The sequence below is a fragment of the Streptomyces achromogenes subsp. achromogenes genome, from assembly GCF_000720835.1.
Classification (GTDB): domain Bacteria; phylum Actinomycetota; class Actinomycetes; order Streptomycetales; family Streptomycetaceae; genus Streptomyces; species Streptomyces achromogenes.
Genome location: NZ_JODT01000005.1, coordinates 111,795 through 169,141 on the forward strand (window position 1 = coordinate 111,795; position 57,347 = coordinate 169,141).

Sequence of the window (57,347 nt, forward strand, 5' to 3'; positions counted from 1 at the left end):
GCCCGCGCCCGCGCCCTCGCTCAACGGCCCAGGTAGGAGCGGATGGTCGTGCCCTCCGGCCCGGTGTGGACGCGCACCAGGTCGGACAGCAGGTTGACGAGCAGCAGCCCGCGTCCGCCGCGCTGGTCGCGGGCGGGCGGGCGGCGGCCGGCCAGCGGGTCGGCGAGGCGGCCCTTGTCGCGGACCTCGCACAGCACGTACCCGTCCTGCGGCCACACCGTCAGCGTGCCCGTACCGCCGCCGTGCACCACGCTGTTCGTGGTCAGCTCGGCGGTGATCAGCGCCAGGTTCTCCAGAGCCGTCCCGGCCAGGCCCAGCCGTGCACCGTGCTCGGTGGCCAGGTGCCGGACGGCGGAGAGGGAGTCCTCGGCGAAGGCGGCGCCGAACACCTCGGGACCGGCGCCGGGGGCGGGCGGCAACGGCAGGTTGTAGCGGGCCACGACGCCGTCGGGGTCGTACGCCGGGCTGACCAGCTCGTCGGTGGAGCCGGCCGGGATGACCACGGGGTGGGTGGCATGGGCGTCGGCCAGCACCCGTTCGTCCAGGCGGGAGGTGTCGTAGGGACACAGGATGCTGACCTCGCGGCCCTGGAACGCCGCGTTGATCAGCGCCTCGTGCTGGGCGCAGGCCGGGTACTCGTCCGGGCTGCGGCCCGCCCAGATCGGTTCACCGATGATGTGGACCCGCCGGCCGGCGGGCTGGGCGTCGGCGAAGGCGCGCAGCACACCGGGGATGATCCGGCCGGGGTTGCGGCCGGCCTCGCGCATGTCCAGGAACCGTACGGCGTCGCCGTCGGCGCCCAGCGCGTCCTGGATCAGCGCCAGGTTCTCGTTCGGCACGGCCACCGCGACCGGCTCGCCCGCCGCCAGTCCCGCACGGATGAAGGACACGGTGCCGGCCAGGTACTGGTCGGTGTCGGCGTAGAACAGCGCGGGGTGGACGAACGGTTCCGCGGGATGGGTCGCCGTGGTCATGACGTCGACACCTCGATCCCCGAAAGGCTGGGCCAGAGCAGCCCCAGTATCCGTGGCAAGGAGTCCGGTGGCCGGTCCAGCACCAGCCGGCACCCCCCGCCCAGGTTCTTCGTGGTGTCCGCCAGCGCGCCGGCTCCCGCCACGTCGACGAAGGTCACCGCGGAAAGCTCCAAGTAGTACACGTCCTCGCCCCCGACGTCCCCGGCCTCACGCACGACCCGCTCCAGCGCGCGCTCCCATATGTCCCGCGTGGGCAGGCTCACCTCGCCCACCGCGCGGAATCCGCTCCGCCCGGTCAGCGGGTACACGTCGAGCCGCGGCGCCGCCTGCTGCGGCACGGCGGCCGTCGGCAGCAGCCGGGCCGGCTCGGGTGCGCTCATGCCATCTCCCAGTCGCACGGGATACACAGCTGCCCAGTATGCGCCCTCCACAGCCCTCACCGAGCACGGATGACACCCGGCGGGTCCGGGCGGGACCGGCGGGTCCGGGCGGGGACCGGCGGACGCGGGGCGGGGCCGGCGGGCACGGGGCGGGACCGGCGGGCGCGGATCGGGGTCGGCAGACGCGGGGCGGGGCGGGACCGGCGGACGCGGGGCGGGGCCGGCGCGTATGGATCGGGGCCGGCGGGCACGGATCGGGGTCGACGGGCACGGGTCGGGACCGACGGACGCGGATCGGGGCGGGACCGGCAGACGCGGATCGGGACCGGGGCACGGGTCGGGGTCGGCGGGCACAAGTCGGGATCGGCGGACACGGGTCGGGGTCGGCGGACACGGGTCGGGACCGGCGGACGCGGATCGGGGCCGGCGGGCACGGGTGAGGCACGCTGGGCGCGGGGCGGGCTCGGCGGACGCGGATCGGGGCCGACGGGCACGGATCGGGGCCGGCGGGCACGGGTGAGGCACGCTGGGCGCGGGGCGGGCTCGGCGGACGCGGATCGGGGCCGACGGGCACGGATCGGGGCCGACGGGCACGGGTGAGGCACGCTGGGCGCGGGGCGGGCTCGGCGGACGCGGATCGGGACCGGCAGACGCGGATCGGGGCCGGCGGGCATGGATCGGGGTCGGCGGGCGCGGATCGGGGCCCGGCGGAGCGGATCGGGCCCGGCAGGCGCGGCCCTCCACCCGGCACGCGCAGCCACACCGGCGGACGCGGATCGGACGGGCCCGGCAGGCGGCCGGCACCTCGGCATGCGCGGCCGGCGCCGGCGGACGCGACCGGCACCCGGCGGACTCGTGGGCGCCCCGGTGGGTGTAGGCCGCCGTGCGGAGGGCAGGCGAGGGACGATGGAGGATCGGCGGACCGGGAGGGGAGACATGAGCACGGCGGCACGCGCACCGCGGGGCGGGCGACCGGTACCCCTGGCCGTGAGCGTCCGCGAGGAAGGCGGCCGGGCCGTCCTGCGTGCCCGGGGCGAGCTGGTCCACGGCTGTGCGGACACCCTCGCCGAGGCCCTGGCCGCACTGCCGCCGGGCATCGCCCGGGTCGAGCTGGACGCCGCCGAGGTGGTCTTCCTGGACACCGCCGGGCTGACGGCCCTGGACACGCTGCGCGCGTACGGCCGCCGGCGGAACGTACCGGTACGCGCCACCGGCTGGCGCGGACAGCCGCGCCGGGTGCTGGAACTGACGGGCCTGGACCCCGTGGACCCGCTCGACGGCACTCCACCCGCCGGCCTCCTCGACCGCGCGGCCTCGGCGGTGGCCCAAGAACGCGCCGAACAACTGGACGTACTGCGCCTGGAGATAGCGCAGCTGCGCCACGCGATCGACTCCCGCCCGGTCATCGACCAGGCCCGGGGCATTCTCATGGCGGCCCACGCCTGCACGCCCGATCAGGCCTGGGAGATCCTGCGGGAGGCGTCCCAGCGGACCAACACCAAGCTGCGGCACGTCGCGGCGGCGGTCACGGCGAGCGCGGCGCCGGACGGCACGCCGCCGCCGGAGCCGCTGGGCTCCGCGCTGGCCGCCGCCGTCCGCAGGGTCAGTACGGCAGCACGCGCCCCGAGGGAGTCCTGCGGTCGATCTCCTGCCCGCGCGGCGCGGCGGGCCGCCGGCTGACACGTACCCGGATGCGACGGTCCATGACGCCCTCCTCCTGCCGGCACCGCCCGGCACATCGGTAGGAGGTCCGTGCCCAGGACGCGACCGGTTCACGCCTGAACGAGGCCACTTCATGCCATCGTTACGGCCGCGGGCGCCCGTTCGCCGCCGGGCCGGACGGCGCGCGGGCGCGCGAGACGGACGGTTTCCCTGCCGCCTCGCCGAGCCGCCCCTTCCGCCACCCGCCACCCGCCGCCCGCCGTCAGTCGCCCCGGGCGCGCACGGCGAGCGCGGCGACCAGCAGGGGCGGCAGGAGCAGCAGGGCGAAGGCCGCGCGGTAGCCGCCGAGCGGGCCGGCGCCGGCGGCGAGGCAGGCGTTGAGGACGGCGGAGGCCGACGCGAGCACGACGACCTGGCCGAGGTTCATGTTGGTCTGCAGGGCGCTGGTGGTGTGGCCCTGCCGGTGCGGGAGGCTGTGCCCCAGGGAGAGCACCGTGACACAGGGGTCGAGCAGCCCCATGCCGACGGCGGACAGCGGCATGGCCGCCGCGGCCGTGACCGGCGGCGCGCCGCCGGAGCAGCCGGCCACCGCGAGGGCCACGGCGGCGGCCATGACCAGGGCGCCGGCCGTGACCAGGCGGTGCCGGGCCACGTGCTGGAGCACCCTGCCCTGCACCCAGGAGGCCCCGGCCCACAACACGGCGGAGGCGGTGAACGCCGCGCCGACCACGACCGCGTCGACCCGCCGCTCGGTGATCAGCATCAGCGGCACCAGCGCCTCCACGGCGAAGTAGGTGCCGGAGGTCAGCCCGCGCAGCAGCACCGTGACCGGCAGGCCCCGCGCCCCGCGCCAGGTCCCGCGCGGCAGCAGCCGGGGCGCGAAGCCGACGAGCAGGACCACACCGGCGGCGACCGCGGCCAGATGGCGCGGATCCCACGCGGAGGCCCCGTACTGCCCGAGCGCCGCTCCCGCACTGAGCAGGCCCGCGACCAGCAACGGGGGCCGCTCGGCGGGGACTTGGCCGGCACCGGGCCCTCCGCCGGCACCGGGCCCTCCGGCCGACGGGTGGGGGACGGGCCGGCGCAGGACGAGGACCAAGGCCACGGCGGGCAGGGCGGTCAGCGCGGCCAGGCCGTAGAAGACCGCGCGCCACGACCACCACTGGACGGCCAGGCCGGCCAACGGCGGACCGAGCAGCGACGGCAGGACCCAGCCGGCGCTCAGCAGCGCGAGCATCCGGGGCCGCAGGTGCTCGGGGTAGGTCTGGCCGATCGCGGTGGTCACCGACACCGCGACGAGCCCCGCCGCCAGGCCGTCCACGAACCGGCCGGCGGCGAGCTGCCAGACGGAGACGCTGGACGCGGACACCAGCAGGGTGAGCACCGACAGGACCATGCCGAGCGCGAGGGGCCGCCGGGCGCCCGACCGGTCCGCCCAGTGCCCGCCGAGCACCCCGCCGAACAGGCCCGCGGCGACGAAGCAGCCGGCCACGACGGGAAACAGGGACACGCCGTCCAGGTCGCGGGCCGCCGTCGGCAGGGTGGGCACCACGGCCAGGGCGGCGAACCCGGTCAGGAACATCACCACCGTGAAGGTCAGGGTGGCGGCGAGGTGGGGCGGCGAGAAGATCCCGCCGGAACCGGACGCGGCCGGGGGATCCGCGGCGTCCGCCGGGCCGGGTGACACCGGTGACACGGGTTCGCGCACGCCGATCCCCCGACATCTGGTCTGGACCATTGGGCTGGACGGCACGGAAATCTACGGGCCGCCCGCCCCGGGGTCAACCGTCCAGGCGCCCGTGGCCGGCCAGGAAGGCGTGGGCCACGGCGGCATGGCAGGCGATGCCGGTGGCGATCACGTCCTCGTCGACGGTCATGCGGGACGAGTGCAGCGACGGGGCCTCGTCCGGGGCGACGCCGGGCGGGCAGGCACCGAGGAAGGCCATGGCGCCGGGGACGGCCCGCAGCACGTAGGAGAAGTCCTCCGCCGTCATCTGCGGGGCGGGCAGCACGCGCACCGCCTCGGCGCCGAGCGCGTCGGCGGCGGCCCGCCGGACGAGGGCGGTCATGCCGGGGTCGTTGACGGAGACCGGGTAGCCGGCGACGACGGTCGGCTCCGCCGTGGCCCCGTGCGCGGCGGCCACCCCGTGGGCGACCCGGGCGATCGCCTCGTGCAGCCGCTGCCGGGTCGGCTCGGTCAACGTGCGCAGGGTGCCGGAGAGTTCGGCGGTGTCGGGGATGACGCCGGTCGCGGTGCCCGCGGTCAGCCGGGTCACGCTGAGCACGGCACTGTCGTCGGCGGCCACGCCCCGGGTGACCGCGCTCTGCAGGGCGAGCACGATCTCGCAGGCCACCGGCACCGGGTCGCAGGTGGTGTGCGGCGCCGAGGCGTGCCCGCCGCGGCCCCGGACCACGACCCGGAACCGGTCGGAGGCCGCCATCTGCGGTCCCGGCCGCAGCAGCACCGCGCCGGCCGGCATGTTCGGGTTCACGTGCAGGGCGAAGGCGGCGTCGGCCCGGCTGCCGGACGCCTCCAGCACCCCTTCCTCGATCATGAGGCGTGCTCCGTGATGGCCCTCCTCGCCGGGCTGGAACACGAACACCACACGCCCGGGCAGCGTCGCGCGCCGCCCGGCGAGCAGCCGGGCCGCGCCCACCAGCATCGCCATGTGGACGTCGTGCCCGCAGGCGTGCATCAGCCCCGGGCCGCGCGAGGCGAACGGCAGCCCGGTGTCCTCGGTGACCGGCAGCGCGTCCATGTCGGCACGCAGCAGGATCGTCGGCCCGTCGGCCGCCCCGGTGAGGGTCGCGGTCACGGAGGACAGGGCGCGCCCGGTACGGATGTCCAGGCCGAGGCCGTCGAGCGCGTCCAGGATCAGGCGCTGGGTGGCCGGCAGGTCCAGGGCCGTCTCCGGGCCCCGGTGCAGGGCCCGGCGCAGGGCGATCGCCTCGGGAGCCAGCCGCCGCGCCGCGTCGAGCAGGCCGGCGCCGACGGCAGCCCCGACAGCGGGGTCCTCCGGCGTACCGTCGTCGGCCCTGAAGATGGATGTCATACGGCCGTTCTCCTTCCCGTTCCCGGACCGGTCGGCCCTCGGACCGGTCGGCTCCCCGGAACCGTTCGGCCCCGGTACGGCGGGTGCTCCCCCACCGTAGGGACCCCGGCGCCGCCCGGACAGTCCCCGACACCCCCGACGCCCCCGGCACCCCGAATCCGGACAGGTCCGCATGCCGACAGAATGACGAAGACCCCGTCAACTTCCCCGGTGGGCCACGCCGGGGCGGCGGCCCTCGGCCACATGGCGCCGGCCGGACCGCACCGCCCAGGCGAACACGGCGGCGGCGAACAGCAGCACGGCGAGGGTGTCGTAGGGTCCCCGGAGCAGTCCCAGGCCGCCGGAGGAGCCGAGCGCGGAGCAGCACAGCAGTCCGGTCAGCCAGACCGGCAGCCAGGCCCCGTCGCGCAGCTCCCGGCGCAGTTCCCGGCGCGAGAGAAGGCCGTCCCGGCCGGAGCGGAGCAGCCAGGACAGCGGCACTCCGGCCAGCGCCAGCGGCAGGGTCAGGTGCAGCCGGTGCCAGGTGGACCAGTACACGAACAGGGTGGCCACCAGGAAGCTCAGCGGCGGGATCCAGCGCATCGCGCCGGCCGGCTCCCCCACCGGGCGCAGGGTGGCGGCGGCTACGGCGGAGGTGGCGTACACGAGCAGGAAGAGGTTGCCGAGGGTGCCGACGACGTCCTGCCAGGTACCGAAGGGCAGCAGGTAGACCGCCATCACCGAGGCGTTCAGGGCGAGGGCGCGGCGCGGGATGCCGGAGCCGGTGTGCACGCCGAGGAACCAGCGGGGCAGCAGGCCGTTCTTGGCCAGGGCGTAGGTGCGCCGGGCGCTGATCCCGAGCCCGATGAAGGTGGCGCCGCCGGGTGAGACGACGGCGTCGGCGTACAGCAGCAGGGCCAGCCAGTGCAGGTTGACCAGCAGGGCCAGCTGGCCGAACGGCGAGGTGAAGTCGACGCCCCGCCAGCCGTGGGTGAGGGCGCTGTCCGGGACGGCGAAGAGGAAGGCGAGCTGGAGGCCCACGTAGAGCAGGACGGCCAGGGCGATGGCGGTCAGCACGGCGGGCCGCAGATGCCGGCGCGGATCGCGGGCCTCGCCGGCCAGGTCGACCGGTGACTGGAAGCCGTTGACGGCGTAGACGAGCCCGCCCGCGGACAGCGCGGCCAGGCCCGCCGACCAGCCGTAGGGGGCGAAGCCGCCGTGGTCGGTGAGCCGGTGCGGGTGGAAGCCGGAGGCCAGCAGCAGGGCGACGGTGAGGACGGGGATGGCCGTCTTGACGACGGTGAGCACGTAGTTCACCCGGGTGAAGAGCCGCACCCCGAACCAGTTGAGGGCCCCGAACACCCCGGTGAGGACGATCGCGACGGCCACCCCGGACAGGCTCAGCCGGCCGCCGGTGTGCAGTCCGGGGAACCAGCGGGTCAGGTACTGCACGGTCGCGGTGACCTCGGCCGCGCCCGCGCCCACGGACAGCAGCACCGCCCAGCCGATCACCCCGGCGACCAGCGGGCCGTTGGCGTACAGCGGCCAGCGCACCGTACCGCCCGCCTCCGGCATCCGGGCCGCGAGGTCCACCAGGACCAGGGCGACGAGCATGGCCAGCGCGCCGGCGGCCAGCCAGGACAGCACGGACAGCGGGCCGGAGGTCTGGGCCGCGTACATCGCGCCGAACAGCCAGCCGGAGCCGATGATGTCGCTGAAGCCCACCGCCGTCAGGGCCGCGAACCCGAGGTGCCGGCGGAGTTTGCCCTCCTCGCGGAGTACGGCGTCGGGGGCGGCCGGTATGACCCGGGCCACCGGCTGCCGCGGTCCGGATCCTTGCTGCGAGGGGGTGCGTGCCACCCTCCGTCGCTTCCCGCACCCGCGCCGGACGACGCGCGGACACCGTCCGATTCACCTCGACGCCGCACGTTCGTCAACCCGGCGCAGCCGGACCTGATCGCCACTCAAGTGACTGGAGTGTGCAACTTTTTCGCGATCCGAGAGGTCACGTACGAGCGCGGGTGTGCGCGTACGGACCTGATCCGTGTGCGCACCCACGCACTCCATGGGTCACGCACGGCCCGTGCCGACACACGCCAACCGGTGCCGCCCAGGCGGCACTTGGGAACCGAAAGGTCTGCCGGATGAAGTTCCGCCGCGCCCTGACGGCCGCCGCAGCGGCCGCCGTGATAGCGCCCGCCGCCGTACTGGCCGCCCCCGCCGCCGCGTTCGCCACGGATCCGGTACCGGACACCGGCCCCCGCACGCCCGCGACTCCCGGCACGCCCGACACCGCGAAACCGGCCCAGCCGCCGACGGACGCCCCGACGAACGGCGGCGGAACGGCCGACCCGGACGACACCGAGACCGGCGGCCCGGGCTCCCAGGACGACGCCGGGGACACCTCGCAGAAGCAGCAGAAGGCCGACGGGACCACTGAGGAGGCCACCGAGCAGAAGCCCGGCGGGGCTCCCGACGACCCCCATGGCCGCCCCTGCGCGTTCGAGTCCGACCAGGTGCGCGTGGCCGTCCACGGGCTGCCGACCCAGCTGGCCGCGGACGGCCCCTGGTCCCCCTTCTCGATGACGCTCACCAACACCACCGGCAAGACCTTGAACGAGGTCAAGCCCTATCTGGAGGTGACCTCCGCCGCGGACGTCGGCTGGCCGGAAGAGGAGCTGAAAACCGAGTACCACGATCCCAAGTCGGGGCGGTGGAAGGCATACGACGGCCAAGGGCCCGGCCGCCTGTTCGACACCATGACCGTCGCCCCGCACAGCACTCTCACGTTCCAGCTGCGCACCCACGCGGTCAAGAATGCCAAGCCCGCCGCCGGGTACCTGTTCGCCGCCGCCGACTACCGCAACCGCGACGGTTCCTGTGGTTCGTCCAAGGAAGGCTGGTACGACTTCACCATCCTCCCGGTGGGCGCCAAGCCGACGCAGTCCCCGACCGCCAAGCCAAGTGACCCGGGCGGCACGGCATCGCCCGGCCAGAGCGCCACGCCCGGCGGCGGCACGGGGGGCTCCGCCTCCACCGGCGGCCCCGGCCCGCAGGGCGGCAACCTCGCCGAGACCGGCTCCTCGTCCGCGCTCCCGGCGATCGGCCTCGCCGCGGGCGCCGCGGTGGTGGCCGGCGCGGGCGCGGTCCTCGTCGTGCGGCGCCGCAAGGCCCTGGCCGGTCCGGGCGGCGGCGACACGGACGTCACCGCGTAAGCACAGCCGTTCCCCCGAGAGTCCGCAGAACCGGAAGAGAGATCACCATGAAACTGCGCCGCGCCCTGTCCCTCACGGCCGCGACGGCCGCCCTGCTCCCCGTGGCGATGGCAGCCGCCCCCGTCTCCCAGGCGGCCGACGCCCCGGTCCCGCTGTGCACCGAAGTCGGCGCGGGCAAGTACCGCCAGAGCGCCACCGTGACCCGCTCGTTCGGCATACCCGACCGGCTGACTCCCAGCACTCGCTGGACGAACTTCACCTCCACGCTCACCAACGCCTCGCCGAGAGAGTTCCAGTCGTTCGAACTCAGCGGCTGGGCGCTCAATTACGACGACAACATGGACCACGCCTACCTGGGGCGGTACATCGATCTGCAGTACTGGGACACCTCACAGCACCTCTGGAAGACGCTCCACGGCTCCCGCGCCCCCATCCCCGCCCAGGACACGCTGAAGCCCCGCGGGTCCGTCCACGTGCAGATGCGGCTCAGGCTGAGGGAAGACGTGCCCATGAAGCCGGGCGAGGAGATCCTCGGGGGAGTGGATGTCAGCGGCTCCTGGGTCGAGCCCGCCCGCAACAACTGCGTGGGCCAGACCAGCAGCGGCGGGCAGTTCTGGGCCGAGAAGGGCTGAGTCCGCGCCCGGGGACTGCCTCCGCATCCGGGCCATGACTGCGCACGGGGCCGCCGCTCCAGGGCGGCCCCCCTGGATCCCGGCCCCGTGGAGAAACGTTTGCGCAGGTCATGACGTTTCACTGAGCTGCGCTTGGTGGGGCGGGTGGGACTCGAACCCACGGCCGACGGATTATGAGTCCGCTGCTCTAACCGGCTGAGCTACCGCCCCATAGCGGCGTGTCGCGTACAAGTGTGCGCGCCGTCTGCCGCAGCATAGCCGCTCATACGATCTGCTGCCTCGGCTGGTCGGCTTCCACGCTGCCGCTCATGACCTTGAGGACACCGCCGCGGGCGGGACGGTTCCCGGGGACATGAAAAAGGACCCCTGCGGGGTCCTCGTTCAGCGCTCCCCCGACTGGACTCGAACCAGTAACCTGCCGGTTAACAGCCGGCTGCTCTGCCAATTGAGCTACGGAGGACCGAAGCTCCCCCGACTGGACTCGAACCAGTAACCTGCCGGTTAACAGCCGGCTGCTCTGCCAATTGAGCTACGGAGGATCGCCTCGTTTGCATCGAACGTACCTACCTGGGTATTCGCCAGGGGGCGGTTGCTCGCTGCGACACATACATTAGCGCAAGCAGGGGGGTGCTCCGCCAATCGGTACCCTCGGCGCCAGCGCCGCACCAGAAACCTACGCACGGGAAGGGTGGCAGCCATGCGCTACCGGCTCACGTTCCTCGCCGGACTGGCCCTCGGTTACGTACTCGGCACGAAGGCCGGGCGAGAGCGCTACGAACAGCTGAAGAAGTCGGCCCGGCAGATCGCGCAGAACCCCGCGGTCCGCAACACCGCCGAGACCGCCGCCCAGCAGGGCCGCGTCTACGCGGGCAAGGCCTTCCACACGGTCGGTGACCGCATCCCCGAGTCGGTGGCCCACCGGGTCCGCTCGCTCCGGGAGCGCAACGGCCACGGCGTCCGCGAGGACGACTGGGGCACGAGCAACACCTGACCTTCCGGCCCGCGCCCGCCGTACGGCCGCGCCCCCTCCCCCTCGGGTGCCCTCCGGCCGAGCCGGGCGCGGCGGTACGGCAAAATTCTCCGCATGGGGATAGTCGCCGGCTTGGACAGCTCACCGGAGTTCACACGCATCGTGGTCTGCGACACGGACACCGGTGCCGTACTACGACAGGGGTACGCCCCGCACCCGGTGGAGGGCCGGCCCAGCGACATCGACCCGCAGGCCTGGCTGCTCTCCCTCGGCGAGGCGGCCGGCGGCGGCCTGCTGGAGGGGGTGCAGGCCATCGGGGTCTCGGCCCAGCAGAACGCCGTGGTCCCGCTGGACGCCCAGGGCAACACCGTCCGCCCGGCCCTGGTCGGCGGCGACAAGCGCGCGCAGGTCGCCGCCGCCGACCTGGTGGACGCGCTCGGCGGCCGGGAGGCCTGGGCGCAGGCGGTCGGCTGTGTGCCGCAGGCCGCCCAGCCGGTCACCAAGCTGCGCTGGCTGGCGAAGAACGAGCCGGAGAACGCCCAGCGCACCGCCGTGCTGCTCCAGGCCCACGACTGGCTGGTCTGGCAGCTGCTCGGCCGGCCCCTGCGGCGCACCACCGACCGCGGCGGGGCCTCCGGCACCGGGTACTGGTCGGCGGCCACCGGTGCCTACCGCCCCGACCTGGTCGAGCTGGCCCTCGGCCACCAGGCGGTGCTGCCGGAGGTGATCGGCCCCTCGGAGGCGGCCGGCACCACCCCGGAGGGGTTGCTGATCTCGGCCGGCACCGGGGAGACCATGGCCGCCGCGTTCGGGCTGGGCCTGGGCCTCGGGGACGTGGTGGTGTCGCTCGGGGCCTCCGGTTCGGTGATGGCCGTGCACCCGGAGGCGCTCGCCGATCACTCCGGGATGATCACCTCGCTCGCCGACGCCACCGGCATGTACCTGCCGGTGGTCACCACCCTGAACGCCGTACGGGCCCTGCGCGGCACCGCCGAACTGCTCGGCCTGCCGGACCTGGAGAGCCTGTCGGACCTGGCGATGAAGTCCACGCCGGGGGCGCACGGGCTGGTGCTGCTGCCGTACCTGGAGGGCGAGCGGACGCCGAACCTGCCGCACACCGCGGGCACCCTCGCGGGGCTGCGGCGCGAGTCGATGAAGCCCGAGCACCTGGCGCGGGCCGCCTTCGAGGGCATGCTGTGCGGGCTGGCGGACGCGCTGGACGTCCTGCGCGGGCGGGGCGTGGAGGTGCGCCGGATCTTCCTGCTGGGCGCCGCCGCCGAGCTGCCCGCCGTGCAGGCCTCGGCGCCGTCGCTGTTCGGCGCGCAGGTCGTCGCACCGCAGCCGGCGGACTACGCGGCGATCGGCGCGGCCCGGCAGGCGGCCTGGGCGCTCGGGGTGTCGCAGGGCGGCCTCGATCCGCGCACCCCGCCGGCCTGGCAGGGCGCGGCGGCGCAGGTGCTGGAGCCGGGCGAGGAACTCGCCGTGGGCCAGGCGGTGCGGCAGCAGTTCACCGCGGTGCGGGAGCAGACCCACCCGGGGGCATTCCGCCCGTAAGGGAGCACAACGGGTCTTAACTCCCCGAAACCCTCGGCCAGTAGAGGAGAAACCTTCGGGTTAATCGGTTGAGGTAACGCGGGTGGAGTGTCCGACGATAGGGGCCAAGGGCAACCGACCAGCCCCTGTCGCCGACCCCGAGAGACGCAGCGTGCTCATACGACTTCTACGGACCTATCTCAGGCCCTACAAGAAACCCATCGCCCTTCTGGTGGCGTTCCAGTTCCTCCAGACCTGCGCGACCCTCTACCTGCCCACCCTGAACGCCGACATCATCGACAACGGTGTCGTGAAGGGCGACACGGACTACATCCTGTCCTTCGGCGCCCTGATGATCGGCATCTCGCTGGCGCAGGTCGTGTGCAACATCGGGGCCGTCTACTACGGCGCCCGGACCGCCTCCGCGCTCGGCCGGGACGTGCGCGGTGCCGTCTTCGACCGGGTGCAGTCCTTCTCCGCGCGTGAGGTGGGTCACTTCGGGGCGCCCTCCCTCATCACCCGTACGACGAACGACGTCCAGCAGGTCCAGACGCTGGTCCTGATGACGTTCACCCTGATGGTGTCGGCGCCCATCATGTGCGTGGGCGGCATCGTGCTGGCGCTCGGCCTGGACGTGCCGCTGTCCTCCGTGCTGATCGCGGTCGTGCCGGTGCTCGGCGTCTCGGTGACCCTGATCGTGCGCCGCCTGCGCCCGCTGTTCCGGTCCATGCAGGACCGGCTGGACACGGTCAACCGGGTGCTGCGCGAGCAGATCAGCGGCAACCGGGTGATCCGCGCCTTCGTCCGGGACTCCTACGAGCAGGAGCGGTTCGGCCGGGCCAACACGGAGCTAACCGACATGCAGCTGGCCACCGGCCGGCTGCTGGCCCTGATGTTCCCGATCGTGATGACGGTGGTGAACCTGTCGTCCATCGCGGTCGTGTGGTTCGGCGCGCACCGCATCGACAGCGGCGGGATGGCCATCGGCGACCTCACCGCCTTCCTCGCCTATCTGATGCAGATCGTCATGTCCGTGATGATGGCCACCTTCATGTTCATGATGGTGCCGCGCGCCGAGGTCTGCGCCGAGCGCATCCAGGAGGTGCTGGACACCGAGTCCAGCGTCGTGCCGCCGGCGGCCCCCGTCACCGAGCTGCGCTCCCACGGGCACCTGGAGATCCGGGGCGCCGGCTTCCGCTATCCGGGGGCCGAGGAGCCGGTGCTGAAGGCCGTCGACCTCGTGGCCCGGCCCGGCCGGACCACGGCCGTGATCGGCTCCACCGGCAGCGGCAAGTCGACGCTGCTCGGGCTCGTCCCCCGGCTGTTCGACGCCACCGACGGCGAGGTGCTGGTGAACGGCGTGGAGGTGCGCGAGATCGACCCGGTGCTGCTCGCGAAGACCGTCGGGCTCGTCCCGCAGAAGCCGTACCTGTTCGCCGGCACGGTCGCCAGCAACCTTCGCTACGGCAATCCGGACGCCACCGACGAGGAGCTGTGGCACGCGCTGGAGGTGGCGCAGGCCAAGGACTTCGTGAGCAAGCTGGAGGGCGGCCTGGACGCGCCGATCGCGCAAGGCGGCACCAATGTCTCCGGCGGTCAGCGGCAGCGGCTCGCCATCGCCCGCACGCTGGTGCAGCGCCCGGAGATCTACCTCTTCGACGACTCCTTCTCCGCGCTCGACTACGCCACCGACGCCGCCCTGCGCGCCGCGCTGGCCCGGGAGACCGCCGAGGCCACCGTGGTGATCGTCGCCCAGCGGGTGTCGACCATCCGGGACGCGGACCGGATCATCGTGCTGGACGAGGGCCGGGTGGTCGGCTCCGGCCGGCACGCCGAGCTGATGGCATCCAACGAGACCTACCGGGAGATCGTGCTCTCCCAGCTGACGGAAGCGGAGGCCGCCTGATGGCCGGGCCCATGGGACGCATGATGGCCGGGGGCGGCCCCGACCAGCGCTCGATGGACTTCAAGGGGTCGGGCAAGCGGCTCGTCGCCCGGTTCCGGCCGGAGCGGCTGACGATCTACGCGCTGCTGCTGTGCGTGGTCGTCAGCGTGGGCCTGAGCGTGGTCGGCCCGAAGATCCTCGGCCGCGCCACCGACCTCGTCTTCGCCGGCCTCATCGGCCGGGAGATGCCGCACGGCGCCACCAAGGAGCAGGTGCTCGACTCCATGCGCGAGCGCGGCCAGGGCCGGGTCGCGGACATGCTGAGGAGCACCGACTTCACCCCCGGCAAGGGCATCGACTTCACGGCCGTGGGCGAGGTGCTGCTGCTGGCCCTCGGCACCTTCCTGGTCGCGGGTCTGCTGATGGCGGTCGCGACCCGGCTGGTCAACCGGGCCGTGAACCGCACGATGTACCGGATGCGGGAGGACGTGCAGGCCAAGCTGTCGCGGCTGCCGCTGTCGTACTTCGACAAGCGCCAGCGCGGTGAGGTGCTGTCCCGGGCGACGAACGACATCGACAACATCGGGCAGACCCTCCAGCAGTCGATGGGCCAGCTGATCAACTCGGTGCTGACCATCGTCGGCGTGCTGGTGATGATGTTCTGGGTGTCCTGGATCCTGGCGCTGGTGGCGCTCGTCACCGTCCCGCTGTCGTTCGTGGTCGCCACCCGGGTCGGCAAGCGGTCCCAGCCGCACTTCGTGCAGCAGTGGCGCTCCACCGGCAAGCTCAACGCGCACATCGAGGAGATGTACACCGGGCACACGCTGGTGAAGGTGTTCGGGCGGCAGGAGGAGTCGGCGCAGCAGTTCGCCGAGCAGAACGAGGCGCTGTACGAGGCCGGGTTCAAGGCGCAGTTCAACAGCGGTGTCATGCAGCCGCTGATGATGTTCGTGTCGAACCTGAACTATGTGCTGGTGGCGGTCGTCGGCGGGCTGCGGGTGGCTTCCGGCGCCCTGTCGATCGGTGACGTGCAGGCGTTCATACAGTACTCGCGGCAGTTCTCCATGCCGCTGACGCAGGTCGCCTCGATGGCGAACCTGGTGCAGTCCGGGGTGGCCTCCGCCGAGCGGATCTTCGAGCTGCTGGACGCGGAGGAGCAGGAGGCGGACCCGGTGCCGGGCGAGCGGCCGGCCGAGCTGCGCGGGCGGGTGTGCCTGGAGCACGTGTCGTTCCGGTACGACCCCGACAAGCCGCTGATCGAGGACCTGTCGCTGACGGTGGAGCCGGGGCACACGGTGGCGATCGTCGGCCCGACCGGCGCGGGCAAGACCACGCTGGTCAACCTGCTGATGCGGTTCTACGACGTCTCGGGCGGCCGGATCACGCTGGACGGCGTGGACATCCGGAGGATGACCCGGGACGAACTGCGCTCCGGCATCGGCATGGTGCTCCAGGACACCTGGCTGTTCGGCGGCACCATCGCGGAGAACATCGCGTACGGCGCCGCGCGCGAGGTCACGCGCGGGGAGATCGAGGAGGCGGCGCGGGCGGCCCACGCGGACCGGTTCATCCGCACCCTCCCCGACGGCTACGACACCGTGATCGACGACGAGGGCACGGGCGTCAGCGCCGGTGAGAAGCAGCTGATCACCATCGCGCGGGCGTTCCTGTCCGACCCGGTGATCCTGGTGCTGGACGAGGCGACGAGCTCGGTGGACACGCGCACGGAGGTGCTGATCCAGAAGGCCATGGCCAAACTGGCGTCGGGCCGTACGTCGTTCGTGATCGCGCACCGGCTGTCGACGATCCGGGACGCGGACACCATCCTGGTGATGGAGAACGGGTCGATCGTCGAACAGGGCGCGCACGCCGAACTGCTGGCGGCCGGCGGGGCCTACGCCCGGCTGTACGAGGCGCAGTTCGCGCAGGCCGTGGCCGAGGTGGACTAGGCGCGGGGGGCCGTCGCCCGGTGGCGGCCCCTTCAGTCCAGATAGCCCCTCAGCTGCTCCGCGAAGGCGTGGTCGCGGAGCTTGCCGAGGGTCTTGGACTCGATCTGGCGGATCCGCTCCCGGGTCACGCCGAACAGCCGGCCGATCTCCTCCAGCGTGCGCGGACGGCCGTCGGCCAGGCCGTAGCGCAGCTGTACGACCTTCCGCTCGCGCTCCCCCAGGGTGGACAGCACCGCGTCCAGGTGCTCGCGCAGCAGCAGGAAGGCGGCCGACTCCACCGGGCTCGCGGCGTCGCCGTCCTCGATGAGATCGCCGAGGGCGACCTCGTCCTCCTCGCCGACCGGGGCGTGCAGCGACACCGGCTCCTGGGCGAGGCGCAGCACCTCGCGGACCCGCTCGGGCGTCAGGTCGAGATGGGCGCCGACCTCTTCCGCGGTGGGCTCGTAGCCGCGTTCCTGGAGCATCCGCCGCTGCACCCGGACGACCCGGTTGATCAGCTCCACCACATGCACCGGTACGCGTATCGTGCGGGCCTGGTCGGCCAGCGCCCGGGACATGGCCTGGCGGATCCACCAGGTGGCGTAGGTGGAGAACTTGTAGCCGCGGGCGTAGTCGAACTTCTCCACGGCCCGGATCAGACCGAGGTTGCCCTCCTGGACGAGGTCGAGCATGGTCAGTCCGCGGCCGACGTACCGCTTGGCGACGGAGACGACCAGCCGCAGGTTCGCCTCGATGAGTCTGCGCTTGGCCATCCGGCCCATGACGACGAGCCGGTCCAGGTCGAGCGCCAGCTCGCTGTCCAGGTCGGGGGTGGTGCTCAGCTTCTCCTCCGCGAAGAGGCCGGCCTCGACCCGGCGGGCGAGTTCCACCTCCTCGGCGGCGGTGAGCAGCGGGATGCGGCCGATCTCGCGCAGGTACTGCCGGAACAGGTCGGCCGAGGGCCCGCCGGACTCCGCCCGCGCGACGACCGGCACCTCGGCCTCCGGCTGCTCGTCCGGCTCGTCCGACTCCTGCGGCCCCTCCGCGTCCGCCGCCTCCTCCTCGGCGGCCGGCTCCGGGTCCAGGCCGGCCCGGCCCTGCGGGGGTACGGCCACGAGGACGCCGGTCTCCGCGTCCGGCTCGTCCCCGCCGGTGCGGGTGGCGCTGGTACTGCTGTCGGTCTGGGCGAGGGTCCGGGTCTGCACGGGGGGCGACCTCCAGGATGATCGCTGCGAAGCCGAGCGACAGCGTGCGCTCCGAGGCTCGGGCACCGCCCCCAGTGTGGGGTACGACACAACACCGCCACGAGGGGCGTGCGGTGACTTTTTGCATCCGCCCGGTGACCGGGCGGTGATGCGACGCGTCGGACTATGCGCCTGGCAACCGCGGGCGGCCGGATTCCGTCACAGCGCCTCCGCGCCCCGTTCACGCAGGGACTGGTCGTACTGCTGGAGGACCCACAGTTCGTTCTGGACGGCGGCCAGTTGGGCGGGGTCGCCGCCGGTGGAGAGGCGGGTCATCTGGGACTGGATGTCGCGGATGCGGCGTTCGACGGCGCGGCGGCGGATCTGGACCAGGACCGTGCCGGCGTAGGTCTCGTCCACCGTGCGGCGCAGGATCGGCTCGACGGCCAGCTCCGTGACCATGGAGCGGACCGTGTCGTCCGGCGCGGCCTCGCGCACCCGGACCAGGTACTCCTGCGGGTCGGGCACGCCGTACTCCGCGCCGCCCGCCTCCGCGATGGCCAGCCGCACGGCCGCGTACGGGGGTGCCGTGAACTCGTCCACGCCGTACGCGTCGAACGCCGGGGAGACCAACTCGGGCCGCTGGAGGGCGAGTTTGAGCAGTTCGCGCTCGGCGGCGTAGACCGGGTTGCGCAGGGTCAGCGCCGGGCCGGAGTTCGCCGGGCGCGGCGCCTGGTCCCACTGCCGTTCGTCCGGGCGGCGCCGGTCGGAGGGCTGCGGCCCCCTGCCGCCCTCGCGCGCCCAGCGGGCCAGCTGGGCGACCCGGCGGACCACGAACTGGGTGTCGAGGATGCCCAGCATCCCGGCCAGCTCCACGGCGACCTCGTGCTGCGCGCCGCTGTTCTTGATCTTCGCGACGACCGGCGCCGCCTCGTCCAGCGCGGCGGCCCGGCCGGCCGGGGTGTCCAGGTCGTACCGGCTCACGATCTGCCGCAGCGCGAACTCGAAGAGCGGGGTGCGCGGTTCGACCAGGTCGGCCACCGCCTCGTCGCCCTTGGCCAGCCGCAGGTCACAGGGGTCCATGCCGTCGGGCGCGATCGCGATGTACGTCTCGGCGGCGAACTTCTGGTCGTCCTCGAAGGCCCGCAGCGCCGCCTTCTGCCCGGCCGCGTCGCCGTCGAAGGTGAAGATCACGCGCGCGCTGCGGTTGTCCATCAGCAGCCGCCGCAGGATCTTGATGTGCTCCCCGCCGAAGGCCGTGCCGCAGGTCGCGATGGCCGTCGTCACCCCGGCCAGGTGGCAGGCCATGACGTCGGTGTAGCCCTCGACCACCACCGCGCTGCTGGTCTTGACGATGTCCTTCTTCGCCAGGTCGATGCCGTACAGCACCTGGCTCTTGCGGTAGATCGCCGTCTCGGGCGTGTTCAGGTACTTCGGCCCGTTGTCCGCCTCGTACAGCTTGCGGGCGCCGAAGCCGACGACCTCGCCGCCGATGTCCCGGATCGGCCACATCAGGCGGCCCCGGAAGCGGTCGATGGGGCCCCGGCGGCCCTCCTGGGACAGCCCGGAGAGGATCAGCTCCTTGTCGGTGAAGCCCTTGCCGCGCAGATAGCGGGTGAGGTGGTCCCAGCCCTGCGGGCTGTAGCCGACCCCGAAGTGCACGGCGGCGGCCTGGTCGAAGCCGCGCTCGGCGAGGAAGATCCGGCCGGTCTCGGCCTCGGCGCCGGTGGCGAGCTGCTCGGCGTACCACTGGGCGGCGATCTTGTGCGCCTCGACCAGCCGGATCCGCTCGCCGCGCTGGTGGGCCGGGTTGTACCCGCCCTCCTCGTACCGCAGCGTGATGCCGGCCTGCGCGGCCAGCCGCTCGACCGCCTCCGAGAAGGAGAGGTGGTCCACCTTCATCACGAAGGTGATGGTGTCGCCGCCCTCCTGGCAGCCGAAGCAGTGGAAGAGTCCCTTGCTGGGGCTGACCTGGAAGGACGGCGACTTCTCGTCGTGGAACGGGCACAGGCCCTTGAGGTTGCCGCCGCCCGCGTTGCGCAGCTGGAGGTACTCGGAGACCACGGCGTCGATCGGGACCGCGTCCCGTACCGCCTTCACGTCCTCGTCGTTGATCCGTCCTGCCACGGATGAATTCTACGGGGGCGCGGGGAGGCTCCCGGTGCCTTCGGGGGTCACGGGACCAGCCCGGCGAGCGGCACGTGCGGGTCCGACAGGGCGTCCACGTTCACCCGGGCCCGGGAACGGATCAGGTTCTGGATCGGCTCTGTGACATCCCACACGTTCACGTTCATCCCGGCCAGCACGCGCCCCTCGCGCACCCAGAACGCGATGAACTCCCGCTTGCCCGCGTCGCCCCGGATCACCACCTCGTCGTACGTCCCGGGCGGCGCCCATCCGCTGTACTCCATGCCCAGGTCGTACTGGTCGGTGAAGAAGTACGGCACCCGGTCGTAGGTGACGTCCTGGCCGAGCATCGCCCGCGCGGCGGCCGGGCCGCCGTTCAGGGCGTTCGCCCAGTGCTCCACCCGCAGCCGGGTGCCGGACGGCCCGAGCGGGAAGGACGCCACGTCGCCGGCCGCGAAGATGTCGGGGTCGGAGGTGCGCAGCCGCTCGTCCACCAGGATGCCGCCGCCGTGCGCCCGGTCGGCGATCTCCAGCCCGGCCGCCTCGGCGAGCGCCACCCGGGGTGCCGCGCCGATCGCCGCGAGGACGTCGTGCGCCGGATGCTCCTCGCCGTCGTCGGTGCGGACCGCGAGGACCATGCCGTCCTGTCCGACGATCTCGGTGAGCCGGGCCCCGAAGTGGAAACGGACGCCGTGCTCGCGGTGCAGCTGGGCGAAGACGTTGCCCAGCTCGGGCCCGAGGACGCCGTGCAGCGGGGTGGGCTCCGGCTCGATCACCGTGACCTCGGCCCCGTACTCCCGGGCCGCCGCCGCGACCTCCAGACCGATCCAGCCGGCGCCCGCGATCACCAGGTGCCCGTTGTCCCGGCCGAGGTGCTGGAGCACCCCCCTGAGGCGCTCGGCGTGCGCGAGGCGGCGCAGGTGGTGGACGCCCGCCAGGCCGGTGCCGGGGATGTCCAGGCGGCGCGGTTCGGCGCCGGTGACCAGCAGCAGCCTGTCGTAGCGGACGAGGGTGCCGTCGTCACCGAAGCGGACCGTCTTCGCCGTGCGGTCGATACGGTCCACGGTCTGCCCGAGGTGCAGCTCGACGTCGTGCCGCGCGTACCAGGCGGGCTCGTGCACGAAGACGCTGTCGCGCTCCTCCTTGCCGAGCAGGAAGCCCTTGGACAGCGGCGGGCGCTCGTAGGGGTGGTCGCGTTCGTCGCAGATCAGTATCACCCGTCCGCTGAAACCCTCCGCCCGGAGCGTCTCGGCCGCCTTCGCACCGGCGAGACCGCCTCCGACGATGACGAATGTCTGATCCGCGTCGACCACTTGATGCCTCCTCGTAAGGGTGCCGCCACGTGCGAGCCTCCCGCACGCAGCGTGATGCGGGAAGAGGGTGTGACCCGATCAGGCCACGGACGGTCACTTTCCGTTCACCGGCGTCCCGTCAGTCTCGCGTGCAGCGACAGCGCGGAGGCGTCGGTGAGGGAGGCGATCTGGTCGACGATCACCCGCTTGCGCGCCCGGTCGTCACCCGCCGCGTCGAACAGCGCGCGGAACTGGGGGTCCAGTCCGTCGGGGGCGCGGGCGGTCAGCGCCTCGGCCAGCTCGGCGACGATCACCCGCTGGTCGGCGCGCAGCCGCTCCTGCTCGGCGCGCTGCATCACGTACCGGTCCGCGACCGCCTTGAGGACCGCGCACTCCATCCGGGTCTCCCGGGGCACGACCAGCCGGGCGGCGTACCGGGTGAGCCGGCCCGGGCCGTACGCGGCGCGCGTCGCGGTCTCGGCGGCCAGGCAGAACCGGCCGATGAGCTGGCTGGTGGCGTCCTTCAGCCGGGCCTGGGCGACGGCCGTGCCGTCGTAGCCGTGCGGCCACCACTCCTCGTCCAGGAGGCGGTCCAGCGCGGCGGAGAGTTCGGCCGGGTCGGTGCCGGCGGGGACGTAGCGGCCGACGGCCACCTCGAACACCGCCCGCCGTTCCGGCTCCGCGTGCAGGCAGTCGGGGTCGATGTGCCCGGCGTGCAGTCCGTCCTCGACGTCGTGCACCGAGTACGCCACGTCGTCCGACCAGTCCATGACCTGCGCCTCGAAGCAGGTGCGGGTGCCGGGGGCGTGGGAGCGGACCCAGTCGAACACCGCGCGGTCGTCGTCGTACACGCCGAACTTCGGCGACGTGGGCGCGGTGGGGTGCGCGCCGCGCGGCCAGGGGTACTTGGTGGCGGCGTCGAGGGCGGCACGGGTCAGGTTCAGGCCGACGGAACGGCCTTCGGTGAAGCGTTTCGGCTCGATGCGGGTGAGGAGCCTGAGGGACTGGGCGTTGCCCTCGAAACCGCCGCAGTCGTCGGCGAACTCGTTCAGCGCGGTCTCGCCGTTGTGGCCGAAGGGCGGATGGCCGAGGTCGTGGGCGAGACAGGCCGCCTCCACCAGGTCCGGGTCGCAGCCGAGGGCCGCGCCCAGTTCCCGGCCCACCTGGGCGCATTCCAGGGAGTGGGTGAGCCGGGTGCGCGGGCTCGCGTCCCACACCCGGTTCCTGGTTCCCGGGGTCACCACCTGGGTCTTGCCGGCCAGGCGGCGCAGGGCGGCGGAGTGCAGGATGCGGGCGCGGTCGCGTTGGAAGGCGGTACGGCCGGGGCGTTTGTCGGGTTCGGGGGCCCAGCGTTCGGCTGACGCCGGGTCGTACGCCGTGTCGTGTGCCGTGGAGAGTGCGGTGCCTTCCATGGGTCGACAGTAAGCCCCATCGCCTGCCGGGTCCGGTTCCGGGGTGGCCGCGGGTGGGGCGGGCCGGCCGCGGGTGGGGGGGGCTCGCGCCCGCGCGGCGGAGGCGCGCACCGTTACGGCCCCGCGCCCCTCAGGACAGCCGCGTACCCCTCAGGCGGCCGACGACCACGGTATGGAAACGCTCTGTTCATAACGATGCAGCACCAGGCGGGCCATCGCCTCGTGCGCGCCCAGCGGCGCGGAGGCGATCCAGGGTGCCTGGGCGGCGCACTGCGTCGCGAAGCGGCCCGGAGCCGTGAAACACGAGGCGACCGCCACCCGGTGCCGGCCCCCGGCCGCCAGGGCGCGCAGGGCCGCCGGGACCGTCGGGGCCGCCGCCGAGGCGTACGCGGGGACGACCGGGACGCCCAGCCGGCCGGCCAGGAGGCGGGCCGTACGGCGGGTGTCCGCGGCCGAGTCCGGGTCTCGGGAGCCCGCCGCCGCGAGGACGACCGCGGTCGTGCGGCGGGCGGTGGCGTCCAGGGCGGCCGGCCAGCCGGACTCGGTGAGGCGGGCGTGCAGGGCCTCGGCGAGCAGCGGGTGCGGGCCGAGCGGGGCGGCCACGCTCGCCCGCACCGGCGCGGCGGCGGCCAGCTCCGGGATGTCCTGCTTGACGTGGTAGCCCCGGGCGAGGAGCAGCGGGACGAGGACGGCGCGGGTGTCGCCGAGGGCCGCGAGGGTGTCGGGCAGCAGGGGCTCGTTCAGCTCGATGTGCCCCAGGTGGACCGGCAGGCCGGGGCGCAGCGCGCGTACCCGTGCCATCAGCGCCCGCACGGTGGTGAGCGCCCGCGGGTCGCGGCTGCCGTGGGCGACCAGGACCAGGGCGGGCGGTGCCGGGCGGCGGCCGGGCGGCGCGAAGACCGGCCGGACGCGGGTGCGGGAGGGGATCGACGCCGTCATGGCAGGATCCTGGCCCCCGCAGGTTGCGCCCCCGTTGCCGGGCCGTCACGGGCATTTTCCGTACCATCACCCCGGCCGCCGGCGGGGTGTGAGGCGAACCGGAACGGTGCGGGTGGCGTCTTCCCCGGTCGGGGCGATCAGGGGAGGTCGTAGGCGTATGGGGATCCGCCGGCCGCGATGGCCGCGTACCCGGGCCGGGCAGCGGCGGCTGCTGTGGGCCGTGATGGCCGGGTGTGTGCTGGCGCTGCTGCCGGCGACCTGGCTGCGCCTGTCCACGGCGGACCGGCTGCGGACCACGGCGGACGTGCCGCGCACCGAGGTCGCGGTGGTGTTCGGGGCGGGGCTGTGGGACGGGGAGCCGTCGCCGTATCTCGCGCACCGGCTGGACGCGGCGGTGACGCTGTACCGGGCGGGGCGGATCGAGGTCGTCCTGGTCACCGGGGACAACAGCCGCGAGGACTACGACGAGCCCGACGCCATGCGCGCCTACCTCACGGACCACGGTGTGCCGGACCGGCGGATCGTCAGCGACTACGCCGGGTTCGACACCTGGGACTCCTGTGTGCGGGCCAGACGGATCTTCGGGGTGGACCGGGCGGTGCTGATCAGCCAGGACTTCCACATCCGGCGGGCGGTGGCGCTGTGCGAGGCCGCGGGGGTGGACTCGTACGGCGTCGGGGTGGCCGCCGAGCACGACGTGACCTGGTACTACGGCGGGACGCGCGAGCTGTTCGCGGCGGGCAAGGCGGCGCTGGACGCGGTGTTCCGGCCGGATCCGCGGTTCCTCGGGCCCCGGGAGCCGGGGGTGGCGCGAGCGCTGGCGGCGGGCCGGTGACGGCTTCCTCTCGGGGGACAGGTTCTTCGCGGGGGGGGTGGCTCCCTCACGGCGGGCCGGGGGGCGCGGGGAGGTCGCCGTGCCGGGGGTGTAACCGGACGCGACCCGGGTCCGTAACACGCCGGACGCACGCTGGGCGGCATGGAGAACACCTCGACGCCCACCCACTGCCCGTACTGCGCCTTGCAGTGCGGGATGAACATCACGCCCCTGCCCCAGGGGGGCGTCGAGGTCACCGAACGGGCGGACTTCCCGGTCAACCGGGGCGCGCTGTGCGGCAAGGGCCGTACGGCGGCCGAGGTGCTGTCCCCGGCGGTACGGCTGACCACCCCGCTGGTGCGGGAGGGCGGCCGGCTGGTGGAGGCGAGCTGGCCGGAGGCGCTGGACCGGATCGCCGGGCGGCTGGCGGCGACCCGGGAGCGGTACGGCCCGGACGCGGTGGGCGTGTTCGGCGGGGGCGGGCTGACCAACGAGAAGGCGTACGCGCTGGGCAAGTTCGCGCGGGTGGTGCTGGGCACCTCGCAGATCGACTACAACGGCCGGTTCTGCATGTCCTCGGCCGCGGCGGCGGGCACCAAGGCGTTCGGGCTGGACCGGGGGCTGCCGTTCCCACTGGAGGACATTCCGCGGACCGGGTGCGTGATCCTCGTCGGCTCCAACCTGGCCGAGACCATGCCGCCGTCGCTGCGGTTCTTCACCGAACTGCGGGAGAACGGCGGCACGCTGATCGTCGTCGACCCGCGCCGGACGCGGACGGCGGAGCAGGCGGACCTGCACCTTTCGCCCCGCCCCGGCACCGACCTGGCCCTCGCCCTCGGCCTGTTGCACCTGGTGGTGGCCGAGGGGCGGACGGACGAGGAGTACATCCGGGAGCGGACCACGGGCTGGGAGGAGGCCCGGGCCGCGGCGATGGCGCACTGGCCGGAGTACGTGGAGCGGATCACCGGCGTCCCGGTGCCCCTGCTGCGCGAGGCCGTACGGATGTTCTGCGAGCCCGAGGCCGCGATGGTGCTCACCGCGCGCGGACCGGAACAGCAGTCCAAGGGCACGGACACGGTGGGCGCGTGGATCAACCTGTGCCTGGCGACCGGCCGGGCGGGGCGCCCGCTGTCCGGGTACGGCTGCCTGACCGGGCAGGGCAACGGGCAGGGCGGACGCGAACACGGCCAGAAGGCCGACCAGTTGCCCGGCTACCGCAAGCTGGACGACCCGGCGGCGCGGCGGCACGTGGCCGGGGTGTGGGGCGTGGACCCGGACAGCCTGCCGGGCCCGGGGCGCAGCGCGTACGAACTCCTCGACGCGCTCGGCGGGGACGTGCGGGCGCTGCTGCTGATGGGGTCCAACCCGGTGGTGTCGGCCCCGCGCGCGGCCCACATCGAGGGACGGCTGCGCTCGCTGGACTTCCTGGCCGTGGCCGACGTCGTGCTGTCGGAGACGGCGGAACTGGCGGACGTGGTGCTGCCGGTGACCCAGTGGGCGGAGGAGACGGGCACGACGACCAGCCTGGAGGGCCGGGTACTGCTGCGCCGGCGGGCGGTCGCCCCGCCGCCGGGCGTCCACAGCGACCTGTACGTCCTGCACGAGCTGGCCGGCCGGCTCGGCGTGGAGAAGGGCTTCCCGACGGACCCGGAGGAGGTCTTCGGGGAGCTGCGCCGCGCCAGCGCGGGCGGCCCGGCGGACTACTCGGGCATCACCTACCGCCGCCTGGCCGAGGAGAACGGCGTCTTCTGGCCCTGCCCGGAGGAACCGGCCGGCACGACCGAGGCCGACGGCGGGGAACCGGCCGGGACGGCCGAGGCCGACGGCGGGGAACCGGACCGGGGCGCCCTGCCCGGTGACGCGGCGGGAGCCGGTGCCGCTTCCCCGGCCGTGGTGCATCCCGGCACCCCCCGCCTCTTCCTCGACCGCTTCGCCACCCCGGACGGGCGGGCGCGGTTCGTGGCCGTGGCGCACCGGGCGACCGCCGAGGAGCCGGACGCCGAGTACCCGCTGCTGCTGACCACCGGCCGGGTGGTGGCCCAGTACCAGTCCGGGGCGCAGACCCGGCGCGTGGCGGAGCTGAACGCGGCGGCGCCGGGACCGTTCGTGGAGCTGCACCCCCGGCTCGCGGCCCGGCTGGGCGCGGCCGACGGGGATCCGCTGGCCGTGGTCTCGCGGCGCGGCCGGGCCGTGGCGCCGGCCCGGATCACCGACACGATCCGCCCGGACACCGTCTTCATGCCCTTCCACTGGCCGGGCGAGGGCCGCGCCAACACCCTCACCAACCCGGCGCTGGACCCCACGTCCCGGATGCCGGAGTTCAAGTCGTGCGCGGTGCGGGTGGAGGTCGTACCGCGGTCGTAGGGCCACGGTCGGAAGGCGGTTCGGCCGGGGGCCCGCGGTGGGCGGGGGCGGGCTCGCGTAGGTTCGGGGTATGTCCGACAAAGAGCGGTACGACCTCGACGCCTACCTGGACCGGATCGGCTGGGAGGGCGAGCGGCGGGCCGACCTGGCCACCCTGCGGGGCGTACACCTGGCGCACTCCCTGGCCCTGCCCTTCGAGAACCTGGACCCGGTGTCGGGCTCGGCCCCCTCCCTGGCGCCCGGCGACCTGATGGCCAAAATGGTGCGCGGGCGGCGCGGCGGCTACTGCTACGAGCACAACACCCTGCTGCGGCTGGCGCTGGAGGCGCTCGGGTTCCGGGTGACCCCGCTGGCCGGACGGGTGGTGGTGGGCGCCGACAGCCCCGGCAGCCGGCCGCGTACGCACGCGATGCTCCAGGTGGAGGTGGCGGGCGAGCCGTGGCCGTACCTGGCGGACGTCGGTTTCGGCGCGGTGGGCGCGCTGCTGCTGCCGGTGCCGCTGGTGCCCGGCACCGAGCACGAGGGCGCCGGGCGCCGGCACCGGCTGGAGCCGCTGGGGCACGACGGGCCGTCGGAGCTGTGGGAGTTGCGGGCGTACGACCCGCGGACCGGGGAGTGGGCCGGGCAGTACGCGTTCACCCGGGAGCCGTTCACGGCGGGCGACTTCGAGGTGTTCAACTGGTTCGTCGCCACCCACCCGCGCTCCCCGTTCACCCGCCGCCCCTACCTCCAGCGCCCCCTGCCCGACGGCCGCCATCTCTGCCTGGACGGCCCCCTGCTGACGGAGACGGCCACCGACGGCACGACGACCGAGCGCGTACTGACCGAGGAAACCGAGGCGCGGCAGGTGGTGGAGGACCGGTTCGGCATCGCGGTACCCGCGGGGGTGACCCTGCTGGGCTGAGCCCCGCTTCCGGTGAGCCGACGGGGGTCAGGAAGCGGAGACGCCCAGCTTGACGGACTGCTGCCGCTCCGCAGTCGCGGATCCGGTCCCGGGGGCGTCTCCCAGGACGTCGAAGGTCGCGAGGCACCGCACCGTGCCGCCGACCGAGCCGACGTCCAGGCAGACGGGCAGGTCTGGTTCCCGACCCTCGTGGTCAGCCTGAAGCCGAGGGCGCCGCCCAGGTAGGTGTCGTACGGCACGAAAACGGCCCCCCCCCCCCCGCCGCCCCGCCACACCTCTCCCCGAAGATCCACAAAGCTCCACCACGGCACCTATGGACATGACATGTCATGGCCACTTAAATCTCGGGGCATCAGCGCCACCCCCACGCCTGACGGGCGCCTTCCCGAGGAGACAGATGAGCCGGATACGGCAGCATGTCCGAGGAACCCGCCGCACGGTCACCGCCGGTGTCGCCGCCGCCACCGCGACCGTGCTGGCCGTCGGCCTCTCCCCCGCCGCCCACGCCGAGGGCGGACCGACCCGGGCCACCGCGATCGACCACGCGGCCTCCGCGCTGCTGGCCCACGCCTCCGCCCTGGGCCTCGCCGCCCCGCAGGAGACCAGCGTCCGGGACGTGATCGTGGACAAGGACGGCACCCAGCACGTCCGCTACGACCGCAGCTACCGTCATCTCCCGGTCCTCGGCGGCGACTTCGTGGTCCACCTGGCCCCGGACGGCACCTACAAGGGCGCCGACCGCGCCACCCGGCAGACCGTCTCCGTGCCCACGGTCACCCCGGCGGTCCCCGGTCCCGAGGCCGCCGGTCTCGCGGTGGACGCCCTGCGCGCGGCCCACCCCGGCACGTCCCTGAAGCAGGCCAAGGCCAAGCCGCAGCTGGTGGTCGACGCCCTGCACGGCACCCCCAGACTGGCCTGGCGCACCACCGCCGTCGGCCTGGACTCGCTCGGCAACCCGGCCGCCCGGACCATCCTGACCGACGCGCGCACCGGCGCCCGGATCGACGCCTGGGACAGCCTCGAGACCGCCACCGGCGACGGCGCCTCCCTCTACAGCGGGACCGTGCCGCTGGAGACCACCCAGTCCGGGGCGTCGTACCAGCTCAAGGACCCGACCCGGGGCAACACCTACACCGGTGACGCGGAGAACAAGACCGACCTGTGCATCTTCGGCATCTGCTTCAGCCGGGCACCCGCGACCCTGTTCTCGGACGCCGACAACCACTGGGGCACGGGCGCCACGGCGGACCGCGCCTCGGCCGCCGTCGATGCCCAGTACGGCACGAACGAGACCTGGGACTACTACAAGAACGTGCACGGCCGCACCGGAATCGCCGGGGACGGCAAGGGCTCGTACAACCGCGTCCACTACGGCAGCAACTACAACAACGCCTTCTGGGACGACAGTTGCTTCTGCATGACGTACGGCGACGGTGACGGGACCACCTTCGGGCCGCTGGTCGCCCTCGACGTCGCCGGGCACGAGATGTCCCACGGGGTGACCTCGAAGACGGCCGCGCTGACCTACTCGGGCGAGTCCGGCGGGCTGAACGAGGCCACCTCCGACATCCTCGGCACGATGGTGGAGTGGTACGCGAACAACGCCTCCGACGCCGGTGACTACCTCATCGGCGAGGAGATCGTGAAGCCCGGCTTCGGCAAGGCGGCCCTGCGCTTCATGGACAGGCCCTCCAGGGACGGCAGTTCGGCCGACTACTGGAGCTCGTCGGTCGGCAACCTCGACGTCCACTACTCCTCCGGCGTCGCCAACCACTTCGCCTACCTGCTCGCCGAGGGCAGCGGCCCGAAGACCGTCAACGGCGTCGCCTACGACTCGCCGACCTACAACGGCTCCACGGTCACCGGCATCGGCCGGGACAAGGTCGGCAGGATCTGGTACCGGGCGCTGACGGTCTACATGACGTCCTCGACCAACTACAAGGGCGCCCGCACGGCGACCCTCAACGCGGCGAAGGACCTCTACGGCGCCGGCGGCACGGAGTACAACGCCGTGGCGGCCGCCTGGAGCGCGGTCAACGTCAGCTGAGCCCGGCCGCCCGCTTTCGGGGCCGGTGTCCGCTCGGGCACCGGCCCCGGTGTGTGTGCCGGCGGTCGCGCTGACGCGCTGTCACCCGTTCACCGGCGCCGCCGCTCCATTCGTGTTCTTTTCATACTTCTTCCTCTCTGACCTCCCCCACCCGCCCGTGACCTGCCGGAACACCCCACCGGCTCACCCGGGCGGGTGGCCGGGCCGCCACCCGTTCACCGCATTCCTGACGCTTCCTCAGCAAGCGGGCCGGTCGCCGAGCCACTTATCTCGGAAGGGCAGGGGCGCACCCCTGGACGAGTCGGACAAGCTCTGGGGAGCACCATGCGACGCACTGCCCGTCTCCTGGCCGGTACCGCGCTCGCCGTGGCCGCCACGGCACCCGCCCACGCCATGGCCGCCACGGACCCGGCGGCGCCGCTCACGACCGCTCCGGCCGGCCCGCTGGAGGTCCGGCCGGCCACCGTGACACCCGGCGGCGAGGTCACCGCGAGCACGGCCGCGTGCGGGTCCCCGGGCGCCGCGACCGGCGACGCGGGCGCGGTCGGCGCCGGCACCTTCCCGCTGGCGCCCGGCACCGGCGAAGGGCGGCTGACCGGACGGTTCCGGGTGCCGCCGAGCGCCCAGCCGGGCACGTACGAGATCGTCGCCCGGTGCGCCGAGGGGGACCGGCAGGTCGCGGGCGATCTGGTGGTGGCGCTCAGCGCGGCGCACGGACAGGTGCAGCCGCGGGGAAGCGTGAAGACAGGGGTCGGCGGCGGGCTGGGCCGCGACCCCGTACAGACCACGGCGGGTGTGGCGGCTCTGGCCGTCGCCGCCGCGGGCGGTACCTGGCTCCTGCATCGCCGGGCGAGAGGCGACGGGATCTGACGGACACCCTCCGCTGTCCGTCCACCGGTACCGCACATCCCGCCCCCTCCGGGTCCGACGCCCCTCGCGGCCCGGAGGGGGCGGGCATCCGAACAGGGGGCCGTCCGAGGGAGAGGGGTCGCGCATGCGTGCTGGGGCGGCCGGGGGCGCCGGGAAAGCCGGGCGTCCGCAAGGACATGGGCATAGGCACGGGCGTGGGCGGCGGGCCCGGCTCGGGGACGCCGTCATAGCCGCCGTCACCGTGGTGGCCCTCGGCTCGGGGGTGTGGCTGCTGGCCGGCACCGGTCCGCGGACCCCGCCGCAGCCGACGGCCGCCGAGGGCCGGGCCGAGCCCGGCGGCGAGCGGCACGCGGCCCCCGCCCTCGCGCCCTCGCCGCCGCTGCGGGTCCGCATCCCCGCGATCCGCGTGGACGCGCCCCTGACCGGCCTGTCCCTCACCCCCTCCGGCAGCCTGGACGCCCCGCCCGCCGAGGAGCGCAACCTGGCCGGCTGGTACGAGGCCGGGACCACGCCCGGGGAGACGGGCACCGCGATCGTCGCCGGCCATGTCGACAACGCCGACGGCCCCGCCGTCTTCTACCGCCTCGGCGCGCTCAAGCGGGGCGACCGCGTCGAGGTGGACCGCCGGGACGGCACCGTGGCGCTGTTCACCGTGGACGCGGTGGAGGTGTACTCGGCCCGCGACTTCCCCGACGACAAGGTGTACGGCGCCGCCCCCCGTCCCGAACTCCGCGTCATCACCTGCGGCGGCGGCTACTCGAAGACCACCGGTTACCAGGGCAACGTGGTGGTGTTCGCCCACCTGACGGGAAGCCGCTGACGCGACAGGTCCCCTCAGCCCACCGCCGGCTGCCCGCCCAGGACGTGCTCCTTGCCCCACACGCCCAGCGGGGCCAGCGCCTCGTTCAGCCGGGCGCCGGTCCCGGTCAGCGAGTACTCGACGCGGGGCGGTGTCTCCGCGTAGTCCTCACGGTGCACGATGCCGTCCGCCTCCAGCTCCCGCAGCTGCGCGGCGAGCACCTTCTCCGTGACGCCCGGCAGCAGCCGGCGCAGCTCCCCGAACCGGCGCGTGCCCTCCCCCAGCACCCACAGGATGGACACCTTCCACTTGCCGTCGATGATGTCCATCGCCGCGTCGACGCCGCAGATGTACGCCCCCGGCCGCCGTCCCACCGGCATGCTGCTCCCCCTTCCTTCCCGCACCCTTCCCTGGGGGTAACCACCCACTCCGAAGTACGTACTTCTGCGCGGCGGCTCCCCGGGGGAGCCTAGTCGTCATGAGCGACAACTCCCCTTCCTCCCACCCCCGTACCTCCCTGACCCTGCTCGGCACCGGTGCCATGGGCACCGCCCTCGGCCGGGCCTGGCTCGCCGCCGGGCACCCCCTGACCGTCTGGAACCGCACGCCGGAGCGGACGGCCGCGCTGACCGCCGAGGGCGCGGTGGCCGCCGACAGCGCGGCGGCGGCCGTGGCCGCGAACCGGCTCGTCGTCGCCTGCCTGCTGGACGACGCCTCGGTGGGCGCCGCCCTGGACGGTGCCGACCTGGCCGGCCGGGACCTGGTGAACCTCACCACCGGCACCCCCGCCGACGCCCGGGCCCGGGCCGCCTGGGCCGCGGAGCGGGGCGCCCGGCTGCTGGACGGCGGGATCATGGCCGTACCGCCGATGATCGGCGCGCCCGGCGCCTTCGTGTTCTACAGCGGTGACCCGGCCGTGTTCGAGGAACACCGGGACACCCTCGCCGTGCCGGCCGGCACCGAGTACGTCGGCGCCGACCCCGGGCTCGCCGCGCTGCACGACGTGGCGCTGCTGACCGGCATGTACGGCATGTTCGCGGGCATCACGAGCGCCTTCGCGCTGCTGCGGGAGACGGACGTGGCGCCCGAGGAGTTCGCCCCGCTGCTCGTGTCGTGGCTGACCGCGATGGCCGGCCAGGCGCACGGCATGGCCGGGCGGCTGGCCTCGGGCGACTACACGTCCGACGTCGTCTCCAACCTCGCGATGCAGGTCGCGGGCAGCGGCACCCTGCTGCGCACGGCCGAGGAGCAGGGGACGAGCCCGGAGCTGATCACCCCGTTCTTCGACCTCATGCGCCGCCGCCTGGCCGACGGCCACGGCGCGGAGGACACCACCGGCCTGGTGGAGCTCCTGAGCACCCGGTGACCGGCCGGGGCCCCACGCCCGCCACAGGGACCGTGCGTCCGCCCCCCCACACACATCCCCCACCCGTGCCCTCACACCCCGCCCCCGCGCCCGCCCAGCCCCCTCACACCCCCCGCCGCGCCCCGCTGAGGGCAGCGTTCCTCCCGGGAAACAGAGGTGATGCCGCCGGGTAACGTCGGGGACGCACGCTCGGGGACATGACCTCGAATACGCGTGTGGTGGTGATCGGCGCCGGCCTCGCGGGCGTGCGGCTCGCCCGGCGGCTCGGCGAGCTGGGCACGCCCGCGCTGCTCGTCGGCGACGAGGAGCACGCGCCGTACAACCGGGTGCTGCTCGCCGAGGTGCTGGCCGGCCGGTACGCGCCGGAGGTGATCACCCTCCCGCCGCCGACCGGCCTGCTGCGCACCCGCGTCACCGGCATCGACCGCGCCGCCCGTACCGTCTCGTGCGCCGACGGCATGTCGATCGCGTACGACACGCTGGTCCTGGCCACCGGCTCCAACCCGGTGCTGCCCCCGCTGCGCGGCCTGTTCACGCCCGACCGGCGGCTCCCCGAGGGCGTCCACGCCTTCCGCACCCTGGACGACTGCCTGGGCCTGGCCAAGGCGGTGCGGCCGGGGACACGCGCGGTCGTCATCGGCGGCGGCCTGCTCGGCGTCTCCGCGGCCCGGGCGCTGGCCGTGCGCGGCGCCCAGGTGGTCCTCGCCCAGCAGGCCGAACGGCTCATGGAGCGCCAGCTCGACCCGGACGCCTCCCGGCTGGTGCTGCGCCACCTGACCGACCTGGGCGTGGAGGTGCACACCGAGTGCCGGGTGCGGGACGTGCGCTGCGTGGCCGGCGCGGTCCGCTCGGTGGAGCTGGCCGACGGCTACGCCCTCGACGCCGACCTGGTGGTCCTCGCCTGCGGAGTACGTCCCCGTACGGGTCTGGCCGAGCAGGCGGGCCTCACCGTGCGCAAGGGCGTCCTGGTGGACGACGAGCTGCGCACCTCCGACCCGCACATCCACGCCATCGGCGACTGCGCCCAGCACGACGGCACGGTCTACGGCCTGGCCGCCCCGGCCCTCGAACAGGCCGAGTCGCTCGCCGAGTTGCTCGCGGGCGACACATCCGCGCGCTACCGCGGGACCCGTTCCCTGACCCGGCTGACCCTGACCGGTCCCGGCTCCCCCTTCGACCTCGCCGCGTTCGGCGAGACCGAGGCGCGCCCCGGCGACGACGTCGTGCGGCTCACCGACGCCACCCGGGGCACCTACCGCAAGGTCGTCGTCCGCGACGACCGCCTGGTCGGCGGGGTCCTCGTCGGCGAACTCGGCACCGTCGGCGCGCTCGCCCGGGCCTGGGAGGGAGCGGAACCGCTCCCCGACGACGGCCCCCTGCTCCACCTGCTCACCAACGATGGAGGCTCCTGAATGACCGCCACCCCGGGGGCCACCCCCACGATCGTGCTCGTCGGCCACGGCATGGTCGGCCAGCGCTTCCTCGAGGCGCTGGCCGAGCGCGGCCTGACCGCCACGCACCGCGTGGTCGTGCTGTGCGAGGAGCCGCGTCCGGCGTACGACCGCGTGCAGCTCACCTCGTACTTCTCGGGCCGTACGCCCGAGGACCTCTCCCTGACCGACATGCGGTTCATCAAGGACCACGGCATCGAGCTGCACATCGGCGACCCGGCCGAGTCCATCGACCGCGAGGCGCGGAGGGTGACGGCCCGCTCGGGCCTGGTCGTGGACTACGACGTCCTCGTCCTGGCCACCGGCTCCTACCCGTTCGTGCCGCCGGTGCCGAACAAGGACGCCGCCGGCTGCTTCGTCTACCGCACCATCGAGGACCTGCTGGCGATCGAGGAGTACGCGAAGTCCCGGGCGAAGACCGGTGCCGTGGTCGGCGGCGGGCTGCTCGGCCTGGAGGCCGCCGGCGCGCTCAAGGGGCTCGGACTGAGCACGCACATCGTGGAGTTCGCGCCGCGCCTGATGCCGGTGCAGGTCGACGAGGGCGGCGGCGCGGCCCTGCTGCGCACCATCGAGCAGATGGGCCTGACGGTCCACACCGGCGTGGGCACCCAGGAGATCGTGACGGACTCCGAAGGTGCCGTGACCGGGATGAAGCTGTCCGACGGCTCCGAACTCGCCGCCGACATGGTGGTGTTCAGCGCCGGTGTCCGCCCCCGCGACCAGCTCGCCCGGGACGCGGGCCTGACGGTCGGCGAGCGCGGCGGCATCGCGGTGGACGAGCGGTGCCGGACCGTGTCCGACCCGCACGTCTACGCGATCGGCGAGTGCGCGCTGGCCGCCGACGGCCGGGTGTACGGCCTGGTCGCGCCGGGCTACGAGCAGGCCGAGACGGCCGCCGCGACCATCGCCGCCGACGAGGCGTCCTTCACCGGCGCCGACCTGTCCACCAAGCTGAAGCTGCTCGGTGTGGACGTCGCCTCCTTCGGTGACGCGCACGGCACCACCGGGGACTGCCTGGACGTCGTCTACTCCGACTCGCGCGCGGGCCTGTACAAGAAGCTGGTCATCGGCGCGGACGGCACCCTGCTCGGCGGCATCCTGGTCGGTGACGCGGAGGCGTACGGCACGCTGCGCGCGCTCACCGGCTCGGTGCCCCCCGTCTCCCCCGAGTCGCTCGTCCTGCCCGCCGGAGCCGGCTCGGGGGCCCAGCTGGGCCCGTCCGCCCTGCCGGACGACGCGATCATCTGCTCCTGCCACAACGTCAGCAAGGGCACCATCCGCGGCGCGGTCACCGAGCACAGCTGCACCACCGTGCCCGAGGTGAAGAAGTGCACCAAGGCCGGTACCGGCTGCGGCAGTTGTATGAAGGTGCTGGGCCAGCTGGTCACCGCCGAGCTGGAGGCGTCCGGCGTCGAGGTCGACAAGGGGCTGTGCGGCTGCTTCGCCCAGACCCGCGAGGAGCTGTACGAGATCGTCCTCGCGCTGCGCGTCACGTCGTACCGGGAGCTGCTGGACCGCTTCGGCCGCGAGGACGCCCGGGGCGGGGAGGGCTGCGAGGTGTGCAAGCCGACGGTCGGCTCGATCATCGCCTCCCTCGCCCCCTCCATCGGCGCCAGCGGCTACGTCCTGGACGGCGAGCAGGCCGCGCTGCAGGACACCAACGACCACTTCCTCGCCAACCTCCAGAAGAACGGCTCGTACTCGGTCGTGCCGCGCATCCCCGGCGGGGAGATCGCGCCCGAGAAGCTGATCGTGATCGGCGAGATCGCCCGGGACTTCGGCCTCTACACGAAGATCACCGGTGGGCAGCGGATCGACATGTTCGGCGCCCGGGTGGAGCAGCTGCCGCTAATCTGGGCCCGGCTGGTGGACGCCGGCTTCGAGTCGGGGCACGCCTACGGCAAGGCGCTGCGCACGGTGAAGTCCTGCGTGGGGTCCACCTGGTGCCGCTACGGCGTGCAGGACTCGGTGAAGATGGCGATCGACCTGGAGCTGCGCTACCGGGGCCTGAGGTCCCCGCACAAGCTGAAGTCGGCGGTCTCCGGCTGCCAGCGCGAGTGCGCGGAGGCCCAGTCGAAGGACTTCGGGGTGATCGCCACCGCCAACGGCTGGAACCTGTACGTCGGCGGCAACGGCGGCGCCACCCCGCGCCACGCCGACCTGCTCGCCCAGGACCTGTCCGACGCCGAACTGGTCCGGCTGATCGACCGGTTCCTGATGTTCTACATCCGCACCGCCGACCGGCTGGAGCGCACCTCCACCTGGCTGGAGCGCGTCCCCGGCGGCCTGGACCACGTACGGGACGTGGTGGTGCACGACTCGCTCGGCATCTGCGACGAGCTGGAGCGGCTGATGCGGGAGCACGTCGCGCACTACCGCGACGAGTGGGCGGAGACGGTCAACGACCCCGAGAAGCTGGCCCGGTTCGTGTCCTTCGTGAACGCCCCGGACACGCCCGACCCGGTGGTCTCCTTCGTCCCCGAGCGCGACCAGATCAAGCCCGACCTGCCGCTGCTGACCATCGGGCTGCGGCCCGCCAACGACGTCCTGGAAGGAAGCGCCCAGCGATGACCCTGGCAGTTGAGACGACCGATCTGAAGGTCCAGCTCCAGCTGGCGGACGGCTGGTTCACGGTCTGCGACCTGAGCGTGCTGGTCCCCGGCCGCGGGGTCGCGGCCCTGCTGCCGGACGGCCGCCAGGCGGCCCTCTTCCGGGACCGCGCGGACCGGCTGTACGCCGTCGGCAACCGCGACCCGTTCACCGGGGCGGCCGTCCTCTCCCGCGGCCTGACGGGCACCCACCGGGGCCGCCCCTTCGTGGCCTCCCCCCTGCTGAAGCAGCGCTTCGACCTGGTCAGCGGCGTCTGCCTGGACGACGAGGCGGTGCGGATCCCGGTGTACGCGGTGCGGACGGTGTCGTGAGACACGGCTTTCTTGACTGATCGGTTCGGTAAATCTAGGCTGCCGGGCATGGGCAGGACCAAGGAATTCGACCCGGACGCCGCGCTCCAGTCGGCACTCGAGCTGTTCTGGCGGCGCGGCTACGAGGCCACCTCGATGGCCGACCTGGTCGAGCACCTGGGCATCGGCAAGGCGAGTCTGTACGCCACGTTCGGCAGCAAGCACGAGCTGTACCTGAGGGCGCTGGACCGGTACGGACAGGCGCAGAAACCGGTGCTGGTGCGCGAGCTGTCCGCGCCCGGCCCGGTGCTGCCGGCCGTGCGCGGCCTCATCCGGCGGTTCGCCGCCGAGGCCACCGCGGCCGCCACCCGGGAGCAGGGCTGCCTGGTCACCAACACGGCGGTCGAACTGGCCCCGCACGACCGGGAGGCCGCCCGCCGGGTGGAGCACAGCTGGGACACCATCGAGACCCTGCTGCACTCCGCCCTGGTGCGCGCCCAGGCGCAGGGCGAGCTGGCCGCGGACCGCGATCCGCTGGCCCTCGCCCGGACGCTGTTCGTGCTGCTCCAGGGGCTCAGGGTGGTCGGCAAGGCGTCGGCGGACCCGGCCCGGGCGCGGGACGCGGCGGAGCAGGCCCTGACACTGCTGGACTGAGACGAACGCGCCTCTTGTGAGGGGCGCGTTTTTCCGGCCCGAATACTGAACCGATCGTTCTAGACAAAAGGGATTCCACCATGTCGCACCGCTTCTCCGGCCGGACCGCACTCGTCACCGGCGCCGGCTCCGGCATCGGCCGCGGGGTGGCCCTCGCCCTCGCCCGGGAGGGCGCCCAGGTCGTCGTCGCCGGACGGCGCCGCGCCCCGCTCGACGAGACCGTGGCGCTGATCGAGGGCGAGGGCGGCAAGGCGCTCGCCGTGACCGCCGACGTCTCCCGCGCCGAGGAGGTGCGGGACCTGGTGGCCACCACCGTGGACCGGTTCGGCTCGCTGGACGTGGCGGTGAACAACGCCGGTGTGCTGGAGGGCCGCGGGCGCGCCGTGGGCGAGCTGCCGGAGGAGGACTGGCGCCGGATGATGGACATCAACGTCACCGGCGTCTTCCTCGCCCTCCAGGCCGAGATCGCTCATATGCGCACCCAGCCGGACGGCGGCGCGATCGTCAACATCGCCTCCCGGATCGGCCTGCACAGCCGGCTGCCCGGTGTCGCGGGCTACGCCGTCAGCAAGGCGGCCGTGTCGGTCCTCACCCGGTCCGCCGCCCTGGACCACATCGCCGACGGGATCCGCATCAACGCCGTCAGCCCCGGCTCCACCGCCACCGACATGTCGTTCAAGCCCGGCGAGACCGAGGCGGACCGGGCCGCGCGGATGCGCGCCGAGGTGCCGCTCGGCCGGGTCTCCACCATCGAGGAGGTGGCCGCGGCGGTGCTGTACCTCGCCTCGGACGACGCGGCCTCGGTGGTCGGCGCCGACCTGGTGATCGACGGCGGCTCCACGGCCTGAGCCGGCCGGACCGGCCCCGGGACGGGACCGGCCGGCCCCGTTCCGGGTCAGTCGATCCCGGACCGCTCCACCCCGGCCACGATCCACCGCTGGAAGCACAGGAACACCAGCAGCAGCGGCAGGATGGAGACGGCCGCCGCGACGAACAGCTCGTGCAGCCGTACGACCTGCGCGGTGGTGAACGAGGACAGGGCCACCTGCACCGTCCAGGCGCTCTGGTCCTGCCCGATCACCAGCGGCCACAGGAAGGAGTTCCACGCGCCGAGGAACACGATCGTCCCCACGGCCGCGAACACCGGGCGGCTGTTGGGCACGACGACCCGCCAGTACGTCCGCCAGTACCCGAGCCCGTCCACCTGGGCGGCGTCCTCCAGCTCCCGGGGGAAGCCGAGGAAGTACTGCCGGAAGACGAAGCAGGCGAACGCGGAGAACAGCGTCGGCACGATCAGACCGCGCAGCGTGGAGATCCAGCCCAGCGACGACACCAGCACGAAGCTGGGCACGAAGGTGACGGCCGCCGGGACCAGCAGGGTGCCCAGGATGCCGTAGAAGACCTTGTCCGCGTGCCGGTAGGGGATGCGGGCCAGGCCGTAGCCGGCGAGGGAGGCGAGCAGCAGGGTGCCGAGGGTGGTGGCGACGGCGATCAGCGCGGAGTTGAGCAGGGACCGGGCGAACGGCACCGACGGGTCCTGGAACAGCTCGCGGACGTTGCCCCACCGCACGTCGGCCGGGAAGAAGGTCCACTCCGGGGAGGTGATGTCCCGCTCGTCGGCCAGCCCGTTGCGCACCAGCAGGTAGAAGGGGACCAGGAAGAGCAGGGCGAGCGCGATCAGCAGGGCCAGCCGCAGTGCCCGCCCGGCCCGTACCAGGGCGTCATCCATCGCCGTCCGTCCTCCCCAGCCGCAGCCAGCGCGCCTGTGCCAGCGTGACGACCGCGATGACCAGCGCCAGGATCACCGCGCCCGCGCTGCCGAGGCCCAGGTTCTGCCCCTGCCCGAGCGCGGTGTAGTACAGGTAGACCAGCGGCGGCCGGGCGTACGGCGGGTAACCGCGGGCGTCGGAGAGCAGGTTGTAGAACTCGTCGAAGGCCTGGAACGCGTTCACCACGAGCAGCAGCACCACGGCGACCGAGGTGCCCCGCAGCTGCGGGAGGGTGATGTGCCGCAGCACCGTCCAGCCGGGCCGGGCCCCGTCCACGGCCGCCGCCTCGTACAGTGCCGGGTCGATCCGCTGGAGCCCGGCGAGGAACAGGATCATGTAGAACCCGGCCTGCAGCCACAGCCGTACGGTCACGATGACCAGCCAGTACCAGGGCGGGTCGGTGGTGGACAGCCAGGCGACGGGGTCGCCGCCGAACCAGCCCAGCACGGTGTTCGCCAGCCCGAACCGCACCCCGCTGAAGAGGGACATCTTCCAGATCAGCGCGGCCACCACATAGCTGCACGCGGCCGGCAGGAAGAACACCGAACGGAAGAACGCCCGCGCCCAGCGGACCCGGTTGACCATCAGGGCGAGGGCCAGGGAGAACCCGTAGGTGACCGGCACGATGAAGGCGGTGAAGAGCAGGAAGGTCTTCAGGCTGTCGCGGAACGCCGTGTCCCGCAGCATCGCCGCGTAGTTGTCCAGTCCGGTGAAGTGCGTGGGGGTGACGGTGTTGTGCGCGTCGAAGAAGCTCAGGCCCGCGCTCCACAGCAGCGGTACGTAGGTGAACAGCGCGAGCCCGAGCGCGAACGGCCCGACGAACACCCAGAACCACAGGGCTGCGTGCCGTCTCACGCGCGCACCCTGGCGATCTCCTCCGCCACCTTCCGCACGGCGCCCCGCAGTTCGCGCTCCGGGTCCGCCCCGCCCTTGATGATCCGGCTGAGGGCGTCCTGGTAGGCGGTCTGGCCGGCCGGGGTCCACAGCAGCGGCTGGGCGTAGCCGTGGTCGGTGGTGAACCGTACGATGTCGGCGGCCGGGCCCTCGCGCAGCGGGGCGGCCTCGGCGGCGAGGGAGCGCCGGGCGGGGATGTGGAAGCCGTAGGACAGCGCGAAGTCCTGCTGGTAGTCGGTGCGTTCGACCCACAGCCACTTCACGTACGCCTTGGCCAGATCCTTGTGCCGGGTGCGCGCGCTGACGGCGGCGCCGTAGGCCCCTACGGGTACGGCGGGACGGCCCCGGTCGCCGTCCGCCGGGAACGGCAGTACGCCGAAGTCGTCCCCGAGTTCGCGCTTGATCTGGGGCAGCGCCCACAGTCCGGACCACTGCATCGCGGTCAGCCCCTGGAGGAAGGCGGAGGGGTCGGACCAGTCGGCGGGCGCGCCGAGGAGCAGGGACTCGTCGGCGTACAGCCGGTGCACTTTGCCGAGGGTGCGGGCGGCGCCGGGGTCGTCGAAGCCGACCCGGCCGTCGTCGGTGACGAGCGGGAATCCCGCCGCGTACAGGGGAGTTCCGCCGAGGACCCCGGCGCCTCCGTCGTTGCCGAGGAAGAGTCCCTTGGTCTTGCGGTCGGTGAGCGCGCGGGCGGCGTCGACCAGGGCGTCCAGGGTGGTGGGCGGCTCCACGCCCGCGTCGCGGAGCAGGCTCTTGCGGTAGTACAGCACCTGGGTGTCGACGACCTGCGGAATCCCGTAGACCCTCCCCTCGTGGGTCTTCGGCGCGAGCACGGCCGGATTGAAGTCGTCCTTGACCCCCGCCAGCAGGTCGGTGAGGTCGAGGACCTGGCCGCCCCGGATCTGGTCGAGGGTGGGCCCGTTGACCTCGAAGACGTCGGGCCCGGAGTCGGTGAGCAGGGCGGCGGCAGTCTGCTGGTCGTAGTTGCCCGGCCGCCACTGCACCGACACATCGGCCTCGCGGAAGGCGGCGGCGTACCGCTGGACGGCCCGTTCGGTGCCCGGCTCGCCGTACTGGTGGTACCACTGTGACAGCCGGGGCCCGGAACCGCCGTCCCCGCGCCCGGTGTTCGATCCGCACGCCGTGAGCAGTCCGGCGCCCGCGGCCGCGCCCGCGGCCAGCAGTGTCCTGCGGCTGATCGTCATCGTGTGCCCCCTGACGTCCGTCATCGATGCACGGCCCAACGATCAACCATGCGCGGCGATTACGAAAGACGCGTTGCGGCCGTGTGTCGGCGTGCGCCGGATGCTGGGCACCCGGTTTCCGTGTCCCGGCAGCGGTGCACAACTTTTCCGCTCCGGGACGCATCCAACACAGCGACCCACATGCACCCTTCGCCTCGAAGAAGGAGAATGTGCCCATGTTCCCGAAGCCGAATCCGACGACCGCGGACCCCGGCCGGCGCCCCGCGGGGCTCTCCCGCGTCCTGCGCGGGCGCGGGCCGGTGACCGCGCTGGCCGCCGCGCTGCTGGGCGTCACGGCCGCCGGGGCCGCCTGGAGCGCGACACCGGCGGCGGCCCGGACCACGACGGCCATACGGACCTGCGCGGTGAGCGACCTGTATCTGTCCCTGGGCGCCAAGGAGGGCGCGGCCGGATCCCTGTACTGGCCGGTCCGGTTCACCAACACCAGCACGAGCACGTGCGCCCTGCGCGGCTACCCGGGCGTGAGCGTCGTGGACGGCGCCCACCACCGCATCGGCCCGGCGGCGAAGCACAGCGGCAGCGGCTACGGCACCGTCACCCTCTCCCCCGGCCGCTCCGCCTCGGCGGTCCTGCGCACCACCAACGGCCCGGTGGGCGGCCCCTGCGAACGCGCCGGCACCTACCTCCAGGTCTACCCGCCGGCGTCCCGCACGGCGACCCTGGTCCCGGCACCGTGGAAGACCTGCTCGGGGGTCTTCCAGACGGGGCCGGTGAACACGGACGGCTCGTTCTGACCACCTGGTGACCGACGCGGGGTGGTGGAGGCACCCAGGAGACGCCCCCACCACCCGCGCCGGCCGGCCGGGCACACGCGCTTTCGCCGGTGTGGCGGCCACGGCGACCGCAGCGCGGACCGCCGGCCCCGAGCCCGCTCCCACCGTGACGGAGACCCGTACCGTCGAGGTGACCACGACCGTCACGGCGCGGTCGGCGTCCGGCGGCGACACCCCCCTGTACGCGGGCGACCCGGGCTACGACTCCCACCTGGACCGGGACGGCGACGGAGTGGCCTGCGAGTGACCGGGCCCGCCCGGTCCTGTCCGGCTCCGGTTCGGGGCGCGCAAAGGGGCGGCACCCCCCGCACTGGGGTGCCGCCCCTTCTCTTTCGTGCGCCGGGGCCGTCGTCGATCGGTGAGGGTCGGGGACCGGCGACGGCTCCGGGGTCCGGGGTCAGCGGTGGTCGCTGCCCGTCGACTGGGTGGCCGCGCGGCCCGCTTCCAGGCGGGCGACCGGGATGCGGAACGGGGAGCAGGAGACGTAGTCCAGGCCCGCCTCGTGGAAGAAGTGGACCGACTCCGGGTCGCCGCCGTGCTCGCCGCAGACGCCGAGCTTGAGGTCGGGGCGGGTGCGGCGGCCGGCCTCCGCGGCCGACTTGACCAGGGAGCCGACGCCGTCCTTGTCGATCGTCTCGAACGGGCTGACGCCGAAGATGCCCTTCTCCAGGTACGCGGTGAAGAACGAGGCCTCCACGTCGTCGCGGCTGAAGCCCCACACCGTCTGCGTCAGGTCGTTCGTGCCGAAGGAGAAGAACTCCGCCGCCTCGGCGATCTCGCCGGCCGTGAGGGCGGCGCGCGGGAGTTCGATCATCGTGCCGATGGCCAGCTTGAGCTTCGTACCCGTCGCCGCCTCGACCTCCGCGACGACCTGGTCCGCCTCCTCGCGGACGATCTCCAGCTCCTGGACCGTGCCGACGAGCGGGATCATGATCTCCGCGCGCGGGTCGCCCTTGGCCGCCTTGCGCTCGGCCGCCGCCTCCGCGATCGCGCGGACCTGCATGGTGAACAGGCCGGGGATGACCAGGCCGAGGCGTACGCCGCGCAGACCCAGCATCGGGTTCTGCTCGTGCAGCCGGTGCACCGCCTGGAGCAGCCGCAGCTCGTTCTCGTGCGGCTCCTGCCGGGACTCCGCCAGGGCCACCCGGACCGACAGTTCGGTGATGTCGGGGAGGAACTCGTGCAGCGGCGGGTCCAGCAGCCGGATGGTCACCGGCAGGCCGTCCATCGCCTCGAAGAGCTCCACGAAGTCCTGCTTCTGCAGCGGCAGCAGGGCCTTCAGGGACGCCTCGCGCTCCTCCTCGGTGTCGGCCAGGATGAGGCGCTCGACCAGCTCACGGCGGTCGCCGAGGAACATGTGCTCGGTGCGGCACAGGCCGATGCCCTGGGCGCCGAAGCGGCGGGCCCGCAGCGCGTCCTCGGCGTTGTCGGCGTTGGCCCGCACCCGCAGCCGGCGCTTGCGGTCGGCGAAGGCCATCATGCGGTGCACGGCCTCCACCAGCTCGTCGGCGTCGTCGGCGCCCGGGTGCATCCGGCCCTCGAAGTACTCCACGACCGGCGACGGCACGACCGGGACCTCGCCCAGGTAGACCTTGCCCGTGGAGCCGTCGATGGAGATCACGTCGCCTTCCTCGACGACGTGCCCGCCGGGGACCGTCATCCGGCGCCGCTTGGTGTCGACCTCCAGCTCCTCCGCGCCGCACACACAGGTCTTGCCCATGCCCCGGGCGACCACGGCCGCGTGGGAGGTCTTGCCGCCCCGGCTGGTCAGGATGCCCTCGGCCGCGATCATGCCGTCCAGGTCGTCCGGGTTGGTCTCCCGGCGCACCAGGATGACCTTCTCGCCCGAGCGGGACCACTTCACGGCCGTGTACGAGTCGAAGACCGCCTTGCCGACCGCCGCGCCCGGCGAGGCCGCGATGCCCCGGGCCACCTGCTCGACCTTGGCGTGCTCGTCGAAGCGCGGGAACATCAGCTGGGCCAGCTGGGCGCCGGTGACGCGCTGGAGCGCCTCCGTCTCGTCGATCAGGCCCTGGTCCACCAGCTGCGTGGCGATCCGGAAGGCCGCGCCCGCCGTGCGCTTGCCGACGCGGGTCTGGAGCATCCACAGCCGGCCGCGCTCGATGGTGAACTCGATGTCACAGAGGTCCTTGTAGTGGTTCTCCAAGGTCTCCATGATCTTCATGAGCTGGTCGTACGACTTCTTGTCGATCCGCTCCAGCTCGGCCAGCGGGACGGTGTTGCGGATGCCCGCGACCACGTCCTCGCCCTGGGCGTTCTGGAGGTAGTCGCCGTAGACGCCCTGGTGGCCGGAGGCGGGGTCGCGGGTGAAGGCGACGCCCGTGCCGGAGTCGGGGCCGAGGTTGCCGAAGACCATCGAGCAGACGTTGACGGCGGTGCCCAGGTCGTGCGGGATGCGCTCCTGGCGGCGGTAGAGCTTGGCGCGGTCGCCGTTCCAGGAGTCGAAGACCGCCTTGATGGCGAGGTCCATCTGCTCACGCGGGTCCTGCGGGAACTCCCGGCCGGCCTCCTTCTTGACGATCTTCTTGAAGGTGGTGACCAGCTTCTTCAGGTCCGCGGCCTCCAGGTCGGTGTCGACCGTGACCTTCTTGGCGGTCTTGGCCTTGTCGAGGGCCTCCTCGAAGAGGTCGCCGTCGACGCCGAGGACGGTCTTGCCGAACATCTGGATGAGGCGGCGGTAGGAGTCCCAGGCGAACCGCTCGTCGCCGGCCTGGGTGGCCAGGCCCTGTACGGAGGCGTCCGACAGGCCGATGTTCAGGACGGTGTCCATCATGCCGGGCATGGAGAACTTGGCACCGGAGCGGACCGAGACGAGCAGCGGGTTGTCCGCCTGGCCCAGCTTCTTGCCCATCTTGCGTTCCAGGGCGTCGAGGTGCGCACTCACCTCGTCACGCAGTGCCGCCGGTTCCTCGCCACTGTCGAGGTAGACCTTGCAGGCCTCCGTGGTGATGGTGAAGCCGGGAGGGACCGGGAGACCGAGGTTGGTCATCTCGGCGAGATTGGCACCCTTGCCACCGAGGAGGTCCTTGAGGTCCTTGTTGCCCTCGGTGAAGTCGTAAACGAACTTCGGCGCGTGGGGTTCTTTGTTTTCCGACACGGGTCTCGACTCCTTGAGGCCACGGTGGCTGCCCTGACGGCGAGGAACATACCCAGATCGAAGGTGGTTGGGTACGTCTACTTGTCCGTCATGCGCCTGTAACCACCCGTCCGCCAGCGGATCGAAAGTCAAGGCTTGGCAAGCCTGACGAAGATTATGTTTTCACTTCTTGAACGCAGCGCCGCCCACAGGTGCGGTTTTCCGCTCACATGAGCGCCCACCGGCACGACTGATTTCGATCGCTGAACGATCAAGGGGTGGCACCCAGTGCCACCCCTTGGAGAAGTGCAGTCGCGCGTGATCCGCTCATCTGAGCGCTACCCCTATCAAGGGTGGCGAGAATCACGCTGCCACAGGCCGCCGGATTCCACCATGCGGACGACGCCTCGGACACCTGTCGGAAGCGGAAACACCGCCGTCACCCCCGGCCGGAAGCGTGCCCGTGCGGTGCGGCCGGGGCCGGGTTCTGGACCGGTCGGAGCAGAAACGGTGACCGGGCGAGGAGACGGTGCCGGGCCGGTGGGAACGGAGACGGTGCCGGGGGCGGGCGGCGAGAGCGGAGACAGTGCCGGGCGGCGGGACCAGGGGACGGTGCCGGGCGGCGGGAACGGAGACGGTTCCGGGCCGGTGGGCGGCCCTCCCCGTCACATCCCCATCGCCGCGAGCCGCTCCTCCACCCGCTCCGGTGCGTACAGGTGCTCCACCACCATCGCCCCGGCCCCGACCAGCCCGGCCCGGTCGCCGAGCCGGGAGGTCACCACGTCCAGATGGGCCGTGGAGCGGGGCAGCGCCCGCTGGTACAGCAGCTCGCGCACGCCGGTCAGGAACGGCGTCCCGGCCAGGTCGCCCGCGATCATCAGCACGCCCGGGTTGAGCAGGGTCACCACCGTCGCCAGCACGTCCCCGACCCGGCGCCCGGCCTCCCGTGCCAGCGCGGCGGCCTCCGGGTGCCCGGCCGCCAACAGGTCCCGCACATCCGAGCCGGAGGTGGCCGGCACCCCGGACGCGGCCAGCCGCCGGGCCACCGCGCCACCGCTGGCGACCGCCGCCAGACAGCCCTGCGAACCGCACCGGCACAGCGCGTCGGCGCCGACCCGGATGTGCCCGATGTCGCCCGCGCCGCCGTCCACGCCCCGGTAGACCGAGCCGTCCACCACCACCCCGGCGCCGATACCGGTGGACACCTTGACCAGCACGAAGGCCGTGCAGTCGGGATATCCGGTGCGCTGCTCACCGTAGGCCATGAGGTTGGCGTCGTTGTCGACCAGCACCGGCACCGCGGGCGCCCCGGTGCGCTCGGTGAAGACACGCGCCATCCGGCCGCGGATGTCGTAGCCGTCCCAGCCCGGCATGATCGGCGGCTGCACCACCCGGCCGGTCTCGCTGTCCACCGGGCCCGGCACCGCGAGCCCGATCCCGCACACCTCCTCGGCCCGGTGCCCGGCCTTGGTCAGCAACTCCTCGAACCAGCCGCCCAGTTCACCGAGGACCGCCTCCGGCCCCTCCTCCACCACCAGCGTGCCGGCCTGCTCGGCGAGGATCTCACCGGTCAGCGAGAGCACGGCCGCGCGGGCGTGCCGGGTGTCCAGGTCGGCGGCGAGGACCACCGCGTGGGAGTCGTCGAACTCCAGGGTGATGGAAGGGCGTCCGCCGAGCGGCGAGTCGACCGGGCCGCCGGCGCCCTCGCGCAGCCAGCCCGCCCGGAACAGCCGGTCCAGGCGCTGGCCGACGGTGGCCCGGGACAGTCCGGTCGCCTGCTGGAGCGCCCCGCGCGTCACGGCACGGCCGTTGCGCACGAGGGCGAGCAGATCGCCGGCTCCCGCCTGGCCTCCGCTCCTGCCGCTCCTGCCGGCCCTGCCCGGACGTCCGGTCATGCGCACCCCCTTGTGTTTCTCCAGCTTGCCTTACATATTGAGTTTTGCGTGTTAAATAGACGTAACCCTACGGTGGCCGCAGCCGAACCCCGCGCGCGGCCGGACGTCTTCGGGGAGCCCCGAGTGGATCGCACCGCCCAGCTCAGTACCCGTCCCTTCCCGTACGAGATCGCATACGATCCACCGACCGCGCCGCCGTCCCCGCACGTCAGGGCCGCCCGGGTGCTGGCGGCGAACTGGACCGGCGCCTCCACGGTCCCCTCCCGGAAGCTGTACCCGCACCAGTGGTCGTGGGACTCCGCGTTCATCGCGATCGGGCTGCGGCACGTCTCGCCGGGCCGGGCCCAGACGGAGCTGGAGACGCTGCTGGCCGCGCAGTGGGCCGACGGGCGCGTCCCGCACATCGTCTTCAACCCCTCCGTCCCGCTCGACGCCTACTTCCCGAGCCCCGACTTCTGGCGCTCCTCCACCGCCGGACGCGCCGCGGGCGCCCCGCGCACCGTACAGACCTCCGGCATCGTGCAGCCACCGGTGCACGCGCTGGCCGCCTGGCTGGTGCACCGCGCCGACCCCGCCCTGTCCCGCTCCCGCGGCTTCCTGGCCCGGGTCTACCCCAGGCTGGCCGCCTGGCACCGGTATCTGCTGCACCAACGCGACCTCGGCGGCGCCGGACTGGTGTCCGTGGTGCACCCCTGGGAGCAGGGCATGGACAACAGCCCCTGCTGGGACGCCCCGCTGGCCCGGATCACCCCGGCCCCGGCCCGCTCCTTCCGCCGCGCCGACCTCGATCACGGCGCGGCCGAAGACCGGCCGACCGACCTGGACTACGGCCGGTACGTACGGCTGGCCGCCGACTACCGGGACCGTGAATACCGGGACGGGCCGGGCGGGAAACACGGCGCCGGCAGCGGGGAGTTCGCCGTGGAGGACCCGGCGTTCAACGCCCTGCTGATCGCCTCCGAGCACGCCCTCGCGCGGATCGCCGAGGAGCTGGGCGCGGCCGGGGCCGCCCGCCGGGAGCGCGCCGAGCGGCTGACGGCGGCCTTGGTGGAGCGGCTGTGGGAGCCGGCCGCCGGGATGTTCCTGTGCCGGGACCTGCGCGGCGACGGCCTGCGGCCCGAGCGCTCGGTCTCCGGGCTGATCCCGCTGCTGCTGCCCGGCCTGCCCCGCGCCGTGGCCGCCGCGCTGGTGGACACCCTGCGCGGGCCGCACTTCTCGCTCGGCGGCCGCACCCGGCTGGTGCCGAGCTACGACCTGCTCGGGGAGGCCTTCGACCCGCACCGCTACTGGCGCGGCCCGGCCTGGTTCAACACCAACTGGCTGCTGGAGCGCGGGCTGCGGGCGCACGGCGAGACGGCCGTCGCCGACACTCTGCGCACGGCGTTCCTGGACCTGGCCGACGCCACCGGCTTCGCCGAGTACGTCGACCCGTACACCGGCGAGCCCTGCGGGGCGACCGGCTTCAGCTGGACGGCGGCGCTGGCGCTGGACCTGCACCACCGCGAAGCCGCATCACAGACGCGTCAAAGGCCGGACAAGAGCCCGTCAAGGGACGTGTCCGCGCCCGGCACCGGCACGTTCGACAGGAGTGACCAAGGAGGGGACCGGGGATGACGGACCGGCATCATCTGCTCGTGCACGGCGCCACCTTCGCCGCCGTGGGTGACCGCGGCGACATCAGCGGGGTACGCGGCGGCGGCGCCCCGGACGGGTTGTTCGTCCGGGACGCCCGGCACCTCAGCCGCTGGCAGCTCACCGTCGACGGGGCGGTGCCCGAGGTGCTCAGCCCGGTGACGGACGGGGCCGAGGCGCGCTGCGTACTGGTCCCGCGCGGCGGCCGGCAGGAGCCGCCGTCCTGCACCGTCTTCCGTGAACAGGCCGTCGCCGACAGCTCGTTCGTGGAGTCGCTGAAGGTCACCAGCAACCGTCCGGTGCCCACCACCGTCCGGCTCGCGCTCACCGTCGACGCCGACTTCACCGACCAGTTCGAACTCCGCTCCGACCACCGCACCTACGTCAAGACCGGCGTCGTACGCTCCCGCCAACTCCTGCCCGACGGCATCGAGTTCGCCTACCGCCGGGCCGACTGGCAGTCCCGCACGGCGATCACGGCCGACCCCGCCCCGGACGCCGTGGAGGAGACCGGCACCGGCGCCCGCCGCCTGGTGTGGACCCTCGACGTCGCGCCGCACGGCACGACCGAGCTGCTGCTGCGGGTGATCGCCCGCCCGCACGGCGAGAAGCGCGCGCTGCGCGTGCCCCGCGACCCGGCCGCCGTGCACCGCCAATTACGCGCCCGGGAGGAGCAGTTCGCCGAAGGGGTGGCCTTCCCCACCGGCTGGCCGGAACTGGCCGCGGCCTGCGTCCGGGGCCTCGCCGACCTCGCCGCCCTCCAGGTGCCGGCCGGCGGACCGGACGGCGAGGAACTGCGCGTCCCGGCGGCCGGCGCGCCCTGGTTCCTCACCCTGCTCGGCCGGGACGCGCTGCTGACCTCCCTGTTCACCCTGCCCTACCGCCCCGGGCCGGCCGCCGCCACCCTGCTCGCCCTGGCCGCCACCCAGGCCACCGGCACCGGTGACTCCCCGGTCGCCCAGCCCGGCAAGATCGTGCACGAGGTGCGGCACGGGGAGCTGGCCCACTTCGGCCAGGTGCCGTTCGGCCGCTACTACGGCTCGGTGGACGCCACCCCGCTGTTCCTGGTCCTGCTCGGCGCGTATGTGGAGCAGACCGGTGACACGGCCCTGGCCCGCCGGCTGGAGCCGCACGCCCGGGCCGCCATCGGCTGGATGCTCGACCACGGCGGGCTGACCTCGCGCGGCTATCTCGTCTACCGCGCCGACGAGGGCGGCCTCGCCAACCAGAACTGGAAGGACTCCCCCGGCGCGATCTGCTGTGCCGACGGCACCCGTCCCACCGGCGCGGTGATGGCGGCGGGCGCGCAGGGCTACGCGTACGACGCGCTGCGCCGTACGGCGTCGGTGGCGCGCGGGGTGTGGGGCGACGAGACGTACGCGGCGCTGCTGGAGCAGGCGGCGGCCGATCTGCGGGACCGGTTCCAGCGGGACTTCTGGATGCGGGAGCGGTCGTTCCCGGCGCTCGCGCTGGACGGCCAGGGCCGCCAGATAGACGCGCTCGCCTCCGACGCGGGGCATCTGCTGTGGTCGGGGCTGCTGGACAAGGAGTACGGCGAGGTGGTGGGCCGGCGGCTGCTGGAGCCGGACTTCTTCTCCGGCTGGGGCGTGCGCACGGTGGCCTCCGGGCAGCCGGCCTACCACCCGCTGTCCTACCACCGCGGCTCGGTCTGGCCGCACGACAACGCCCTGATCACGCTGGGCCTGGCCCGCTACGGGCTGCACGACGAGGCCCGTACGGTGGCGCAAGCGCTGCTCGACGCGGCGGCGGTGACCGGGTACCGGCTGCCGGAGGTGTGGGCCGGGTACGGGCGGGACACGCACGGTGAACCGGTGCCGTACCCGCACGCCTGCGGCCTGGAGGCCCGGTCCGCGGCGGCACCGCTGGCGTTGCTGACGGCGGTCGGGGGCGTCTGAGCGCGGGATCCCGCGCCTGCCCGGTGAACAGCGGACCGCCGTGGGCCGTACCGAGGGGCATGCGTCAGTCAGTCGTGGTGGTGGCCGGGGAGCGCGAGTTTGTCGTACGCGGGGTGCGGTGGCGGTGGCCGGGCAGGGCGCGGGTACTGTCCGGCACCCTGACCGGGCTCGCCGCCCTCCTCGTGCTCGCGGCGCTCGTGATGCCGGACTCGGTGGACCGGCTCGGACCCGCCGCGTTCGTGCGCATACCGGCGGAGGCCGTCGTCGGGGCGGTCGTGCTGCCCGCGCTGCCGCGCCGGCCCCGGGTGGCGGTGGCGGCGGGGTGCGGGGTGCTGCTCGCGGCGCTGACCGTGCTGAACGCGCTGGACATGGGCTTCCGGCAGTATCTGGGCCGGACGTTCGACGTGGTGCTGGACTGGAGCCTGCTCGGCGACGCGGAGTCGTATCTGGAGGACTCCCTCGGCTCCGCGACCGCCCTCGCCGTCGTGGCCGGCGCGGTCGCCCTGGTCCTGCTGCTCTTCGTGCTGCTGGCGCTGTCCGTGGTGCGGCTGACCGAGCTGCTCGCCCGGCACCCCGGCACCGCCCGCCGCTCCACCCTGACCGCCGCCGTCGCGTGGGTCGCCTGTGCCTCGCTCGGCCTGGCGCCGGCGGCCGTGCCGCTCGCCTCCCACCGCACCGTCACCGCGCTGCGCGGCCAGGTCCACCGGGTCTCGGACACCCTCCGGGACGAGGCCGAGTTCCGGAAGGTGGCCCGGGTCGACGCGTTCGGGAACACCCCGGGCGACCGGCTCGTGCCGGAGCTGCGCGGCAAGGACGTGATCTTCACGTTCGTCGAGAGCTACGGCCGCAGCGCGATCGAGGACCCGGTCATGGCGCCCGGCGTGGACCGGATGCTCGACGCCCGCACCAAGGCCCTGGCCCGGGCCGGTTTCCACGCCCGGAGCGGCTGGCTGACCTCGGCGACGTACGGCGGCAGCAGCTGGCTGGGCCACTCCACCACCATGTCGGGGCTGTGGATCAGCAACCAGCAGCGCTACCGCACGGTCATGGCGAGCGACCGCCTCAGCCTGACGGAGGCGTTCCGCAGGACCGGCGCGTTCGAGACGGTCGGGGTGATGCCGGGGGTCCAGAAGGGCTGGCCGGAGCAGAAGTGGTACGGCCTGGACAAGGTCTACGACGCCTTCCGGCTCGGCTACCGGGGCCCGAAGTTCAGCTGGTCCACCATGCCCGACCAGTACGCGCTCCAGCAGTACCAGGAGCGGGTGCACGGCAAGCGGCCGGCCGCGGGCAAGGGGCGGATGTCCCTGCTCATCCTGACCTCCAGCCACCAGCCGTGGGCGCCGGTCCCGAGGATGGTGGACTGGGACCGGCTCGGCGACGGCTCGGCCTTCAAGGCCATGGAGGCGGCGGGCGACAAGGCGGCGGACGTCATCGCCGACACCGCCAGGTCCCGCGCGGCGTACGGCAGGTCGGTCCAGTACTCGGTGACCGCGCTCACCGAGTGGCTTCAGCGGTACGGCACGAAGGACACCGTGCTGGTCTTCCTCGGCGACCACCAGCCCATCGCCCGGGTCAGCGGCAACCACGCGAGCCGGGACGTGCCGGTGTCACTGGTCGCCAAGGACCCGAAGCTGCTGGACCGGATCGCCGGCTGGCACTGGACCGACGGCCTGCGCCCCGCCCACGACGCCCCGGTGTGGAAGATGAGCGCCTTCCGCGACCGCTTCCTGACCGCGTACGGCTCGACACCGGGACCGAAGAGGAACTGACGGCCCCTCTCGGCAGGTCAGCCGCCGGAGGTGTCCAGCTCCGCGTCCTCCCCGACGCCCGCGCAGTCGTACGGGTCCTTCAGCCATCCGTCCGGCAGCACCACCCGGTTGTTGCCGGAGGTCCGGCCCCGCGGCCCCTCCGCCCCGGCCGGCCACGGCTGGTCCAGGTCCAGCTCGTCCAGCCCGGCCCGCAGCTCCTGAAGGGACGAGGTGATCGCGAGCCGCTTGCGCATCTCGGAGCCGACCGCGAAGCCCTTCAGGTACCAGGCGACGTGCTTGCGGAAGTCGACCACGCCCTTGGACTCGTCGCCGCTCCACTCCCCGAGCAGCGTGGCGTGCCGCACCATGACGTCGGCGACCTCCCGCAGGGTCGGCCGCACGAAATCCTCCGTGCGCCCCTCGAACCCGGCCACCAGGTCCGCGAACAGCCACGGCCGGCCCAGGCACCCCCGGCCGACCACGACCCCGTCGCAGCCGGTCTCCCGCACCATCCGCAGCGCGTCCTCGGCCGACCAGATGTCGCCGTTGCCGAGCACCGGGATCTCCGGCACGTGCTCCTTCAGCCGGGCGATGGCCTCCCAGTCGGCGGTGCCGCCGTAGTGCTGGGCGGCGGTACGGCCGTGCAGCGCGATGGCGGTCACCCCCTCCTCGACGGCGATGCGGCCGGCGTCGAGGTAGGTGATGTGGTCGTCGTCGATGCCCTTGCGCATCTTCATGGTCACCGGCAGGTCCCCGGCGCCGGAGACCGCCTCGCGCAGGATGGCCCGCAGCAGGTTCCGCTTGTACGGCAGGGCCGAGCCGCCGCCCTTGCGCGTCACCTTCGGCACCGGGCAGCCGAAGTTCAGGTCGATGTGGTCGGCGAGGTCCTCCTCCGCGATCATGCGGACGGCCTTGCCGACGGTCGCGGGGTCGACGCCGTACAGCTGGATCGAGCGCGGCCGCTCGCTCGCGTCGAACCTGATCAGCTGCATGGTCTTCTCGTTGCGCTCGACCAGCGCCCGAGTGGTGATCATCTCGCTGACGAAGAGTCCCTTGCCGCCGGAGAACTCCCGGCACAGCGTACGGAAGGGCGCGTTGGTGATCCCCGCCATGGGTGCGAGCACGACGGGCGGCGTCACGGCGTGCGGTCCGATGGTCAGCGGGTGGGTCATCGTCAGGGCTCCGGGACGGATCTACGGCGACAGGGGCAAGGCTCCATTGTCCCTCACCCGGCCGGACGCTCGTATCCCTCACCCGGCCGGGCGCTCGTCGGGCAGTTCCGCGAGCCGCTCCAGCCGCTCCTCGCTCTCCTCGTCGGCGGGCAGGTAGGCGACCACCCGGTGGGCCGGGGACTGCGGGGCCAGCCACATGTTGCGGTGCTCCAGCCGGATCAGCCCGACCCGGGGGTGCCGGTACCGCTTGACGTGCGGGGACATCGGCGCGACCTCGTGCCGCCGCCACAGCTCGCGGAACTCGCCGGAGGCTTCGAGCAGCCGGTTCAGCTGCTGCTTCCAGGCGGGCTCGGCCACGTGCTCGGCCATGCCCGCGCGGTACTTGGCGATCAGGTCGCGCAGCATCTCGTCCCGGTCCAGGAAGTCCCGCTTCCAGCGGGCGCTGGTGGTCAGCAGCCACAGGCAGTTCCGGTCGGCCGGGGGCAGCTCGGCGGGGTCGCCGAAGAGCTGGGCGTAGGGGCGGTTGGCGGCGAGGACGTCGTAGCGGGCGTTCTGCAGGGAGGCCGGGTAGGGGGCGAGCCGTTCGACGACCTTCAGGGCGGTCTTGGCGGCGACCGGGTACTCCGGCCCGGAGCGCGGGTCGTGGGTGCCGGCCAGGGCGAACAGGTGGGCGCGCTCGGTGGGGTCCATCAGCAGGGCGCGGGCGACGGCGTCCAGCACCTGCGCGGAGACGTGGGCGGCGCGGCCCTGCTCGATCCACGTGTACCAGGTGACGCCGACCGCGGAGAGCTGGGCGACCTCCTCGCGGCGCAGTCCGGGGGTGCGGCGGCGGGGGCCGCGGGGCAGGCCCACCTGCTCGGGGGTGATCCGCTCGCGCCGGCTGCGCAGGAAGGCGGCCAGTTCCCGGCGCCGGATCTCCGTGGTCCGCTCGGGCCCTGTCTCCGTGTTCCGCTCGGGCGCTGCGATGGTCATGGCACCCAGGGTGCCGTCCCGCCGCAGCCCCGTGCCAGTTGGTGCCGGTACCTGGATGACCGCCGCCTGGTACCCGGCTGCGGGCTGCCCCAGAGTCGGGAGCGTGACCACGACGACCTCCTCTGCGACCGCCGCCCCACCGCGGGCGGCCCTGACCCCGCTCGGCCTGTTCACCCTGCTGCTCGGCGCCGCCCTGCCGATGATCGACTTCTTCATCGTGAACGTGGCGCTGCCGACGATCGAGCACGATCTCGACGCGCCCCCGGCGACCCTGGAGATGGTGGTCGCCGGGTACGCGGTGGCGTACGCCGTGCTGCTGGTGCTGGGCGGCCGGCTCGGGGACACCTTCGGCCGGCGGCGGCTGTTCCTGTGGGGCGTGGCCGGTTTCGGGCTGACCTCGCTGGCCTGCGGGCTGGCGCCGGGCGCGTGGTGGCTGGTGGCCGCGCGGGTGGCCCAGGGCGCCGCGTCGGCGCTGCTGCTGCCGCAGGTGCTGGCCACCATCCACGCCACGACGTCCGGCGAGCGCCGGGCTCGCGCGGTCGCCCTGTACGGCTCGGTGGGCGGGGTGTCCATCGTGCTCGGACAGGTGCTGGGCGGGGTGCTGGTCGCCGCCGACCCGGCGGGCACCGGCTGGCGGGCGGTGTTCCTGGTGAACGTGCCGGTGGCGGTGGCCGGGCTCGGCTGTGCGCTGCGGTCGGTGCCGGACAGCCGGGCGGAGCGGCCGGCGCGGGCGGATCTTGCGGGTACGGCGCTGCTGGCGGCGGCGCTGTGCGCGCTGCTGCTGCCGCTGACCGAGGGCCGGGCGGCGGGCTGGCCGCTGTGGTCGGTGCTGCTGCTCTGTGCCGCCCCGCTGTGCGCCCTGGCCTTCCACCGGGTGGAGCGGAGGGCGGAGCGCACCGCCGGGAGCCCGCTGCTGCCGCCGTCGCTGCCGGCGTCCCCGGAGGTGCGCCGGGGTCTGCTGCTGGGGGTGCCGGTGTTCGTGGGCTTCGCGGGCTGGATGTTCGTGACGGCGGTCACGCTGCAACAGGGGCTCGGGTACGGGGCGTTGCGGGCGGGGCTGGCGCTGGTGCCGATGGGGGTGGCGCAGTTCGCCGCGTCGATGCTGGCGCCGCGCGCGGTGGCGCGGTTCGGCGGGCGGGCGGTGGCGCTGGCGGCGGTGGCGCACATCGCGGGCCTGGTGACGATGGCCGGGACGGTACTGCTGGGCCCGTGGCCGCACCTCGGCCCGCTCGCGCTGGCGCCGGGCCTGGCGCTGTGCGGGATCGGCCAGGGCCTTGAGCTGCCGCTGTACTTCCGGTTCCTGCTGGCGGCGATCCCGGACCGGCTGGCCGGGACGGGCAGCGGGCTCGCGGCCACGCTCCAGCAGTCGTGCCTGGCGGTCGGGGTGGCGACGCTCGGCTCGCTGTTCCTGTCGCTGATCCCCGGGGCCGGGATGCGCCGGGCGCTGGCGGTGGTGCTGGCGGTGCAGGCGGCCGGTCTGCTGGGGCTGACGGTGCTCGGTCTCCGGCTGCCCGGCAAAGATCATGTATGACTCATTAGTTAGACACACTATCGACATCGGCGTACGATGACGCACATGCCCGAGTTGAGCCATCGCCGCCGCATGCTCGTGCTCGCGATCTGCTGCATGAGCCTGCTGATCGTGAGCCTGGACACCACCGCGCTGAACGTGGCGCTGCCCGCGATGCAGCGCGATCTTGATGCCACCACGTCCGGTCTGCAGTGGACCATCGACGCCTACACGCTCGTCCTGGCCTCGCTGCTGATGCTCGCCGGCTCCACCGCCGACCGGATCGGCCGCAAGCGCGTCTTCATGGTGGGCCTGGCGGTGTTCACCGCGGGGTCGGTGCTCTGCTCCCTCGCCCCGAACCTGGAACTGCTCGTGGTGTTCCGCATGGTCCAGGCGGTGGGCGGCTCGATGCTCAACCCGGTCGCCATGTCGATCATCACCAACACCTTCACCGACCCCCGCGAGCGCGCCCGCGCGATCGGCGTGTGGGGCGCGGTCGTCGGCATCGCCATGGCGGCGGGCCCGCTGGTCGGCGGGCTGCTGGTGCAGTCGGTGAGCTGGCGCGCCATCTTCTGGCTCAACCTCCCGGTCGGCCTGGCGGCCCTCCTGCTCACCCTGCGCTACGTCCCCGAGTCCCGCGCGCCCCGGGCCCGCCGCCCCGACCCGGTCGGACAGGTGCTGGTGATCGCCCTGTTCGGCGCGCTGACGTACGCGATCATCGAGGCACCGGAGTCCGGCGCCGGCCCGGTCGTCCCCTTCGCGGTGATCGCCGTGGCCGCCCTGCTGGCCCTCCTCTGGTACGAGCCCCGGCGCGCCGAACCCCTCATCGACCTGCGCTTCTTCCGCTCGGCCCCGTTCAGCGGCGCCACCGTGATCGCGATCAGCGCGTTCGCGGCCCTGGGCGGCTTCCTGTTCCTGTCCACGCTGTACCTGCAGAACGTGCGCGGTCTCGACGCCCTGCACGCGGGCCTGTGGATGCTGCCGATGGCCGTGCCGACGTTCCTGTGCGCCCCGCTGTCCGGCCGTCTGGTCGGCAGCCGCGGCCCCCGGGTCTCCCTGCTGGTGGCGGGTGCGGCGATGACCGCGAGCGGTGTCCTGTTCGCCGCGTTCGAGGCGGAGACGTCGAACGCCACCCTGCTGCTCGGCTACGCCCTCTTCGGCATCGGCTTCGGCTTCGTGAACGCGCCGATCACCAACACGGCGGTGTCGGGCATGCCCCGCGCCCAGGCGGGGGTCGCCGCCGCCGTCGCCTCCACCAGCCGGCAGCTGGGCTCGACGCTCGGCGTCGCGGTGATCGGCGCGGTCCTGGCCTCCGGCATCGGCTCGTCGTCGTACCGGGGTTCCTTCGTCTCGGCGGCCCGCCCCGGCTG

44 protein-coding genes and 3 tRNA genes (1 of these 47 only partly in view) are annotated in these 57,347 nt (G+C 73.5%); 26 read left to right on the forward strand and 21 right to left on the reverse strand.

The window, feature by feature from the left end; all coding sequences use genetic code 11:
* Window positions 1–20: 20 nt before the first annotated feature.
* Both IH25_RS0106890 and IH25_RS41890 read right to left on the reverse strand, forming a co-directional pair.
* The gene (locus IH25_RS0106890) at window positions 21–974 is read right to left on the reverse strand and encodes a sensor histidine kinase (protein ID WP_030604689.1); all 954 of its coding nucleotides are present in this window, start codon (window positions 972–974) and stop codon (window positions 21–23) included.
* Window positions 971–1,354 carry an STAS domain-containing protein gene (locus tag IH25_RS41890; RefSeq protein WP_051753810.1) on the reverse strand — a complete coding sequence of 128 codons (384 nt, stop codon included), beginning with the start codon at window positions 1,352–1,354 and terminating at the stop codon, window positions 971–973. Before IH25_RS41890 ends, IH25_RS0106890 begins: the two co-directional genes overlap by 4 nt.
* 936 nt (window positions 1,355–2,290) lie before the next feature.
* On the opposite strand from IH25_RS41890, the gene IH25_RS0106900 reads away from it, so the two are divergent.
* The gene (locus IH25_RS0106900) at window positions 2,291–3,034 is read left to right on the forward strand and encodes an ANTAR domain-containing response regulator (RefSeq protein WP_030604695.1); all 744 of its coding nucleotides are present in this window, start codon (window positions 2,291–2,293) and stop codon (window positions 3,032–3,034) included.
* 244 nt (window positions 3,035–3,278) lie between these two features.
* On the opposite strand, the gene IH25_RS0106905 is transcribed toward IH25_RS0106900, so the two are convergent.
* The 3 genes from IH25_RS0106905 to IH25_RS0106915 form a co-directional block, all read right to left on the reverse strand.
* Window positions 3,279–4,598 carry an MFS transporter gene (locus IH25_RS0106905; RefSeq protein ID WP_394298419.1) on the reverse strand — a complete coding sequence of 440 codons (1,320 nt, stop codon included), beginning with the start codon at window positions 4,596–4,598 and terminating at the stop codon, window positions 3,279–3,281.
* A 199-nt stretch (window positions 4,599–4,797) separates the two neighbouring features.
* Entirely contained in the window at window positions 4,798–6,069 is a 1,272-nt protein-coding gene (locus tag IH25_RS0106910; protein ID WP_051753811.1) for a M20 metallopeptidase family protein, read from the reverse strand.
* A 198-nt stretch (window positions 6,070–6,267) separates the two neighbouring features.
* On the reverse strand, window positions 6,268–7,908 hold the full coding sequence (locus tag IH25_RS0106915; RefSeq protein WP_245172719.1) for an APC family permease: 1,641 nt from the start codon (window positions 7,906–7,908) through the stop codon (window positions 6,268–6,270).
* Window positions 7,909–8,192: 284 nt separating this feature from the next.
* Here IH25_RS0106915 and IH25_RS41130 point away from each other — a divergent pair, with 284 nt between their 5' ends.
* Window positions 8,193–9,263 carry an LAETG motif-containing sortase-dependent surface protein gene (locus IH25_RS41130; protein WP_030604710.1) on the forward strand — a complete coding sequence of 357 codons (1,071 nt, stop codon included), beginning with the start codon at window positions 8,193–8,195 and terminating at the stop codon, window positions 9,261–9,263.
* A gap of 47 nt (window positions 9,264–9,310) precedes the next feature.
* Window positions 9,311–9,895 (forward strand): hypothetical protein, encoded by a 585-nt coding sequence (locus tag IH25_RS0106925; RefSeq protein WP_030604714.1) that lies wholly within the window; start codon window positions 9,311–9,313, stop codon window positions 9,893–9,895.
* Between the two features lie 133 nt (window positions 9,896–10,028).
* Here IH25_RS0106925 and IH25_RS0106930 read toward each other — a convergent pair.
* From IH25_RS0106930 to IH25_RS0106940, 3 genes are all read right to left on the reverse strand, one after another.
* Window positions 10,029–10,105 (reverse strand) — tRNA-Ile (locus IH25_RS0106930).
* A 177-nt stretch (window positions 10,106–10,282) separates the two neighbouring features.
* Window positions 10,283–10,355 (reverse strand) — tRNA-Asn (locus IH25_RS0106935).
* Window positions 10,356–10,361: 6 nt separating this feature from the next.
* Window positions 10,362–10,434, reverse strand: a tRNA-Asn gene (locus IH25_RS0106940).
* Between the two features lie 158 nt (window positions 10,435–10,592).
* On the opposite strand from IH25_RS0106940, the gene IH25_RS0106945 reads away from it, so the two are divergent.
* The 4 genes from IH25_RS0106945 to IH25_RS0106960 all read left to right on the forward strand — a co-directional run bounded on the left by IH25_RS0106945 (window position 10,593) and on the right by IH25_RS0106960 (window position 16,232).
* Window positions 10,593–10,886, forward strand: a complete 294-nt coding sequence (locus tag IH25_RS0106945) for a hypothetical protein (protein WP_030604717.1) — start codon at window positions 10,593–10,595, stop codon at window positions 10,884–10,886.
* Window positions 10,887–10,979: 93 nt separating this feature from the next.
* Window positions 10,980–12,419 carry an FGGY family carbohydrate kinase gene (locus tag IH25_RS0106950; protein ID WP_030604720.1) on the forward strand — a complete coding sequence of 480 codons (1,440 nt, stop codon included), beginning with the start codon at window positions 10,980–10,982 and terminating at the stop codon, window positions 12,417–12,419.
* Between the two features lie 151 nt (window positions 12,420–12,570).
* Complete coding sequence (locus IH25_RS0106955) at window positions 12,571–14,304, forward strand: ABC transporter ATP-binding protein (protein WP_030604724.1); 1,734 nt, start codon at window positions 12,571–12,573, stop codon at window positions 14,302–14,304.
* Window positions 14,304–16,232 carry an ABC transporter ATP-binding protein gene (locus IH25_RS0106960; RefSeq protein ID WP_030604727.1) on the forward strand — a complete coding sequence of 643 codons (1,929 nt, stop codon included), beginning with the start codon at window positions 14,304–14,306 and terminating at the stop codon, window positions 16,230–16,232. Before IH25_RS0106955 ends, IH25_RS0106960 begins: the two co-directional genes overlap by 1 nt.
* Window positions 16,233–16,264: 32 nt before the next feature.
* Here the strand turns inward: IH25_RS0106960 and IH25_RS0106965 are convergent, their stop codons facing one another.
* The 5 genes from IH25_RS0106965 to IH25_RS0106985 form a co-directional block, all read right to left on the reverse strand.
* Complete coding sequence (locus IH25_RS0106965; RefSeq protein WP_030604729.1) at window positions 16,265–17,416, reverse strand: RNA polymerase sigma factor; 1,152 nt, start codon at window positions 17,414–17,416, stop codon at window positions 16,265–16,267.
* Window positions 17,417–17,614: 198 nt separating this feature from the next.
* Window positions 17,615–19,522: a DNA primase gene (gene dnaG / locus IH25_RS0106970; RefSeq protein ID WP_030604733.1), complete on the reverse strand. Its 1,908-nt coding sequence runs from the start codon at window positions 19,520–19,522 to the stop codon at window positions 17,615–17,617.
* 47 nt (window positions 19,523–19,569) lie between these two features.
* A complete protein-coding gene (locus tag IH25_RS0106975; RefSeq protein ID WP_030604736.1) occupies window positions 19,570–20,835 on the reverse strand; it encodes an NAD(P)/FAD-dependent oxidoreductase in 1,266 nt (421 codons plus the stop codon).
* Between the two features lie 104 nt (window positions 20,836–20,939).
* A complete protein-coding gene (locus IH25_RS0106980) occupies window positions 20,940–22,226 on the reverse strand; it encodes a deoxyguanosinetriphosphate triphosphohydrolase (RefSeq protein WP_030604738.1) in 1,287 nt (428 codons plus the stop codon).
* A gap of 150 nt (window positions 22,227–22,376) precedes the next feature.
* Window positions 22,377–23,165, reverse strand: a complete 789-nt coding sequence (locus tag IH25_RS0106985) for a sirohydrochlorin chelatase (protein WP_030604740.1) — start codon at window positions 23,163–23,165, stop codon at window positions 22,377–22,379.
* 157 nt (window positions 23,166–23,322) lie between these two features.
* Here IH25_RS0106985 and IH25_RS0106990 point away from each other — a divergent pair, with 157 nt between their 5' ends.
* From IH25_RS0106990 to IH25_RS0107015, 6 genes are all read left to right on the forward strand, one after another.
* A complete protein-coding gene (locus IH25_RS0106990) occupies window positions 23,323–24,000 on the forward strand; it encodes a SanA/YdcF family protein (RefSeq protein WP_030604743.1) in 678 nt (225 codons plus the stop codon).
* Window positions 24,001–24,141: 141 nt separating this feature from the next.
* Window positions 24,142–26,343 (forward strand): molybdopterin oxidoreductase family protein, encoded by a 2,202-nt coding sequence (locus IH25_RS0106995; RefSeq protein WP_030604746.1) that lies wholly within the window; start codon window positions 24,142–24,144, stop codon window positions 26,341–26,343.
* A 70-nt stretch (window positions 26,344–26,413) separates the two neighbouring features.
* Window positions 26,414–27,247 carry an arylamine N-acetyltransferase family protein gene (locus IH25_RS0107000; protein ID WP_030604749.1) on the forward strand — a complete coding sequence of 278 codons (834 nt, stop codon included), beginning with the start codon at window positions 26,414–26,416 and terminating at the stop codon, window positions 27,245–27,247.
* Between the two features lie 397 nt (window positions 27,248–27,644).
* On the forward strand, window positions 27,645–29,294 hold the full coding sequence (locus tag IH25_RS0107005; protein ID WP_030604751.1) for a M4 family metallopeptidase: 1,650 nt from the start codon (window positions 27,645–27,647) through the stop codon (window positions 29,292–29,294).
* Between the two features lie 324 nt (window positions 29,295–29,618).
* Window positions 29,619–30,164 carry a hypothetical protein gene (locus IH25_RS0107010; RefSeq protein ID WP_030604754.1) on the forward strand — a complete coding sequence of 182 codons (546 nt, stop codon included), beginning with the start codon at window positions 29,619–29,621 and terminating at the stop codon, window positions 30,162–30,164.
* Between the two features lie 124 nt (window positions 30,165–30,288).
* Window positions 30,289–30,984 (forward strand): class F sortase, encoded by a 696-nt coding sequence (locus IH25_RS0107015; RefSeq protein WP_078844158.1) that lies wholly within the window; start codon window positions 30,289–30,291, stop codon window positions 30,982–30,984.
* A gap of 14 nt (window positions 30,985–30,998) precedes the next feature.
* On the opposite strand, the gene IH25_RS0107020 is transcribed toward IH25_RS0107015, so the two are convergent.
* Window positions 30,999–31,343, reverse strand: a complete 345-nt coding sequence (locus IH25_RS0107020; RefSeq protein WP_030604761.1) for a winged helix-turn-helix transcriptional regulator — start codon at window positions 31,341–31,343, stop codon at window positions 30,999–31,001.
* Window positions 31,344–31,441: 98 nt separating this feature from the next.
* Between IH25_RS0107020 and IH25_RS0107025 the strand changes: the two genes are divergently transcribed.
* The 6 genes from IH25_RS0107025 to IH25_RS0107050 all read left to right on the forward strand — a co-directional run bounded on the left by IH25_RS0107025 (window position 31,442) and on the right by IH25_RS0107050 (window position 38,182).
* Window positions 31,442–32,329, forward strand: coding sequence for an NAD(P)-dependent oxidoreductase (locus IH25_RS0107025; protein WP_030604765.1), 888 nt, complete (start codon window positions 31,442–31,444; stop codon window positions 32,327–32,329).
* Between the two features lie 197 nt (window positions 32,330–32,526).
* Window positions 32,527–33,741, forward strand: a complete 1,215-nt coding sequence (locus IH25_RS0107030; protein ID WP_030604768.1) for an NAD(P)/FAD-dependent oxidoreductase — start codon at window positions 32,527–32,529, stop codon at window positions 33,739–33,741.
* Complete coding sequence (gene nirB / locus IH25_RS0107035) at window positions 33,742–36,351, forward strand: nitrite reductase large subunit NirB (RefSeq protein ID WP_030604772.1); 2,610 nt, start codon at window positions 33,742–33,744, stop codon at window positions 36,349–36,351. It abuts the gene before it with no gap.
* Window positions 36,348–36,701 carry a nitrite reductase small subunit NirD gene (gene nirD, locus IH25_RS0107040; RefSeq protein WP_030604775.1) on the forward strand — a complete coding sequence of 118 codons (354 nt, stop codon included), beginning with the start codon at window positions 36,348–36,350 and terminating at the stop codon, window positions 36,699–36,701. The genes nirB and nirD overlap by 4 nt, the downstream gene beginning before the upstream one ends.
* Window positions 36,702–36,749: 48 nt before the next feature.
* A complete protein-coding gene (locus IH25_RS0107045; RefSeq protein ID WP_030604778.1) occupies window positions 36,750–37,334 on the forward strand; it encodes a TetR/AcrR family transcriptional regulator in 585 nt (194 codons plus the stop codon).
* A gap of 80 nt (window positions 37,335–37,414) precedes the next feature.
* Window positions 37,415–38,182, forward strand: coding sequence for an SDR family NAD(P)-dependent oxidoreductase (locus tag IH25_RS0107050; protein ID WP_030604781.1), 768 nt, complete (start codon window positions 37,415–37,417; stop codon window positions 38,180–38,182).
* 47 nt (window positions 38,183–38,229) lie between these two features.
* On the opposite strand, the gene IH25_RS0107055 is transcribed toward IH25_RS0107050, so the two are convergent.
* The 3 genes from IH25_RS0107055 to IH25_RS0107065 are packed head-to-tail and all read right to left on the reverse strand — an operon-like array spanning window position 38,230 to window position 41,202.
* A complete protein-coding gene (locus tag IH25_RS0107055; RefSeq protein WP_030604785.1) occupies window positions 38,230–39,063 on the reverse strand; it encodes a carbohydrate ABC transporter permease in 834 nt (277 codons plus the stop codon).
* Window positions 39,056–39,958 (reverse strand): carbohydrate ABC transporter permease, encoded by a 903-nt coding sequence (locus IH25_RS0107060; RefSeq protein WP_030604789.1) that lies wholly within the window; start codon window positions 39,956–39,958, stop codon window positions 39,056–39,058. Before IH25_RS0107060 ends, IH25_RS0107055 begins: the two co-directional genes overlap by 8 nt.
* Complete coding sequence (locus IH25_RS0107065; RefSeq protein WP_030604791.1) at window positions 39,955–41,202, reverse strand: ABC transporter substrate-binding protein; 1,248 nt, start codon at window positions 41,200–41,202, stop codon at window positions 39,955–39,957. Before IH25_RS0107065 ends, IH25_RS0107060 begins: the two co-directional genes overlap by 4 nt.
* 215 nt (window positions 41,203–41,417) lie before the next feature.
* Between IH25_RS0107065 and IH25_RS0107070 the strand changes: the two genes are divergently transcribed.
* Complete coding sequence (locus tag IH25_RS0107070) at window positions 41,418–41,996, forward strand: DUF4232 domain-containing protein (RefSeq protein WP_051753813.1); 579 nt, start codon at window positions 41,418–41,420, stop codon at window positions 41,994–41,996.
* Between the two features lie 145 nt (window positions 41,997–42,141).
* Window positions 42,142–42,282 carry an excalibur calcium-binding domain-containing protein gene (locus IH25_RS0107075; RefSeq protein ID WP_387874861.1) on the forward strand — a complete coding sequence of 47 codons (141 nt, stop codon included), beginning with the start codon at window positions 42,142–42,144 and terminating at the stop codon, window positions 42,280–42,282.
* 150 nt (window positions 42,283–42,432) lie between these two features.
* Here IH25_RS0107075 and ppdK read toward each other — a convergent pair whose 3' ends face one another.
* Complete coding sequence (gene ppdK, locus IH25_RS0107080) at window positions 42,433–45,153, reverse strand: pyruvate, phosphate dikinase (RefSeq protein ID WP_030604801.1); 2,721 nt, start codon at window positions 45,151–45,153, stop codon at window positions 42,433–42,435.
* 644 nt (window positions 45,154–45,797) lie between these two features.
* The gene (locus IH25_RS0107085) at window positions 45,798–47,027 is read right to left on the reverse strand and encodes an ROK family protein (protein WP_030604803.1); all 1,230 of its coding nucleotides are present in this window, start codon (window positions 47,025–47,027) and stop codon (window positions 45,798–45,800) included.
* A gap of 123 nt (window positions 47,028–47,150) precedes the next feature.
* Between IH25_RS0107085 and IH25_RS0107090 the strand changes: the two genes are divergently transcribed.
* From IH25_RS0107090 to IH25_RS0107100, 3 genes are read left to right on the forward strand one after another with little or no spacing between them, the layout of a single operon-like run.
* A complete protein-coding gene (locus tag IH25_RS0107090; protein WP_063755143.1) occupies window positions 47,151–48,641 on the forward strand; it encodes an MGH1-like glycoside hydrolase domain-containing protein in 1,491 nt (496 codons plus the stop codon).
* Window positions 48,638–50,575: an amylo-alpha-1,6-glucosidase gene (locus IH25_RS0107095; protein ID WP_030604810.1), complete on the forward strand. Its 1,938-nt coding sequence runs from the start codon at window positions 48,638–48,640 to the stop codon at window positions 50,573–50,575. The genes IH25_RS0107090 and IH25_RS0107095 overlap by 4 nt, the downstream gene beginning before the upstream one ends.
* 59 nt (window positions 50,576–50,634) lie before the next feature.
* Window positions 50,635–52,344: an alkaline phosphatase family protein gene (locus IH25_RS0107100; protein WP_245172720.1), complete on the forward strand. Its 1,710-nt coding sequence runs from the start codon at window positions 50,635–50,637 to the stop codon at window positions 52,342–52,344.
* Between the two features lie 17 nt (window positions 52,345–52,361).
* Here the strand turns inward: IH25_RS0107100 and dusB are convergent, their stop codons facing one another.
* Together dusB and IH25_RS0107110 are read right to left on the reverse strand one after the other, a co-directional pair.
* Window positions 52,362–53,495 carry a tRNA dihydrouridine synthase DusB gene (dusB, locus tag IH25_RS0107105; RefSeq protein ID WP_030604815.1) on the reverse strand — a complete coding sequence of 378 codons (1,134 nt, stop codon included), beginning with the start codon at window positions 53,493–53,495 and terminating at the stop codon, window positions 52,362–52,364.
* A gap of 78 nt (window positions 53,496–53,573) precedes the next feature.
* Window positions 53,574–54,467, reverse strand: coding sequence for a helix-turn-helix transcriptional regulator (locus tag IH25_RS0107110; protein WP_051753819.1), 894 nt, complete (start codon window positions 54,465–54,467; stop codon window positions 53,574–53,576).
* Between the two features lie 55 nt (window positions 54,468–54,522).
* Here IH25_RS0107110 and IH25_RS0107115 point away from each other — a divergent pair, with 55 nt between their 5' ends.
* Both IH25_RS0107115 and IH25_RS0107120 read left to right on the forward strand, forming a co-directional pair.
* Window positions 54,523–55,998, forward strand: coding sequence for an MFS transporter (locus IH25_RS0107115; protein WP_051753815.1), 1,476 nt, complete (start codon window positions 54,523–54,525; stop codon window positions 55,996–55,998).
* 45 nt (window positions 55,999–56,043) lie between these two features.
* Window positions 56,044–57,347 carry the 5' portion of an MFS transporter gene (locus IH25_RS0107120; RefSeq protein ID WP_030604824.1) on the forward strand. The gene runs 151 nt beyond the window's last position, so only the first 1,304 of its 1,455 coding nucleotides appear in the window; the start codon lies at window positions 56,044–56,046; the stop codon falls past the right edge of the window.

What these genes read in the sequence shown, in the direction of transcription:
- IH25_RS0106890 (WP_030604689.1), bottom strand. Translation starts at nt 974, where the DNA reads ATGACCACGGCGACCCATCCCGCGGAACCGTTCGTCCACCCCGCGCTG.
- IH25_RS41890 (WP_051753810.1), bottom strand. Translation starts at nt 1,354, where the DNA reads ATGAGCGCACCCGAGCCGGCCCGGCTGCTGCCGACGGCCGCCGTGCCG.
- IH25_RS0106900 (WP_030604695.1), top strand. Translation starts at nt 2,291, where the DNA reads ATGAGCACGGCGGCACGCGCACCGCGGGGCGGGCGACCGGTACCCCTG.
- IH25_RS0106905 (WP_394298419.1), bottom strand. Translation starts at nt 4,598, where the DNA reads ATGTTCCTGACCGGGTTCGCCGCCCTGGCCGTGGTGCCCACCCTGCCG.
- IH25_RS0106910 (WP_051753811.1), bottom strand. Translation starts at nt 6,069, where the DNA reads ATGACATCCATCTTCAGGGCCGACGACGGTACGCCGGAGGACCCCGCT.
- IH25_RS41130 (WP_030604710.1), top strand. Translation starts at nt 8,193, where the DNA reads ATGAAGTTCCGCCGCGCCCTGACGGCCGCCGCAGCGGCCGCCGTGATA.
- IH25_RS0106925 (WP_030604714.1), top strand. Translation starts at nt 9,311, where the DNA reads ATGAAACTGCGCCGCGCCCTGTCCCTCACGGCCGCGACGGCCGCCCTG.
- IH25_RS0106945 (WP_030604717.1), top strand. Translation starts at nt 10,593, where the DNA reads ATGCGCTACCGGCTCACGTTCCTCGCCGGACTGGCCCTCGGTTACGTA.
- IH25_RS0106950 (WP_030604720.1), top strand. Translation starts at nt 10,980, where the DNA reads ATGGGGATAGTCGCCGGCTTGGACAGCTCACCGGAGTTCACACGCATC.
- IH25_RS0106960 (WP_030604727.1), top strand. Translation starts at nt 14,304, where the DNA reads ATGGCCGGGCCCATGGGACGCATGATGGCCGGGGGCGGCCCCGACCAG.
- IH25_RS0106980 (WP_030604738.1), bottom strand. Translation starts at nt 22,226, where the DNA reads ATGGAAGGCACCGCACTCTCCACGGCACACGACACGGCGTACGACCCG.
- IH25_RS0106985 (WP_030604740.1), bottom strand. Translation starts at nt 23,165, where the DNA reads ATGACGGCGTCGATCCCCTCCCGCACCCGCGTCCGGCCGGTCTTCGCG.
- IH25_RS0106990 (WP_030604743.1), top strand. Translation starts at nt 23,323, where the DNA reads ATGGGGATCCGCCGGCCGCGATGGCCGCGTACCCGGGCCGGGCAGCGG.
- IH25_RS0106995 (WP_030604746.1), top strand. Translation starts at nt 24,142, where the DNA reads ATGGAGAACACCTCGACGCCCACCCACTGCCCGTACTGCGCCTTGCAG.
- IH25_RS0107000 (WP_030604749.1), top strand. Translation starts at nt 26,414, where the DNA reads ATGTCCGACAAAGAGCGGTACGACCTCGACGCCTACCTGGACCGGATC.
- IH25_RS0107005 (WP_030604751.1), top strand. Translation starts at nt 27,645, where the DNA reads ATGAGCCGGATACGGCAGCATGTCCGAGGAACCCGCCGCACGGTCACC.
- IH25_RS0107010 (WP_030604754.1), top strand. Translation starts at nt 29,619, where the DNA reads ATGCGACGCACTGCCCGTCTCCTGGCCGGTACCGCGCTCGCCGTGGCC.
- IH25_RS0107015 (WP_078844158.1), top strand. Translation starts at nt 30,289, where the DNA reads ATGCGTGCTGGGGCGGCCGGGGGCGCCGGGAAAGCCGGGCGTCCGCAA.
- IH25_RS0107020 (WP_030604761.1), bottom strand. Translation starts at nt 31,343, where the DNA reads ATGCCGGTGGGACGGCGGCCGGGGGCGTACATCTGCGGCGTCGACGCG.
- IH25_RS0107025 (WP_030604765.1), top strand. Translation starts at nt 31,442, where the DNA reads ATGAGCGACAACTCCCCTTCCTCCCACCCCCGTACCTCCCTGACCCTG.
- IH25_RS0107030 (WP_030604768.1), top strand. Translation starts at nt 32,527, where the DNA reads ATGACCTCGAATACGCGTGTGGTGGTGATCGGCGCCGGCCTCGCGGGC.
- nirB (WP_030604772.1), top strand. Translation starts at nt 33,742, where the DNA reads ATGACCGCCACCCCGGGGGCCACCCCCACGATCGTGCTCGTCGGCCAC.
- nirD (WP_030604775.1), top strand. Translation starts at nt 36,348, where the DNA reads ATGACCCTGGCAGTTGAGACGACCGATCTGAAGGTCCAGCTCCAGCTG.
- IH25_RS0107045 (WP_030604778.1), top strand. Translation starts at nt 36,750, where the DNA reads ATGGGCAGGACCAAGGAATTCGACCCGGACGCCGCGCTCCAGTCGGCA.
- IH25_RS0107050 (WP_030604781.1), top strand. Translation starts at nt 37,415, where the DNA reads ATGTCGCACCGCTTCTCCGGCCGGACCGCACTCGTCACCGGCGCCGGC.
- IH25_RS0107055 (WP_030604785.1), bottom strand. Translation starts at nt 39,063, where the DNA reads ATGGATGACGCCCTGGTACGGGCCGGGCGGGCACTGCGGCTGGCCCTG.
- IH25_RS0107065 (WP_030604791.1), bottom strand. Translation starts at nt 41,202, where the DNA reads ATGACGATCAGCCGCAGGACACTGCTGGCCGCGGGCGCGGCCGCGGGC.
- IH25_RS0107070 (WP_051753813.1), top strand. Translation starts at nt 41,418, where the DNA reads ATGTTCCCGAAGCCGAATCCGACGACCGCGGACCCCGGCCGGCGCCCC.
- IH25_RS0107085 (WP_030604803.1), bottom strand. Translation starts at nt 47,027, where the DNA reads ATGACCGGACGTCCGGGCAGGGCCGGCAGGAGCGGCAGGAGCGGAGGC.
- IH25_RS0107095 (WP_030604810.1), top strand. Translation starts at nt 48,638, where the DNA reads ATGACGGACCGGCATCATCTGCTCGTGCACGGCGCCACCTTCGCCGCC.
- IH25_RS0107100 (WP_245172720.1), top strand. Translation starts at nt 50,635, where the DNA reads ATGCGTCAGTCAGTCGTGGTGGTGGCCGGGGAGCGCGAGTTTGTCGTA.
- dusB (WP_030604815.1), bottom strand. Translation starts at nt 53,495, where the DNA reads ATGACCCACCCGCTGACCATCGGACCGCACGCCGTGACGCCGCCCGTC.
- IH25_RS0107110 (WP_051753819.1), bottom strand. Translation starts at nt 54,467, where the DNA reads ATGACCATCGCAGCGCCCGAGCGGAACACGGAGACAGGGCCCGAGCGG.
- IH25_RS0107115 (WP_051753815.1), top strand. Translation starts at nt 54,523, where the DNA reads ATGACCGCCGCCTGGTACCCGGCTGCGGGCTGCCCCAGAGTCGGGAGC.